We start from the raw sequence: 42,994 nt of genomic DNA, 5'->3' as shown, positions 1-42,994 counted from the left end.
CAACGACGTTTTTTTGTGTAGCATAATTAGTCAACAGGACGATTTGTTAAAGACTCATTCCCATCTTCTGTTGCAAAGATAGTTTTACCAACGATAGCAGCTAAAATACCACCAACGATTGGCGCAACGATAAATACCCATAATTGAGATAATGCTTCGCCACCAGCGAAAATAGCTGGGCCTAAGCTACGTGCAGGGTTAACAGATGTACCTGTTAATGGAATACCTAGTAAGTGAATTAACACAAGTGTGAAACCAATTACTAAACCTGCTAAGTTTGCGTTACCTTTTTTACCAGTAACAACGATGATCACAAGGACAAATACGAACGTTAAAATAAATTCAACGAGTAATGCGCCCCCTGCACCAAGATTTCCGAAACTGTTTTGGCCCATATTTGTTGTTGGTAAATCTGATAATTTTAAGAAAGCGAATAATACCAATGAACCTAAAATACCACCAATTACTTGACCAATTAAATAATAAACAAGTTCAGATGCTGTGATACGTTTGTTAACGAACATTGCAATTGAAACTGCTGGATTGACGTGACAACCAGACACTGTACCGATACAATACGCCATTGCGACGATTGATAAACCGAAAGCCATTGAAATACCTAAAATACCGACGCCTTCAATACCACCGCCAAGAACTGCTGTACCTGTACCAAATAATACAAGGACAAATGTACCGATGACTTCTGCAATCATTTTGTTCATGAAAATACCTCCTTTAATAATTGTATAAAACGTTATACAATACCCATCATACACTAAAATTAAACATTTTTTGAAAATAGTTTAATTTTTTTTAAAATAATCAATTATATCCTGTAACAAGCAGAATTGAAATACCTACAAAAAAATATTTTTATAAAAAATATAAGTCTTTCGATTATTTTTAGACTATTTTTTTAGAGGTATAAAGTTCTTTTTTAAGAAAAGGAACGATTTGTAAATTATAGTTCCTACAGTTATTTATTTTTTGTTGAAATAAGTTAACAAAAAAGGAAGTCAATATTTTGATCGAAAATATGGCTCATAAGTCCGCACTATTATTTATCATCGTTGCCAACTGTAAAAGATGGTTTACAATCGACAACGTCTTCAATACAGTTAACGCTCACATTTTTCATGATCGGTTTAGCGGCGGAGAATATCGTAGCGGGCACGTTGTCAGATAGCTTCGGTCGTAAAAAGCCTCTCATCATCGCGATGATTTTATTTACGATTGCTTCTGTATTATGTGCGCTTGCGAGTGATTTATATCGTGGAAATGCGTTAATAAAGTTTATGGCGACATTAATGCTTGTGAATGGTGTGACGCCTGTGCTTGCACCGGTTATCAGTGGCGTCATTTTAACATTTACGACGTGGCGCGTTATGTTTTTCATTTTAATGATCTTCGGTGTACTCATGTTCATTGGCTCGGCGACACAAATTAAAGAGTCGTTACTAAAAGAAGCGCGCAGTAAAGTGAGTTTTAAAGCGATTTTTGCCGATTACCGTCGATTATTTAGGCGCATCACTATTTATTATTCAAAATTTATACAGATTCACGCCTCAACAATATAGTTACGTGTTTGCAGATTTATCGGGTGTTGGTTCATTAAATTTTTCGATTTCGCTGACGAATTAACAACGTGGCGGCAGTGCCTCTAGCTTCTTAGGATTGCTACGATATTTTATCGGTGGGATTAGTGTGCTTGTCGGTATTAAAGGTGACGCAAATGCGATGCCGTATATGTTTATTTTAGCCATCACATCTATCATCAATTATCGCGTACTTAAAAAATAATAAAAATGAGAGAACGTAGTAGTCATAGGCGTTCTCTCGTTTTTTTAGTTATATACGTGTTTGCTATTTTTTTACACTTCATGTATAGTACATTACAACAGTAATGCACTATGTAAGTGGAAGGGGAGAAAGCGATGCACTTACAAGATGGGCAAATACCGATTTACATTCAAATTGCGGAATGGCTTGAAAATGAAATGTTAGAAGGTCGTCTAAGCGCGAATGATAAAGTATTTTCTCAATATCAATTGGCAGAAAAATTTAATGTAAATCCTGCAACTGCTGGAAAGGGGCTGACGATTTTGTTAGAAAAGGAACTTGTATACAAAAAACGTGGACTCGGTATGTTCGTATCAGAAGGCGCACGTGACAAATTATTTGATGAACGAACGCATCACCGACTCGGTAGTAAAGTGGAAGATGTCGTCGCAGAAGCGATTCGACTTAACATAGGTGAAGATCAACTCATTCGCCTCATTCAACGTGCGTATGAAAAGGAGGGGCTGTCTTGATTCATTGTCAAAGAGTTTCTTATAAAGTAATGACGACAGCAATTTTAACGGATATTACATTTTCAATTGAAGAGCCGAAAATCGTCGGGCTCGTTGGGCGAAATGGTGTTGGGAAATCAACATTGATGCGATTGTTAGCAGGATTCATACAACCGAATAAAGGAGAAGTACACGTTTTAGGACATCACGCATTTGACGATGCACATGTAGCGGCAAATACGATTTATATGCATCCACAAACAACTTTTCCGACGCATTTAACATTAGCTGAAATTTGTCAACTTGGTGCACAATACTACAATGCGTGGGAACAAACGCATGTCGATAAATTGTTGCGATATTTCCAATTACCGATGATGCAATCATTTCATGAACTATCAACAGGCGTACAAGCTATTTTTAAAGTAATTTTTGCGCTCGGTACACGGGCATCCATCACCTTACTCGATGAACCGATGAATGGTGTCGATGAAGGATTACGTGACGATTTATATCGCGTTATTTTAAAAGATTATTTAGCTTATCCACGACTATTTATTTTATCGAGCCATTTGCTAGATGAAATGGCACATTTGTTGGAAGATATCATCGTATTACATGACGGAAAGTTACTGACATATGCTAATATTTCGGAATTTTCCGAATCATATGTCGTGTGGACAGGTGATTTATCGAAAATGTTAGCGCATTACCCAGATGCTAAAGTTTTACCTGATACACCATTTGGCAAAAGCCAAGTACTTGTCCCAGGTGGCGTAGAGGGGCCATTTGAAAAACGTTATGTAACGGCGAAAGCATTATATTTGTATTTGACGTCGCAACAGAAGGAGTGTATCGATGATCTCTACACAAACGATGAGCAAGTATAAAATGCAGCTACTCTATCAAAAAATGATGTGGCAAAATAGTCGAGAAATCGTTCTTTATACCGTTTTAGCACAACTGCTTATTATTGGTTTACTGTCGACAGAAGCGGCAACGCCGTGGATGAAAGGTTTTAATAATCTGACGATTCAGATGGATTATTATGATTTACAAGTGCCGCTTTTATTTGCATGTATGAGCGCTTTTTGGTTCGGAAAACATATTAAACGTACATCGCTCATGCCGTTTCATTTTCCGAAACAGATTGTTGTGCAAAGCCAATCAGCAATCGTTTGGACATACACAATAGGTTTATCCATTGCACTCATTTTAGAAAAATACGTCATGGGCATTATCGTGATTTCGACAAAAAACTACGATTGGTCTATACCAATGACAAATAATATAATTGATTTTTTATTTGTGCTCGTTAGTATATATACAATTATAAATGCAGGAAGGCTTTATACGATTAAGCCAACATTCACAATTAGTATTGGTATTATGAGCATTATGTGGGCAATTTTCATCTCGCAAAAATTTTATCAACAACGTGTGCAAGATTGGTTATTGTCTTTACAATGGTCTAATACACAATATGAAGTGTTACGTCTTGCGCTATTATTGGGGCCTATTACGCTTATTACGTTATGCATGGCATTTTTCGTTATGAGAAAGGAGCGACATTAAAATGGGTTGGTTCGTTGTCATTGTGTTATTGATTATTTTACCGTTCCTTTTAAAAGGACGTATCGTGCGAAAAGTGACATGGCCGCTTCTTTTCATCTGTTCCGTATTACTGCTTATAAGTCCAATTGTTTATCACAATATGTTCAAAGTGAAACCGATTTTATCGAAAGCAACGATTGAAAAAATCGATGAAGATAACCGTCGCATGATGAAGCACATGATTGCTGAAAACGTTGCAGCTTATGAAAAGGATATCGTGGCACATCAACGTTTTAACATCAATGTAGAAGAAATCAATATTTTTGCGAATGTGGCCGATGCGCACGTCTATTATTATGTCGAGAGTACAGAACAGTTAAAAGACGAAATCGATGTGACGCTGTACAAACGCCCTTATACGATGGACCGTATACGTGTCGATCAAGTGATAGAGCAACCTCAAATTGTATTTGAAGACGATGAATTAAAATTTATTGGTCAAGCAACAGATACACAAACGATGTATCAATTACGGACGTTTTCAAAAATAAACGCTGTAGATCTAAATGAAGTGGACATGCAACATACAGGTGTAAGCAGTTATTTTGCCTATATTCGTGTCCCGCAAAAACTTCGTATTTACGATGTAGAAGGTTACCGTTTTCAACAAGGAGGTATGATTGATGACTAATGTATCAAAGCTCCAATGGCGTGAAAGTGTGGAACGAATGCGTGGATTGTTTGTATTTATCCTCGTCGTACAAGTGCTGTTCACATTAATTGCACATCAATATAAAACGACAACGTTATTTACATACGTATTGCCATCAACCGTATTCATCACGATTATTACGCTTATTTGTCTCGTCATTGGCGCATTTAAAATGGGTGATAAAACATCACATGACGTATTTCGACTGCCACCTTCTGTGAAATGGCGTGTCGATTTATTATTACTCGCACTTTTATGTTTATATGGCAGTGTGACAGCACTACTAACGGGATATATCCCATTCTTATTCATAAAAGAAACAGATTTATTATATATGGACGGCACATTGTTAACCGCCCATTATTTCTATGTAAACGTCATCGTTTGCTTTGGCTATATGCTTGCAATAGCGCTTATCAGTTACACATTTCGTTTGTTGATGACATATCGCAAAATGTTTAAAGCGATTTTATACATTGGCATCAATGTCATCATCGTGTATGTCTTATTTACATACAACATTAAAACGATACCAAACGCCAAGCAATTGTTACTCATTAGCTTGATACTTATACTGTTAGGCATCGTGACGTTGCGCTGGCAGTTTAAAGGAGGTCGTGCATCGTGAAGATTTTATTATTACTCATTGCTATTGTGCTACTTTTGCTTTTAAGGCGCGTACTCGTGACGATCCGACTGAAAGGGAAAATAAAGTGGATTGCAGGAGGCTATGTTGTCGTCCTCATTATAATTGCCATCATTGTGTCATGTAAAACGCCGACGTTGCGTGACGCTACAGAGGCACAATTACGACAAGCTGCGGCCCAACAAGCTGATTTACGGAAAGGGAAAATATCATTACCAGTACGTCAAACGTGGACGCAAAAAATTGATCCGTCAAAACCTTTCCTCATCGATACGACTGTCTTTAGCAGCTATAAAGTCGTAGAAAATCATCAATTAAAAGACCGCGTACGGGTCACGCTCTATGATAACACGCTAATTTTTAATGATATTGATTATACGCCTGCCAACATTCAAGTAGATGTGCGCACAGGAGATGAAGGTTTTTCACTTGAAGTACCAGAAATGTATCCGCAAAATATTCATGTGTTAACAGATCGATTATTTTATATAGATGGACAACTTCATTTATTTGAAGATGAAGGCGCAAAGGCATTTGGCATTTTTCTCGTAAAGGTTGAAGTACCGAAAGGCGTGCACGTAGAAGCTGAAGGGTTATTTAACCAGATGGATTAACCGTGCCCGTGAACATTGATTACCTTTTTGTATACAAACGAATACAATATAACTACTAATAACGAGAGGTGAATCATATGCGAGGACAACACAGAGAAGAAAATCATGAAGGCCGTCGAGAACGTCACGGTGGGGCACAAACATTCCGACGTAAACGTGCAATGCAGTTTTTAAAACATTTAGAAACGAAGCAAGCATCGTTGAAAAAACAATTAGAAACACCAGAGTTACAAAATTTAAACTCTATTGCTTTAGGAGAATTAAAAGCGACGCAAGAAATGATGGACGTATTTATAGATGTGTTTGAATTGTATGAAATAGAAGGATCTGCACCAAATGATTCTAACGATAAATGATTTACATGGAGAAGACCGTGTGATACACGGTCTTTTTTGATAGAAAAAGGAGTTTACGATGAAAATTAATGAAGCATTATTAGCTGAACGTTATGAAGAGTTATGTCTCGTATCGATGGCAGTAGAACAAGAATTAGCGATTATGCGTATGGTGATGGCGTTTGAGCCAACAACAATTGGCGAAAAAACATATACCTTTGTTTCCTACAATATGGATGAAGAAACGATTACACTACAATGTAGTGATGCAAAAACCGAGGAATGTTATATGCCGACATGGTCATTTGAACAGTTCGAACAAACATTTTACGAAGCATCATAAACGAAAGCGCACAAGCAAACGAGCTGTGCGCTTTTTTTATATAATAAATAGGTCTATAGATGTTTTTGATAGTAAAAATCTAATTAAATTTGTTTTTTAAAGTAAAAATGTATCAATTTAAAGAGCGAGTGTAAATGTGAATCCATTTTTATTTGTTTCTTGAAAGTGTGTAGAGAGTAAGTAGACACCAACTTTTGATAAAAAAATCTATTTTCCTATCAAATAGCTATATTGTTTATTTTAATATAGGCTGGGCATCTACTGTAGTAGTACATCACAAAGGAGGAGTTTTTAAATGTTTGAACATCGTAAAGGGTTACAATTTGATGTGAAAGTAGAAAAATCAAATCCAATGTTAGCGAAGCAAGTACAAGAGGTGCTCGGTGGTCAATTTGGGGAAATGACCGTCATGATGCAATATTTATTCCAAGGGTGGAATTGCCGAGGAGAAGAAAAATATAAAGATATGCTGATGGCTATCGGAACTGAAGAAATTGGTCACGTAGAAATGCTTTGTTCATTAATTGATCAATTGTTAGACAATGCAACACCGGAAGCGCAAGATCAAGCTGCAAAAGATCCAACGATGGCAGCGATTATGGGTGGCGTCAATCCACAACATTTAATCGTCAGTGGTCTTGGCGCGATGCCAACAAATTCAAATGGGGTGCCATGGAACGGTGCGTATATTACTGCGAGTGGCAATTTATTAGGAGACTTCCGCGCAAACTTACATGCTGAAACACAAGGGCGTTTACAAGTTGCACGCCTATATCATATGACAGATGATGAAAGTGTCCGTATGGTGTTTAGAAAAATGTTAGCACGTGACCGTTACCATCAATATCAATGGATGGAAGCAATTCATGAAATGGAAGAGAAAAACGGTTTAATCGTACCGGCGAGTTTCCCACCAGCAGCAGAGCAAGAAGCGCAAAAGCATGCATATGAATTTTACAATTTACAAGAAGGTACGAACGCCCAAAATGGACCGTGGGCAACAGGGAAGGCACCAGATGGCACCGGTGATTTCGTCTTTTTAGATCATCCTGAGCCACAAGGTACAGAAGTAGCACCAGTCATTCCACCAGATTCTTTACATCATGACATTCGAAAATAAGGAGCGTGTGTAAGATGAAAGCTGTGACATTTCAAGGGGCTAAAAAGATGGAAGTAAAGGACGTTCCTGTACCGACAATTGAAAAGCCAGATGACCTTATTATTCGCGTTACATCAACGGCAATTTGTGGTTCTGATTTGCATATTTATCGTGGCGCTATGCCAGCATCAAAAGATTTCATTGTCGGTCACGAGCCAATGGGCATTGTCGAAGACGTAGGGCCTGACGTGAAAGGGCTCAAGCGAGGCGATCGGGTCATTATTCCATTCAATGTCGCATGTGGGGAATGCTTTTATTGTCAACACGACTTAGAAAGCCAATGTGACAATGCAAACGCATCTGGGCCAGTAGATGCAGGCGCTTATTTTGGATATACAGAACGTTACGGTAATTACGCTGGGGGACAAGCAGAATATATGCGTGTACCTTATGGTAATTTTATTCCGTTTAAAATTCCAGATAATTGCGAATTACCAGATGAATCGTTGCTATTTCTGACGGACGTATTACCGACAGCGTATTGGAGTGTTGAACATGCGAACGTATCACCGGGCGATACGGTACTCGTATTAGGGGCGGGACCGATTGGCTTAATCGTTCAAAAATTTGCATGGTTAAAAGGAGCAGAACGCGTCCTCGTCGTTGATCCAGAGCAATATCGTCTTGATCACGCAAAGCGTACAAATAACGTTGAAATTTTTAATGACGACGATTTTGATGATGTCGGCATGCATCTTCACGAATTGACAAAAGGTGGCGCCGATGTCGTTATCGATTGCGTTGGTATGGATGGGAAAATGTCGGTCACTGAAAAAATTGAACAAAAATTAAAATTACAAGGTGGCACATTGAGCGCTATCGACATCGCTTCGAAAGCGGTGCGTAAATTTGGCACCGTACAATTAACTGGGGTATACGGTTCTAATTATAATCAATTTCCACTAGGTACATTTTTTGAACGAAATATTATCATGAAAATGGGACAAGCACCAGCTGTTCATACAGCACCTATGTTATATGACATGCTCGTAAATGGTAAGATCGATCCGACCGATATTGTGACACATCGTGTATCGTTAACAGATGCTGCACAAGCATACGAAACATTCCATGATCATGAAGAAGAGTGTATTAAATTCATTTTAAAACCGTAATACAAAAAGAGGCTGGGACATAAGTGTACAAACACCATCTCAAATGAGCATAAGAAAAACCGGAATCGCGCTGTGGCGCGGTTCCGGTTTTTTGTTGCGAACGCTAAAAAAGGAAAATGAAATGTTTTGTTCCAGCCTCTTTTTCGTTTAAACATAGAAGTATATTGGCATAAATGTAGCAATCGAAAATACGGTATCTAAGCTGAAGGCACTTTAATGGATAATAATAAACTTAATACGTATAATGTACTAACTTTTTTTTCGATATTTTCGCTTGATCACAAAATACAAAATAAAGATGATACCGATACATATACCGATCAATGGTAAAAATTCATATTTAATCGTGACGATATTCGCTGTGACAAATCCAATTGTCATAAATGGCACGACCCAAATTGTCGTACCGATTAAGCTGACGATTAAATATGGCATAAACGCAATTTGAGAAATACCCGCTAAATATGGATTGATTTGTCGCGCGCCAGGAATGTATAGACCCGTTAAAAGCGCCCGTTTATAATTGGCTTCGTATTTTTCTTGAAAAGCGCGTACTTTAAAATCATTTAAGCGTAAGAAGCGTGTAATTTTATAAAGGAATGGTGTCCCTGCATATCGGCCAATTGTATAGCTAAATAAGAAACCACATAATACGCCGAAAAATGCACATAAAATAGATGGGATAGCAGGAAGGGTATGTTGGTGAATTAAAATGCCAATGATAACAACAAGGGTTTCTTCTGGTGCGGGTATACCAACAACACCGAAGAATAGACAAATGAAAATAATAAACGGCCCATAATGTTCGACGAGCGATAAAATGTAATCAACGCTCATGTTGCTCAAGCCAATCATATGGATTTATAAATACGTCATTTGCTATGCAAGCTTCCTCTAAAAATGTTGCTAAAACACGTAACATATAGGCTGGTGCTTCATCATCTGCACCTCTATTTTTCCCACAGTCATGTAAAACGATCATCGCACCTGGCGTCTTTGCCTGACGCAACTTGCGCGCTAACGTCGTTTGGCATTGTTTCACTTTCCAATCCCCAGGAATCGCTGTCCACAGCATCGTCGTGACCCCGAGTTTTTTAGCGACCGCTAATGTTGCTAAATTCATAAAACCATAAGGTGGGCGGTACAAAGTAATCGGGCTATGCGTTAAATGTTCTAATACCTCTTTCGCATGCTCAATTTCATGAAATAACATACGAGGCGTCATATGAAAACTACTTCGATGTTGATAATGATGAATGCCAATCATATGACCTTCACGTTGTATCCGCTTAACAATTTCTGGATATTGTTCTGCTTTTTCAGCAACGAGGAAAAAAATTGCTTTTATATTGTATTGTTTTAATAAATCTAATAGTTGCGGTGTGTATTGTGGATTAGGACCATCGTCGAATGTTAATAACATACCAGGCATTTTCGTATTTTGTACAATACCATAAGATGTTTTACGCAATAATATCGTTGGCAAGAGAGTATATGTCACATAGGCAGTCGCAAATCCTGCTGAAATGGCTATCAACTTGTTCATTTACTACGACCCCCTTTAAAAAATGTATGCATGAATCGTCTATTTCTATTATTTCTTTCGTCGTGATATTTTTCAATCTTTTTCATGAAATATTACTAAAAATGATGGTGAGAGAAGCACTTTTTTGTTTTTTGTTAGTTATCTAGCGTATGAATGAGCGTTTTTAATAAATGGACATATGCTTCTGTTGCTTCATCAAAATACGTACTAAATGCTTGAATGTAGGGCATTGTTGCACTTTCCGTATCAATTTGTTGTTGCATATGTTGGCGCGTATGCTGTTTTCGTTCAATGTCTTCTAATTTCGCTGTCAAAATCGATTTTACACGAATCAGATCGACATATTGCATCGTGCTAATACCAACGAGCATGTCGGCAGGAGACTTCGCCTTTTCGAACATACGATAGACCATTTTTGGCAATTGCGCGCGTCCTTTTTCAGTAATCGCAAATACATGTTTATCTGGTCGATTATCTTCTTGAATAATTTCGACTTCTTCAATTAATTGTTTTTTCAAAAGCGATTCAAAATGATAATAAAGCTTACTTTCTGTTAAATTCGCAAGTTCACTAATCGGTAATGGCTCAGATAAAGCTTTCTTTAATTTATATGGATAGCTATTTTCTTCCATTAGTTTACTTAAAATATAAATTTGAAGTGACATCGGAACACATCCTTATCATAACTAAAAAAATAAGCTTCTATATTATTATAGAAGCTTATTTCATCATATCAAATTTAAGCGATCATTTGTTTAGCATCTTCTGGATTTCCCAAATTTTCCACAATATTTAACGGTACAGGCTTGTGTACAAATGCCACAATTAAAATATTGATGATTAAGGCGCCGACACCAACAGCCGCAAGTCCCCATAAAAACGGCTCAGGACTAATCGATCCATAGAAAATTGCTAAATAAGATTGTACGGAATGATACATTGGTGTGATGTAGCTAATTACTTCAAATGGTTTGTACATCATATCGCGTGGCATTGTTGCACCATTGGCAATTGTTTGTGCTAGTAAGACCGGGATATTTAAAACCATACCACCATCGCCAACTAAGAATGTAAATATCGCACAGAAATTAAATGCTACCATGTATAGTAAAATTTGTTGAGCCGCTACTTTGAACATTTGGGCAGTGTCTGCTTCTGTAATCGTAAATACGAGGATAAGTCCAGCGATTGTTCCTAATAATGCAACGATTAATGCACATAATTGTACATATATAAATAACTTCGTTTTCGAAGCTTGTCCGTGGAACTGTCTAAACGCGCTGACTAATTGCATGGCAGCAATCATTGCACCGACATAGCAAGCCATCGTTAAAAACATCGGTAGCATATTGTGATGCATTCCGTCTGGCACGTCATTGATAATAACATAGTTACCTACATAACTATTTTCAATTTGTTTCGCCATCTCAGCTGCTTGTTTTTCTGGTACATTCATGTTCATTAAAATGCCCTGAGCAGTTTGAGTTGAAAAATTTGAGCTTAATTGTTCATTAATCTGTTTCACAATTGTATTCATACTAGAAGAAACCATCGTCGCTGAAGCTTCATTGACTGAAAAATCAATGTTGGCTGATTCGCCAGCTTGTGCATTTTTCGTAAAGTCTTTCGGAATATGAATCACTAGCGCGTAGTCATTTTTTTCGAGTCCTTTTTGAGCTGTCTTGTACGTCACATCTTGTTCTATTTCAAAAGGTAGTTGTTTCGTTAAATTTTTCTCGATATCTTTTGCCGCTTGCCCTTTATCATCATTTACGAGTGCGATTCGTAGTTGATCCATATTGCCCGGTAATGCGGAATATCCTGCTAAAAAAATACCGAGCATTGAAACAGCATAAAATACCCCCATAAAAACCGAGGCAATTACACCTTGAGATTTAAAAAATTGTTTAAATGTCATAAAATCCTCCATCAACCTATTACTTTTATTAAAGTACTCAAATTTGAGTACTTATGTATTCTATAATACAAATAGTGAAAAAGTAAAGTGAGAAACATGTGGTTATTTCTTTTATAGAGAGATAAAGAGAGGTTTAAAGTAGTTTTTATATTGTCTCATTCTTTTAAATCAGTTCCATATGCTATTTAATACGCTGTCCAACCAGCGTCAGCAGCAATGCTTTGGCCATTGATAAAGCTAGCGTCGTCAGAACCTAAAAATAATGCGAGCTTTGCCACCTCTTTGGGTTCACCAGTACGTGGCATCGTGCCTTGTCCCGTCGCCGGGCAAGTATATCCGAAATCAGATATATTTGTCATGGAAGCTCCAATAGTTGTTTTAACGTCTCTTGTTGCGCTTCTATTACAGCGGAGGTTTTTATGTGCATACATAATAAACCGTATTTTTTGTTAATTCTGATACGGCATGTTATGAAACATTCATTGAAGGATTAAGAGAAAATAAGAATGAAACAGATATTCAATTTATACTGGAGGCAATGCAAAAAATCCAACAAAAAATCCAACAAAATGGTAATAAAGTAGATAAAGACCCATCTTTACTAGCGAATACACTTAATAGAGAAGGAAAATTAAAAGAAGCGTACTTAACCATTTCCCCAGCACTTCAAGCTTATCCTTCTAACTCAGATTATCGTGCATCTTTCTTTTGGATTATGTATGCATATTTAAAAGATACTCAGCAAAGCCCTCAGCAATATTATCGATGTTTAAAAAATTTAAATGCACATATCCGCTTTAATATATATAACGAAGAAGATAAAAAATGGTTAAATATAGTTCTTTGGAATGTATATAAGTTTGTTAATTTTGGAGAATTACAAGCGAATCTTATTTTTGAAGAATTTACAATATTATGTAGTCATTCAAATGCATTTATTGAGCGCAATACAAATAATTCTCTGTATGAGCTTCGCCTTCGTAGAGCCCGTCGTATGAAGCCTAACTTTAATGGAAAGAAAAATTTATCTCCCTCACGCATTTTAGTTAGAAAATTTAGTGAACTTTTAAACGATCACAACTTTTTTGCTTTATTTGATATGATCGGCTTCGATTGGTTTGAAAGTGAAGACTATAAAGAACAACTTGATAAAACGAATCTAGAAAAAACATATTCACCACTTGCAGAAACTATTTTGGGTACTTATGCGAAAAAATTGATAAAAACAGATGAACTTTATGCAACTAGTCAACGTTTAGAACAAGCGATTGAATTGTTGACACTACAAATTCAAAAAAATCCTACATATGAGTGGCTACCTTACTACAAAATCAAGTTATTAATACGCGCAAATCGACAGCAAGAAGCGTTTGAAGAATTGAGTTTATTCGCTCGTAAGAAATATCGTGATTTTTGGATTTGGGATTTAATGAGTACATTTGTTGATGGTGATGACGCCTTCAATTGTCTATGTAGGGCATTATGTACGAAAGCAAAAGATGAAATGTTTTGTAAAACACAAAATAAAATCATTCCTTTATTAATAGAAAGAAAAATGTTTGCGGAAGCAAAATATGAATTGAATAAATTGTTAGCAACACGTAAACAAAAAAATTGGAAAATTCCACAAAATCAACTTGATTGGCAACAAGAAAATTGGTATAGCTCTTATGAAGCTGCACAAAATCGAGAAATGCTTAAACCATATGCGATGAAAGCTGAAGAAATTATTTATCGTACATTACCTGATCAACATATATTTGTCACTCATATGAACGAAGAAAAACAAGTCGTCAACTTTATTTATATGGATAAGGGAATACAAGATGGCTATTTTTATATAGATCATTTAATTCAGCAAGATATAAAATGGCAAATTAATCAATCTTTTAAATTAAAAATGGTTAAAGATGCGAAAAAGAAAAGTTTATTTAAAGTATTTAGCGCTCAACCTGGCGACGAAGCATTCGTCCATCGTTTCATAAAGGAAGAAGAAGGAATAATATGCAGAAATACAGGTCAAAATTTTGCATTTGTGAACGATGCTCATATTCCACCATCTTTAGTTGAATTTCATCAATTGAAGAATAATGAAATGATCAAATATATTAAAAAAATAAGTTATAATAAAAAGCGTTCAAAATGGAGTTGGAAAGTGACAGATATTTTAGCAAAGGAAGCTGCAGACAATACGTTCGATGAGGAAATGTTAGACTAATTAAATAAAAAGAGAATGGACATAAGTGTAAAAACACCATCTCAAATGAGCATAAAAAAACCGGAACCTCGCCACAGCGCGATTCCGGTTTTTTGTTGCGAACGCTAAAAAAGAAAATGAAATATTTTGTCCCAGCCTCTTTATATTTACTTATTGAACGCGTTCTAAACGTAATTGTGTTACCGTATCTTTCTTAATTGTACCTGTTTTTTCAATGTAATCGATGAAAATGTCTGTATCGACGCCTAAGTATTCAACAAATTTCGTTTCTGTGAACGTCGGGAATTTATCGCCACCGCCAAGTAAGAAATCGTTTAATACTGCTTTGTACGTTTTATTGTCATCAATTTTTTCACCGTTTACGAATACATCTACAACTCCTGATTCGTTAAACGTATAGTTTAAGCCGGCCATTTCTAAACCGTAACCACCGATAAATTGGTCGTTAATCGCTGCTTTTACTTGTTTACCCGTAATTTCGATAATGTTTAACGTATTACCAAATGGTTGTACGGCTTGTGCTGCGCCGCGTGTAATCGTAAATGTATCACCAGATGCTGTTGCATTTAAGTGTGAACGAACGCCACCAGAGTTTGTGAAAGCAAAGTCTACTGCTGGATCGATTGTACGTGCATAAGCAAGTTGTGCATCTGTTACGAGGTTGCCGACTTCAGAACCACCGATTGGATATTGATCTGTCGGACGGACTTTTGTTGGCGCTGTTTTTGATAAGCTTTCAACGTCCATCGTTGCAATCGGTTGATCCATCACTTTACCGACGATACCTTTTGCTTCAGTAACGATACTATTCACTTTTTTCGATACTTTGTTTGAGTTTAACGTTTCTTCTGTTTGCGTATAGTTATATTTCACTTTCGCTGAAGGTGTTGAAACGAAGTCTTTCGTTTTTGTACTTAATTTTCCTGTTACGACTGCATAAGCATCACCGTAGTTATGTGCCTGGACGATACGTACTTTTTTGTATGTGTCATTTGCATATGCATGGTTATGACCGCCGAATACAACGTCGATTGAGTTATCAGGGTCTAATTTATTTGCTTTGTCTAACATGTCGATAACTTCGCCTTCTAGTGCTTTATCATTTTGTGTCGCAATTGAAGAATTTGCTTCTTTATTAACAGAAACAGATGAATGTGCGACAACCGCAATCGCTTTTACACCTTTTTTACGAAGTACTTTCGTATATTTCGCTAACGCTTTACCAGGGTCTACGATTTCGATGTTTTTCGTATGTTGAGCAAGTACGACATCTTTAATGCTCGGTGTAACGATCCCGATAAAGCCGACTTTTACACCGTCCACTTTTTTAATCACATACGGTTTAAAGCCGCTTAGTAATTCGTTTGTCTTTTTATCTTTAATGTTTGCTGATAACACGTCCATATTTGAAGCGCTATATTTATAATCTTTTACAAGTTCATAGTTTTGCGTTACGTTTTTCACAGGTGCGCCACCTTTTAATAAACGCTCGAATTCTGAAATACCTTCATCAAATTCGTGGTTACCAAGTGTTCCTACTGAAAACTTCATCGCATTAGTAATGTTTATCACAGGTTCATCTTGTAATAAACCAGAAATCGCTGGTGAACCACCGACTAAGTCACCTGCTTGAATCGCTAATGAGTTCGTATTTGTTGATTTTAATTTATGTGTTTTCGCAAATGATGCTTTCTCTTGCTCAAAGTTGTAAGCCATTGACGCCATACCACCAATTGCAACACCATTCGGGTCTTTTTTATTATTCCCATCAATATAACCGTGTAAATCATTCATGCTTAATAATTGCACTGGAATTTTCTTTTCAGCTGTCGTTTTTGCTTCTGCTGAAGCGAATGGTGCCGTTGCTAATAATAGCGCTGCGCTTAGTGAAACGATAAACTTCGATTTTCTCATATGTATATACCCCTTTGTTTGTAGTCATCATAAATATAATCATAAGTGGCAATGATTTCAATATAGGATGAAACGCGTTAAAAGTTGTACTTTTACATAAATCACAAATAAATAGTAAACGCTTACATGAATAAAGGCTAAAGGTAGAAAATGCCTTTCGATTTCATAGGCAGATAGTTCCTTTCCTCATATAAATAGGAAAATGTCTATGTTAAAAAAATTATTTTTTAAAATAAGAGGTATGGAATGGACCACATATATGAAAAGCATCATAAACGACATATGTTGTGTCAATTACGAGTTGAAACAAAATAAATATGCCGTCCCTTTATTGATAGCACTTCGCTAATTCATCAATATTTTTATCTGTCGTGCCAGTCCCTACAGCATTGAATTTCCATTCACCTTGATGTCGATAAATTTCCCATACAATGAGCGCTGTTTGGTCAGTATAGTCATCAGATAAGTTAAAGCGTATGAAATCATGCTGTTCGTCAAAAATGCGAATATACGCATTTTGAATCACCCCGAAATGTTGTTTTTTTAATTTCGCACCGAAAATATTGACGACAAATACTAAGCAATTAAAAGTTGTAGGTATTTCTTGCAGCCTTACAACAATTTGTTCGTCATCACCTTTGCCTTCGTTAAATCTACTTTTTGTCCTTTTACTAGATTAATCATATCGTTCGCCACCTTTATTGAAGTTACTTCTATTATATAGAAAATAATAGAGTGGAAAGGAGAATGATGTTTATTTTAGCGATATAAATGTATAGATGAAGAAAAATAGTACCATCATAACGAGAATAAAGAAGTTTGATAAGACAGATGCTTGAATAAAGAGCATTGCTAAGAAACATACGAGTAATAATGCGAGCATCATAAAATGCCCTTTTTTTAGTTTTGCATGTGCATGGCGATATACTTGGAAGACGAAAAGTGTAGCAGCTACATACATCGTCATGGCAATAACGATAAACCAAATGATGAAAGTGATATGCATTTTTTCTTCAAACAATACTCTCACCGCAATCGTTAACATACTAATAGCCATTAAAATAAAGAGGTGACCGTAAATAATACGTTGCCCGGTTGATCGAATCGTTTTATTAACTTTGAAATCGAGATTGTCAAAGTATTGCCATCCCATTGAAACGATTAAGATGAAAAATAATGCGCCATATAAAATGTTATACCAATCCCCAGGGTGTGGTTGAATAATAACAATCGTACTGACAAGCATTTCACCAAATAAAATCGTTGTAAATTGGCTAAATCGCTCGATTAAATGCTCACTGTCGACTGGGCTATGCATTAAATATTTACGTCCGAACATCGGCACGATAATATCGACAATGATGCCTAAATACAGTACGACATATCGCCACGTGTCATCGAAAAAGATCGCACAAAGAGAAATAATGATACCAATCCAAAAATATTTGCCTAAATAACGCGCAACTTGTTGTTTAGCACCCATCTCAACTTTCGCTGCAATCACATATTGAATTGCTGTTAGTGCACGCAATCCTAAATAACCGATTAAAAATGGTAAGAAATACGAATCAAAATCGGTAGAAAGACTGGCAATCATGACGAGGGCAAAGATCATTTGCAAAATCATAAATAATCGATGGTATAAACCATCTTCACCAAATCGGTTTGTAAATAATGTTTGGCCAACCCAGCTCCACCAAATCGGTACAAAAATGAGCACAAATTTTAATATATATGAAAATGGAATTTCACCATCTTCTACATGAATGAGTACACTTGTGACAGTCGCAATGGCCGCAACAAACAGTAAATCTGAAAATAGTTCTAACCAAGTTACTTTTTTACTCTCCATATCGTTCCTCCTTTAAATAGGCATATTGTGTGATGGAATATTTAATACTATAACACGAGATGAATAAGTATATTCACTCGTTATCGTAAAGATGACTATCAATTACTAGAATTATGGGAAATATAATCAATTTTTCATGATGTTTATCATTATATATTTTAAGGAAAAAGTTTTCTTCTAAACAAAAATTAGGTAAAATACTAATGAGAGTAGGTGACGAGACTGAAAAAAATAAAGTATATGAGTGTGATGGCTCTTACGATGGCACTTTTAGCAGGATGTGGCGATGCGAGTTTTGATAAAGAAGATGCCGCCAATTATGCAGAAAAAAGTACTGTAGAAGAAACAAAAGCAGAGACAGAAAAAACATCAAACCAAAAAGAGAAAGAAGTTGAAGCTACAAAAGAAACTACGACAGAAGAAAAGCAGGCTACGCAGTCTCAGCCAACAACACCAGCACCAACTGTTCCGAGCTATCAACAGATGAGTGGCTATGTTTACGTGGCAACAGGACGGGTGGATGATGGTCTGAATTTACGACAAGGTCCCGGTGTGAAATATGACAAAGTATTGTCTTATGAAATGCCAAATGGCACGATGTTGCTATTAGAAGGGAAACAAGGTGACTGGTACAAAGTAGCGGTCGAAGGTAGTCATGTAGAAGGCTGGGTAAACAGTAAATATACATCGACGCATATGCCAAGTTATACGGAAAATCACTACGATACGATTTATGTAGCCATTTATGGTGATACGTTGGCATTGCGTACAGGTCCAAGTCCGAAATACGGTAAAATTGGAGATCTCGTTTATTCTGAGCCGTTATATGTTTATCGTACATCTGGGAAATGGTCATATGTATACGCCCCTTCACAAGAGGCATATGGTTGGGTGAACAGTAGCTATACATTAAGTTCGTTAGAGGACGCAATACAAGAAACATCAACTACTACAATGACGGTAAATGTGCATAACGATACACTTGTTTTACGTAGTGAGCCAAGTAAAAATTCGTTACAAGTGGACCGATTAGAAAACGGTACAGTCGTATATGTTGAAAAAGAGCAAGGTGTTTGGTACTCAGTATATGTACCTTCAACTAGAGCACGAGGTTGGGTGCATAGTGCATTTTTAAAATAATATGTTATTAAGAGGCTGGGACATAAGTATAAAAACACCATCTCAAATGAGCATAAAAAGAACCGGAATCGCGCTGTGGCGCGGTTCCGGTTCTTTGTTGCGAACGCTAAAAAAGGAAAATGAAATGTTTTGTCCCAGCCTCTTTAATTTATAGAAATTATCTATCGCAGTATCAACTATAAACATCCAAAAAACTTTTCAATTACAAATTTTAGGATTTTAATAGGTTTTAGAATGAATGAAAATTATGCATAATATTGAAAAATGCTTCGATCGTTTGAACATGACTTGGTCGAAAGTATTACTTTTAGCGATTGTGACCGCGGTATATACAGCGCTGATCCATCAAGTACCGTTTTTAAAAGATACCTCATTCCAGGATATCGCTATTTATTTGGACTGTTGGATTCTTTTCGCTGTATTTATTATCGTGAACTGCGAAGAATGTTGGAGAGCGGCACTTAAATGCTTTGTATTTTCCTTTGTGCGTTAGCCTTTATTTTTCATCAAGGATGGGGATATTTCATTATTATAATTGCAGGTTGAACGCAATTATTAAATTTAAAAGCAAAATAAAAGATCTTAAGCAAGAAAACCTTAAGACCTTTTTTGATAAGTTATATATTAAAGTTTATTTTTGATAAGCTGAATAAATGCTTTCCGATTTCTTGGATAGTCATTCATTTGGACAAGTTGTTGCTTGTTTAAAAGGCTACTGACTTCAAATAACCAAGGCATATCTAAATGTGCCTGTTGCAAAATTTCTGGGCGCTTAAATAGCTCAACAGGATTGCCTGTATAAATAATTTTTCCAGCACTCATTACGATAATCATATCTGCCCATTCATAAGCAAAATCAACGTCATGCGTAGATAAAATGATTGTTCTCTCATCTTGATGAAACGCATTAAAAAGTTGCATAATTTGTTTTGAATAGTATCGATCAAGCCCAGCAGATGGTTCATCTAATATTAAAATATTTGGCTTCATGGCTAAGACACCAGCAATAGAAACACGTTTCTTTTGTCCTAAACTTAAAAAATGAATAGGTTTTTTGCGTAAAGACTCAATTTCTAATTTTTTAATTATGGTATTTACACTTTTTTCTACTTCTGCACTAGACCACCCTAAATTTATCGGTCCAAAAGCAATATCTTGCTCGACAGTTCCAGAAAATAACTGTGCATCAGGGTCTTGAAATACGATCCCAACTTGTTGGCGGAGACGTTGCAAACCTTTACGAGAATAGTCAATCGGTTCATCATTAATAGTAATAGAACCATTTGTTGGTTTTAATAGACCGTTAATATGTTTGAAAAATGTTGATTTACCTGCGCCATTGTTTCCTAATAATGCTACTTTTTTTCCTTTTGGTATTTGAAGAGATAAATCTTGTAGTGCAGCTGTGCCATCTGCATATTGAAAGTCTACATGTTTAAATAAAATCATATTAATTTCCTTCCTATATAGATTGTAATAATACCTATCATGCTAATGATAATTATTATCCAATTGTGTTTGTTAAACGTATAAGTAACATAGTTGTTTGAAATTTCTTCGTTGTAGCATCTAGATATCATCGCTTCATTTAATTTTTTTGAACGCCAAAAGACATCGCGAAATAACGCAGTAATAAGAAGAGCAACAGAGTTCAGCCACAAGGTGTTTCTCTGATAACCAAGGCGAGATTGTTGGGCTTCATATATTTGTTGCATACTAGCTAAAAACACAAAAATAAAGCGGTAGGTTAATTCACATAATTCAATAAAAATTAATGGCATTTTTAAACAGCGCATAGTATAGGTAATGGCACTAATTGGCGTTGTTAATGTTAAAAAATAGAGACAGCTTATACTTGCTAATACAGAGAAAAATAAATGATAAGCTGTTACAATACTTGTTTTGCCGATAAATATATACAGACTGGAAATTTGCCAAATTGCATAATATTCTAATAAAGGTTTTGTCGTTGTAAAAGAGAAAATAATAGATGTAATACTTGTAAGGAGAAAAAAACCTGGTAATAATAAGAGCTTACAATAAATCGAAAATGGTATTTTTGCGGCGGATAAAATAAAAGCACTCATTACGATAAACGTAATGAGTGAGATACATACATCCTTAGTAATGATTGAAAATAATAAGAAAAATAATGAAAATGTTATTTTTTCAAATGGATGCACATGGTTAAGCCGATTTATATAAGCATATTGATCAATAAGAATCAATTTGCAGATTGATCCTTTTTAAAGCGCCCGCGCATTAAGCCGAAAAAGTATCCTGCAAATCCTGCACCTGCTGCCGCTTGCAGTGCAAATAATAAGCTTTCAATTTCACCACTTGGCGGTTCCCAAATACTTGAAAACCACGGCTCATATTCTTTATCAATTTGTGTAATTGCTGTCTCTGCTTGAGCATCTGCTCCACTAAATTCAGCACCTTTTTGGAGAAATAAAGGCACAATCGCTAACACAATAACGATTGCAACTAAAAGTAAGTTTTTTTTAACCATTAAGCTACCTCCTTATTTTTCTTGAAAATATTTAACGCTTTTAGTTCTGCCAAATTATATTTGCGTAAGAAGTTCATCACAACAACTGTTAAGAGACCTTCACTAATTGCTAATGGAACTTGTGTAAAAGCAAAAATACTTGCAAATTTACCGAATGAAGCTAATATTCCCCCCGCTTCTGAAGGGAAAGCTAAAGCTAGTTGTAAAGAAGTTACAGTATATGTACCAAGATCACCTAACATTGCCGCTAAAAATACAGCAATAGAAAATGACCAACCCATTTTTTGTGCACCTTTAAAGACATACCAAGCAATAATAGGGCCTGCAATAGCCATTGAAAATGCATTAGCGCCTAATGTTGTTAAGCCGCCGTGTGCTAATAGAAGTGCTTGGAAAATTAAAACAATTGAACCAATCACGCTCATAGCAAGAGGTCCGAATAAAACTGTACCTAGACCAACACCTGTTGGATGGGAACAACTACCTGTCACAGATGGAATTTTTAATGCCGATAATACAAAAGCGAAAGCTCCAGATAAACCAAGTAGCATTTTAGTTTCAGGGTGTGTTTTTACAGTTTTAATGATTGAACGAAGCCCCATGATAAAGAACGGCAACGCTAAAAACCACCAAAATAAGGCCCATTCGATGGGTAAGAAACCTTCCATAATGTGCATTGCATTTGCACGCGTTGGTACTAGCAATAATACGGGTGTAAAATACATAAGCTTTAAAAATTTCTTCAAAGAAAATCCTCCTTTTTTTCTGAGGATATGCACAAAAAACCTATTCTTTTTACAGAATAGGTTAAAAGACAATAGAAAAAAGCTGTCTTTCGTACACCTATCCTCGTAGGTCGAAATGAATATTTTATGGCAGGTCTCCTGGCTTCGCTTCAACATATTTACAAACCTTCCCATCTATTAGACAGTGGTATTTTTTGTAAATACTCCACTTTACAGTTGCGGGACAGCATTGGATTTGCACCAATTTCCCTTTTAAACAAGTATGCAAAACTTGTACCATAAAATTTATGAAATTGTTTGACATTTCCCAAAAATCTTACCACGGAATTTTTATTATTGCCAATAAGTATTTTTTTAAAATTTTATTTTATATGAATAAATGATACATAAGACAGCATTTTAAGATTTTTTTAGCAGTATTTGAGGTATATTAATCTTTTTAAAATAGAATTTTCTGAAAAAGTGATTGAAAATCAATAATAATATATTTATAATTGTCACAAGATTTAAAAATTACATAAACGATTACATTTTAAAAGTGCCTATGTTAGGTTAAAAGGGAAAATGGTGAGATGCCATTACAGCCCCCGCTACTGTATAAGTGTTAAAACGATCATAACCATTGGCTATTAGCTGAGAAGGGATCGGTATAAAATGCACTTGAGTCAGGAAACCTGCTTTTAAAATCGTACAAAGCTTTTCGGAGGGAAGAGATTTGAACACACTGATAGTGCCGTACTTTATTTAAGTGCGCCTATATTAGCATGTTCAACCTCTATTCTATTTATGAATAGAGGTTTTTTTTACTCTAAATTGCCATCGTTATACATAGGAGGATTAAAATGACAACTTGGAATTTAAATGGCGTACAGTCTCATGTATTGATTTGTAATGGAAGTAGTTGCATGCGTAAATTAGGCGAAGAAATCACTCAAAAAATCCGTGCAGAAATTACAGCGCGAGCGTTAGATCATCAAATCCATACTTCCAGAACACGCTGTAATGGTCGTTGTAAAGATGCTTGTGTTGTGATTCATTATCCAAAAGGTGATTGGTATAATATCGCTTCGGAAGAAGAAGCTGTACAATTCGTTGCTGATTTAGCTGGACAACAGACAACACTCGTACCACGGATCACATTTGACGGACAGCAATTTGCTCGCAATGAAACAACAAATGCGATTAAAGGCATTTTAAAAACAAAGGAGCAGATATAATGACGCAAGGAAAATTATATGTTGTTGGTTTCGGCCCAGGGGATTTTGAACATATTACAAACCGAGCAGTAGAAGTCTTGAAAACGTGTGATGTAATTATTGGCTATAAAACATACGTCGATTTAATTAAAGATTTAATTACAGCTGAGGCAGTTATTAGTACGGGCATGACTGAGGAAGTATCTCGTGCACAAGAAGCTGTAAAGCAAGCTGAAACAGGTAAATCTGTCGCTGTTATCTCTAGTGGTGATGCTGGTGTGTATGGTATGGCAGGACTTGTCTATGAGGTGCTAATTGAAAAAGGGTGGACAGAAAAAACAGGCGTCCCTATTGAAATCGTACCAGGTATTTCAGCGATTAATTCTTGTGCTTCACTATTAGGTGCACCCGTAATGCATGATTCTTGCACGATTAGTTTAAGTGATCATTTAACACCGTGGGATTTAATTGCAAAACGTATTGAAGCAGCAGCGATGGCTGACTTTGTTATTGCATTTTATAACCCAAAAAGCGGTCGCCGTACTCGTCAAATTGTAGAAGCACAGCGGATTTTATTAACATATCGTCACCCTGATACGCCAGTGGGACTTGTAAAAGGTGCTTATCGAGAAACACAGCACATTAAAATGACCACACTTGAACATATGTTAGATCATGAAATTGGTATGTTAACGACAGTCGTTGTCGGAAATTCCTCAACTTTTTTCTACGATGGCAAAATGATTACACCACGTGGTTATCAAAGGAAATACACGCTAGGTGCTGAGAAACAGCCACTTAAACCACATCAACGTTTGAAAAAAGAAGCAGAACCATGGGCAATGAATCAAGAAACAGGACAAACATATGAACTACAAGATAAAAGTAATTCAATATTAGCTCAAAAGCAATCCATTCAAAATGTAATGAATCCATTATTATTTGCTGAAGAAGCATTAAAACTTGTAGGCAGTTCGCGCGTCGAAACGAAACAATACGTACATCAAAAAATAGAATCTATTTTTGAAGTAGCTGTTAGTCCTGGAGTCGCTAATAAAAAAATTACGCCACAGCAAATGCTTGTATTGGCAGATATTGTCGGTGAAAAAGGTACGATGGAATATACACCAGAACATGAATTTATTTTACGTATTCCGACAACAGCACCTGAATTAATTACGGAGCGTTTAAGTAGCGCTGATTTGTTAATTGCACCAGTAGGCGATGTGGCGAAAATCAAAGCATGTGACTTTTGTGATGGAGAAAAAGCAGATGCTATTCCTTATGCTGAAGATTTACATAAAACACTTGGAGGTATGGCATTGCCAAAGACATTAAATATTGGATTTAATGGTTGTGGCATGGCATGTTACAAAGCAGTAATGGATGATATCGGTATCGTTTATCGTAAAGGCGGATTTGATGTTTTTATAGGTGCGAAACCAGTCGGACGTACGGCGCATCCAGGGCAGCCTGTTGTTGAAGGTTTGCCGAAAGAACAGCTTTTACCATTGATTGAATCGATTATTGAAGAATATAAAGCAAATGCGCATCCGAATGAGCGATTATTTAAATATTTTAAACGTGTGAAAAAAATTGGTGATTTTATTTATCAAGATATCGCACCAAAAATTAAAATTGCCCCAGCACCATGTGGGGATTAGGAGTGTATATATGAAGACAGCAGTTTTATTAGTAGGACACGGTAGTCGATTAGGCGCAGGTAATGAAGAAGTAAGACAATTTTCAAAGCGTATCAAGGCTCAAATAGATGATGCATTAATTGTAGAAACATGCTTTTTAGAATTTGAACGACCAAATATTGCAGATGGTATGAAAGCATGTGTAGATCAAGGTGCTGAAAAAATTGTCACAATTCCAATTATGTTACTACAAGCAGGGCATTCTAAAATTCATATTCCAATGGCTATTGATGAAGCGAAAAAGCAGTACCCTACAGTAGATATCACATATGGTCGTCCGTTAGGGATTCATGAAAGTTTAATCGATATTTTACACTATCGTTTAATAGAAAGTGATTTTACAAATGAAGATATTGATGATACAGCTGTTTTATTAATTGCTCGTGGAGGAAGTGATGCTGACTCAAATAGTGATTTTTATAAAATTGCCCGTCTACTTTCTGAAAAAATTGGCATTCGCAATGTAGAACCAGCGTTTATGGGTGTTACTTATCCCAGTGTAGATGATGGTATGGCACGCTGTGAAAAATTAGGTGCTAAAAAAGTATATATGTTACCTTACTTTTTATTCACAGGAATTTTAATGGAACGTATGGCTGATTGGAAAGAAAGATATGTTGCACAATATAATATGGACATTACATTATGCGATTATTTCGGTTATCATCCATTACTTGAAAAAGTTGTTTTAGAACGTATTAAGGAAGCGTTAATTGGTGCTGTAAAAATGAATTGTGATACATGTACGTATCGTATTAATGCTTCTGAATTTGTAGATCACCATCATCATCATGACCATGACCATAATCACGATCACAAGGAAGTGCAGTATTAATGTTTTTGTTAGCAGGAACGAGTGATGCTCGTACTTTAGCTGTTCGCTTAAATAATCAATATAATGTTTTAGCTACGGTCGTAACGGAGTCTGCCGCACAAAGTTTGATAGATGTAGGAGTTCAAACACATATTGGACGTTTAACAGCAGAAGAAATGGCTGAAAGAATTATTGTACGTGGGGACGAAATGGTTGTAGATGCTAGTCATCCATTTGCCGAAGAAGCATCTAAAAATGCACAACGAGCTGCTCAAATAGCTGGTGTGCCATATTGTCGTTACGAAAGAATATCTGAAAATTATGAAAATAAAAATATTAAAATTGTAGAGAACTATGAACAAGCTGCTTTAGAAGCATTAAAAAGAAAAGGAAATATTATGTTATTAACGGGTAGCAAAACATTACAAATATTCACAAAATATTTACTTGATGTAGAAGGTATTACACTTACAGCTCGTATGTTACCTCGTATTGATAATATGGAAAAATGCAATGAACTCGGCATTCCTCAAAAAAATATTATTGCGATGCAGGGACCATTTTCAGCAGAATTAAACACAGCACTTTACAAGCAATATGATACGACTTTAATGATTACAAAAGAAAGTGGCAAGGTCGGTTCAGTAGATGAAAAAATCACGACAGCTATTGCACTTGGTATAGAAGTTATTCTTATTGCACGTCCAAAAATAACTTATGAAAATATGTTTCATACATTTGATGAAATAGAACAGTTTATAGGAGGAATTTTACAATGAATAGCGATCAAAAAGAATTATTTATTAATACAGACAACTTTAATACAGATTTTACCCCACTCACAGTAGAGCCCAATCGTATTTATGAATATAGTTTTGAAACGATTTTAGAAGAATATGGTCCTCATCATTACTCAGATGATGAATGGTCAATTATTCGTCGTATTATCCATGCTTCTGCAGATTTCGAATTAGGAAAAAGCGTGATCATTCACCCTGATGCCATTCAAGCAGGCGTGGAAGCAATTCGCGCAGGGCGTCCTGTAATTGCTGATGTTCAAATGATTCAAAGTGGTTCGGGCCGCAAACGATTCCAAAAGCATGGTGGTGACTTATATTGCCACATTGCTGACGAAGATGTAGCAAAAATGGCAAAAGAACATAACACAACACGCGCGATTATTTCAATGCAAAAAGCAGCACGTCTTCATGAAGGGGGCATTTATGCTATTGGCAATGCACCTACTGCATTACTTGAATTGATTCGTTTAATTCGTGAAGGTATTGCAAAACCCGATTTAATTATTGGGATGCCTGTTGGATTCGTTTCGGCTGCCGAATCTAAAGAAGAGTTGTCAAAAGTAACAGAAGTTCCATTTATTACAAATGTTGGGCGTAAAGGCGGTAGTACGGTAACCGTTGCTGCACTCAATGCAATTTCTATTTTAGCTGATCGTTCATAATTAATGGAAAAAAAGAAGAAAAAAGACCCGAAAGATATGCGACATGGATATACGACAGGCGCTTGTGCAACTGCAACAACAAAAGCCGCTTTAATTGCATTACTTTCAGGGGAGGAACAAGAATCGGTAACGATTTTATTACCGATTGGTAAATATGCAACATTTACGATAGAACATACCGTACGCGAAGGGGATACCGTGCGATGTGGGACGATTAAAGATGCAGGAGATGATCCAGATGTAACGCACCTTGCATTAATTGAATCGACCGTATCATTTATCGATGGGGATGATGTTGTATTAGATGGAGGCATTGGGGTAGGAAGAGTGACAAAGCCAGGGCTACCAGTACCAGTGGGGGAAGCTGCCATTAATCCAGTACCAAGGAAAATGCTATATGAAGTAGTCAAAGAAACATTAACACATTTCGGCATTAAAAGAGGCGTGAAAGTCGTCATATCTGTACCAGATGGTGAAGAACTTGCAAAAAAAACGTTAAATGGACGACTTGGCATTATTGGTGGTATTTCTATTTTAGGGACGCGCGGTACAGTCGTACCATTTTCAAGTGCCGCTTACATGGCAAGTATTGCGGAAGCTGTAAGTGTCGCAAGTGCAGCTGGTCAACGACACCTCATATTGACAACTGGTGGGCGCAGCGAACGTTATGCGATGGCACTTTTTCCAAATTTAGCAGAAGAATGTTTTATCGAAATGGGTGATTTTGTAGGGCATGCGTTAAAACATTGTAAACTTCATGATATTCCGAAAGTGACACTTGTTGGAATGATGGGGAAATTTTCGAAAGTAGCACAAGGCGTTATGATGGTTCATTCGAAAAGTGCACCTATTGATTTTAATTTTTTGGCACAAATTGCTGCCGATATTGGAGTGCCACAACATTTACAAGAAGAAATACGCCATGCTAATACAGCTTCTCATGTAGGTGAAATTATGTTGGAAAATAATTATCCATCATTTTTTAACCATCTATGTGAAGCTTGCTGTTATTCAGCATTACATCATGTAAAAAGCAATATGAATGTAAGTACCTTTATTTATTCGATGAAGGGTGAACAATTAGGAAGGGCTGAGAACATTGACAACATCGATCAAATTAATTGGAATCGGGGATAATGGTGAAGCATCTTTGAGCGAAGAAGCACGTACCTGGATAGCTAGTAGTGATGTACTTGTAGCAGGAGAACGTGTAATGAAGTTTTTCAATACATATCAGGGGCACAAAATTATCATTAAAGGCGGCTTAAAACAAGTTGTTGAAAAAATTTTAGCAGCATCAGGTAATGTTGTGATTTTAGCATCAGGTGATCCACTTTTTTATGGCATTGGACAGTACTTATCAACAAAGGTACCACTTGAAATCTATCCGTATGTGAGTTCTATGCAACTAGCATTCGCTCGTTGTCAAATGAGTTGGCAAGATGCAAAAGTGATTAGTTTACATGGACGTCCTATTAAAGGGCTTGCACAAAAAATTAATGGCGAACGAAAAGTAGCACTTCTGACAGATGAAGTAAATTCACCAAATGCAATTGCAAATTATTTATTTGATTTCGGCTTTGATGAATATGAGGCTTTTGTGGCGGAAAATTTAGAAGGTCCTAATGAACGTTGTCGTTATTTTACAATAGAAGAAATGCGGCATGCTTCATTTTCACCGTTAAACGTAGTCATTCTAAGGGCAAAAATGCTACCAAAAGTCTGGACATTAGGAATTGATGATGAAGCTTTTTCACAAAGGAAGCCGGATAAAGGTTTAATTACAAAAAAAGAAATTCGCGTCCTAGCTATTCAACAAATGAACCTCAAAAAACAATCGATTGTGTGGGATATTGGGACATGCACTGGTTCTATCGGCATTGAAGCAGGACGTATCGCAAATGAAGGTGCTATTTATGCTATCGAAAAAAATGAACCTGATTTAGCCAACTGTTTGGAAAACCAACGAAAATTTCGTGTTGATATGACAGCTATTCATGGCAAAGCACCAGAGCGTTTAGATGAATTTCCAAATCCTGATGCCGTTTTCTTAGGTGGAACAGGTGGCAATATGAAAGAATTATTAACAATTTGTGCACAGCGATTAAATGAAAAAGGACGAATTGTTTTAAATGCAACGACGATTGAAAATTTAGCGAAAGCCGTAGCAATTTTTAAAGAACTAGGGTTACACGTACAAATTATTCAAGCGCAAATTGCAAGAAGTAAGCCAATTTTAGATATGACACGATTCGTTCCATTAAATCCAATTTTCATTATTACGGCATCCAAGGAGGAAATATAAATGGCAACATTATTTGGTTTAGGCGTAGGACCGGGAGACCCGGAACTCATTACTGTAAAGGCATTCCGCGTGATGAAGGAGTCACCAGTTATTGCTTATCCGAAAAAGATGAAAGGTAAAAAAAGTTATGCACAGCGTATTGTTGATGTATATGTGAGTGGTATGGATAAAGAAATGTTAGGACTAGTGTTCCCGATGACAAAACATCAGGAGACACTCGATCGTGAATGGAACAAAGCAGTCGACGAAGTTTATGCACGCATTGCCGAAGGAAAAGACGTCGCTTTTGTAACAGAGGGCGACCCAATGTTATTTAGTACGTTTATTCATTTAATGAATTTAATGAAAGAACGTCATCCAGAAGTAGACATTCAAATGGTACCTGGTATTTCTTCGTTCAACGGTTCAGCTTCGAGATTAGGAATTGCTCTTGGCGATGGCGATGATCATATTGCAATGATCCCAGCAGTCGATGATTACGATGCGATGCGTAAAGTGATTGAAGAGCATGATGCAGTCGTTTTTATAAAAGTAGCTAAGGTTATTGATTTAATGCTTCGTGTTTTACGTGATTTAAATTTATTAGAAAAAGCCCATGTCGTTACAAAAGTAACATCAGATGAAGAAGTTATTTGGAAAACATCAGAGTTAGATGGTGTAGAGCTGGAATATTTAACATTAATGGTGGTGCGTAAATAATGAAAAAAATTTATATTGTTGGTGCAGGACCGGGAGACCCCGATTTAGTAACAGTCAAAGGTTTAAATATCATTCAGACTGCTGATGTCGTAATGTATACAGATTCTTTAGTAAATAAGGAATTGATTGCGAAAGCAAAACCTGAAGCCGAAGTGTTAAAGACAGCTGGTATGCATTTAGATGAAATGGTACAAGAAATCGTGAATCGAGTTAATGAAGGAAAAGTCGTAGCACGTGTTCATACGGGAGACCCTGCTATGTACGGCGCTATTATGGAGCAAATGGCGATTTTAAAACAAAATGATATTACATGTGAAATTATTCCAGGCGTAAGTTCTGTATTTGCTTCTGCAGCAGCAGTTGGTGCAGAGCTCACAATTCCAGATTTAACACAGACACTGATTTTAACACGTGCTGAAGGTCGTACACCAGTTCCTGAATTAGAAAAATTAAAAAATTTAGCAAGTCATCATTGTACAATTGCGTTATTTTTAAGTGCAACGCTTACAAAAAAAATTGTGAAAGAACTACAGGCAGCTGGTTGGTCAGATGATACGCCTGTAGCGGTTGTACAACGTGCGACATGGCCAGATCAAAAAATTGTGCGCACAACGCTTAGTCATTTGGATGAAGATATGCGTATAAATGGTATTCGAAAACATGCGATGATTTTAGCTGGTTGGGCATTAGATCCACATATTCATGAAAAAGATTATCGCTCGAAATTGTATGATAAAACATTTACACATGGTTTCCGTAAAGCGGTGAAAGAATAATGGTTATTGAATTAAAGGAAGATGTATTGGCACCGATTAAAGTAAAACATCATTATGCTATTGTCGCTATTACAAAACACGGAGTAGCAATCAGCCGTCGTTTACATGAAGCATTGCCAAATACAGATGTTTATTATATGAGTAAATTTGAACGAGGTGATGAGCACGCACATAATGTGCAACTTTTTAGTGGTAGTGTACGCATGTTATTTCCCGCTCTTTTTAAACATTATGATGGAATTATTACAATCATCTCACTTGGAGCAGTAGTAAGAATGATTGCACCACTTCTTGTAAATAAAAAGGTGGATCCAGCAGTTGTCGTTATTGATGATCGCGGCGAAAATGTGATCAGCATGCTATCAGGTCATTTAGGTGGTGCAAATGCTTTAACGCATACAGTAGCAGAGGCATTGAATGCAAATGCAATTATTACAACAGCTTCAGATGTACAAAAGACGATTCCAGTAGATCTTTTTGGTGCAAAGTTCGGTTGGCAATGGGATAGTCCCGATCAATTAACACCTGTATCTGCATCAGTTGTAAATGAGGAACATGTCGCTATCGTTCAAGAAGCTGGTGAAACGAACTGGTGGATGCATGATACACCGATGCCACAGAATTTAAAGTTGTATGAAACGATTGAAGAAGCAATGGCTGCAAATCCGGATGCTGCACTTATTATTACCCATCGTCTTTTAGATCCATCGATATTAATTTCAAATCACGTTATTTATCGTCCAAAATCAATTGTGATTGGGATGGGGTGTAATAGAGGAACATCTACAGCAGAAATAGAAAACGTAATCCAAGAAACGTTATTAGAATTAGGATTGTCTATAAAGAGTGTCAAAGCACTTGTTACATTTGAATTAAAAAAAGATGAGCCATGTTTCCATGAAATTACAGAAAAGTATGATTGGGATTTTAAATGGTATACAAAAGATGAATTAAACAGCACTATAGTGACGGCTCCGTCCGATACGGTATTTAAATATACAGGTGTATATGGTGTTAGTGAGCCAGCTGTCCGGTTGTATAGCGGCAATGATGACTTGATACTTGTAAAGAGAAAATCAGGTAATACAACAATATCTGTAGCGGCAATAAATTTTGAGGAAGTGACATCATGAAAAGATTTGTTATAGCAGGAACCAATAGCGGTGTCGGGAAAACGACTTTAACGATTGGCTTAATGGCTGCGTTACAACGAAAAGGTTTAAAAGTTCAAGGATTTAAATGCGGTCCAGATTATATTGACCCATCGTTTCATCGAGCAGTTACGAACAGGACATCTCATAATATTGATAGTTTTATGTTTAGTAACGATGTGATAAATGATATTGTAAAACGAGCTTCTGCTGATAGTGATGTAGCAATTATTGAAGGGGTAATGGGCTTTTACGATGGGAAAGATCCTTTGTCGGATATTGGATCTACAGCTGATATTGCAGCTATTACTAAATCACCTGTCGTACTTGTAGTGAATTGTGCAGCGATGGCTCGTAGTGCAGCAGCTATTGTTAAAGGATTTCAAATGTTGTCAACATCTCCTCATATTGTGGCTGTTATTGCGAATCAAGTAGGAAGTAGCGGTCATTTTAATATTGTTAAACAAGCGATAGAAGCAGAATGTCATGTGCCAGTCATTGGTTACATGAAAAAAAATGCTGATTTACATATGCCTAGCCGACATTTAGGGTTGATCCCCGCTTTAGAACGTGGAGAAATGGCTGAATATTTCGAACAATTAGCGCGATTAATAGAGGAAACAATCGATATTGATCAATTACTCACTTTAACAGAAGCACCTGTTTTAAATGTATCTACTTCTATTTTTACAAAAAAAGCGCCAACGCAATGTACGATTGCAGTGGCAAAAGATGCTGCATTTAATTTTTACTATGAGGAAAATTTGGCTTTATTAGAAGCAAATGGTGCTAATATTGTTTACTTTTCTCCACTTAATAATGAGGTAATACCTGAGACAGATGGTTTATATATTGGTGGTGGATTTCCAGAGGAATTTGCGGCTCAACTAGCTAAAAATGAAAAGACGAAACAATCTATTCAAGCGTTTGTCGCACAGCAAAAGCCGATATTTGCAGAATGTGGCGGCTTTATGTATTTGACAGAAAATATTGAACTTGTAGATGGCACGCAGTTTGATATGGTTGGCGTCATTCCTGGCAAAACTAAAATGCAGGGTAAGCGAGTAGCTTTAGGTTATCGTGAAATTCATGGTAAAAGTGGAAACTTCTTATTAGAAGAAGGAATGGAAGCAAAAGGTCACGAGTTCCATTACTCAATTTATGAAGGTGTTGAAAAATATGCCTATCATACAAAAGGAAAATTTAAAGCAAAAGGTGAAGGTTACATGCAAGACAATATTATTGCAGGTTATACTCATTTCCATTTCGCCTCAAATCCAATGATAGCAACACGATTTGTGCGTGCTTGTGTAGAAGGAGTGTCTAGATGTACGGAAAAGTTTATTTAGTAGGAGCAGGTCCAGGTGATCCAAAACTTATTACATTAAAGGGGCTTGAATGTATTCAACAAGCAGATGTAATTGCCTATGACCGATTAGTGAATCAAAAGCTTCTCACATATGCAAAGCCCAATGCTGAAATGATTTATTGTGGAAAAGAACCCGGGAGACATCACTTTATTCAAGAGGAAATTCATCATTTACTTGTGGAAAAAGCAAAGCAAGGGAAAATGGTGACACGTTTAAAAGGTGGCGATCCATTTGTATTTGGGCGCGGTGCAGAAGAAGCGAGCGTATTAAGAGAAGCGAATATTGCCTATGAAGTAGTGCCAGGTATTACTGCTGGTATCGCTGCCCCTGCATATGCCGGTATTTCAGTTACACACCGAGAATATGCTTCAAGTTTTGCGATTATTACAGGACATGGAAGAGACGAAAAAGGACAAGATACTGTACAGTGGGACAAAGTTGCTACAGGCATTGATACTTTAGCTTTTTATATGGGGATTGGTAATTTACGATATATTGCTAACCAATTAATGAAGCATGGACGTTCAAGTGACACAGCTGTTGCTATTATCGAGAAAGGGACCACAGCTGAGCAGCGAACAATATTATCAACATTAGAGAATATTGCAGAAGAAGCAGTTCTTCAAAATATTAAAAATCCTGCACTTATATTAGTAGGGCAAGTAGCGAATTTACATGAAACACTCGCATGGATAGAGGAGGAACAACATGTCAGTCATTAAAGCCATTAAACAAAGACGAGCTATCCGAAATTATGAAGCACGTCCTGTAGAAAAAGAAAAAATTGAGCAACTATTAGAAGTTGCGACATATGCTCCGACAGATCGTTTAAGAGAGCCTTGGCATTTTTATGTATTCGGTAAAGAAAAGAAAAAAGATTACGAAGCATTAGCGACAGCTTATTTACAAGAACGTTTTCCGACGAAACCAAATCTAGTAGAGAGCTCTCTAAAAGTAGTACTTACTACACCAACTGTTATTGTCGTAACAGCAAAGGCGGTTGAAAATGATGAGGCAGCTACAATGGATGACATATGTGCAACGAGTTGTGCTATTCAAAACATGTGGTTAGCTGCAGAAGAACTTGGACTCGGCTTTGTGTGGCGTACGCGCGGTGTAGGACTTGTACATGATGAACGTTTACATTCATTTATCGGTGCACAAAAAGATGAATGTATTATTGGTACAATTTTCATCGGTTATCCAGAAGCAGCAGTACCATCAGCAACAAAACGTACATTATTTTCTGAAAAGACGACGTGGTTGTAATGAAAAAAAGAGGATTATTTTTGCTCTATACAGGAGATGGCAAAGGCAAAACCACAGCTTCATTAGGGCTCACATTGCGTGCAGTCGGAAGAGGAATGAATGTCGTATATTTGCAATTCATTAAAAATCCAGATCGTACTTATGGGGAGAAAATTGCTCTCAAAAAACTAGGCGTTGAGATGCAACAATTAGGTATTGGATTTACATGGAAAAAAACACCTGAAGAACATCGAATTGCTTTAAAAAAAGCATGGGCTATTGCTAAAGAAAAATTACGAGATGAGACGATTGATGTACTCGTTTTAGATGAATTAAACAATGCGCTTGCAATTGATCGTTTTCCGATTAACGATGTTTTACCTTTAGATGAAGTTATATCAGCGATTCAAAATCGCCCACCGACAATGCATCTCATCATCACAGGGCGTAGCGCACAAGAAAAACTGATTGCTTTAGCAGATCTAGTATCAACTATTGAACCAACAAAACATTATTATAATGAAGGAATCCCAGCAGTAAAAGGATTAGAATTTTAAAAGGGGGTAACATGATGCCAGCAAAAGCTGTAATGATTCAAGGAACATCCTCAGATGTGGGAAAAAGTATGCTAGCGACTGCACTTTGCCGTCATTTTTCAAATGCTGGCTATCGAGTCGCACCGTTTAAATCCCAAAACATGGCACTTAATTCCTATGTAACAAAAAATGGTGGAGAGATTGGACGTGCACAAGGTGTCCAAGCCGAAGCGGCGCGCGTAGAAGCAACTACAGATATGAATCCTATTTTGTTAAAGCCAAAGCAAGATGCGATGTCTGAAATTATCGTCCATGGAAAACACCATATGGATATGAGTGCTACTGAATATCGAAATAGTTTTGTAGATGAAGCATTACCGATTGCTGAAAAAGCTGTCCAAAGACTAAAGGAGCAGTATGATGTCATCGTATTAGAAGGTGCTGGTAGTCCAGCAGAAATCAATTTAAAATCACGAGACATCGCGAATATGAAAATGGCTCATGCTGCTGATGCAGCCGTATTACTCGTTGCAGATATTGATCGAGGTGGGGTGTTTGCTTCGATTGTTGGTACGTTAGCTTTATTAGATGACGAAGAGCGAGCACGTGTGCAAGGAATTATCATTAATAAATTTAGAGGAATGAGAGAGTTATTAGATGATGGTATAACTTGGTTAGAACAATATACAAATATTCCTGTTTTAGGGGTCGTGCCATATATGGATGTTCATATTGAAGCGGAAGATTCACTTGCATTATCAGCCTTACGTTTTAAGCGTCCTAAAGAGAATGAATTCGACATTGATGTTGCGGTAATTCAATTGCCTCGTATCTCTAATTTTACAGATATTGACCCACTCATGGATGAACCGGGCGTCGGTGTTCGATTTGTGAAGACGTTGGCTGATTTACGTGACCCAGATGTTATTATTATCCCTGGTACAAAAAATACAGTTGAAGATTTAAATTGGCTACGCGCACAACATTTTGATGAAATCATTCAACAATCAGATGCAGCGATTATTGGCATTTGTGGAGGCTATCAAATGCTAGGAATAGCACTTCATGATCCTGATTTTGTAGAAGGAACTCAAATGTATACAGAAGGCCTCGGTCTATTACCTATTGAGACGACATTTGTCGGTAATAAACGAACGGTACAAAATAGTGGCACTTTATACGGAACAAATCAACAACTTACAGGGTATGAAATTCACCTTGGACGTACAAAAAGGATTAGAGATTGTGCACCGTTTTTATTATTAGAAGATGGGCGTACAGATGGAGCAGTCGTCAACCGAACAATCGGTACATATTTTCATGGTATTTTTCATAATCGTACATTTACACGCCAACTCGTGAATGAATGGCGTTCTTATAAAGGTTTAGCGCCATTGTCTGAAGAAGTTCAGTCAGAAAAAATGTTACGCGAACAAGCTTATAATATTGCAGCACAGCAATTTGAAAAAGCTATTGATATGGACAAGCTGTATAAAATTTTAGACTTGGAATCGACGACGTATGTTAAATGAAGAAGAAATAATAGCGTGGTTAGATGATGAACAAGAACATTATATTGATTATTTTGAATTGATGTAGCAAAGACAAAAGACTTGTAATTTTATATAAGTCTTTTGTCTTTTACTATATTTTACGCGCTAAAGAACGGCTTTGAACATTTCTGTTAATATATTGACTTTTCTTATTATATTTTTACAGCTTACTGTAAGCTCTACGACACTTCATCGCATAAAAATAGCAATGATAGATAGTTTGTAAAAATAAGATATGTTTAGGTGTTGCTATATTTTGCTAATACGCGTAAGTATGTATTATCGGTATTAGCAAAATTAATGATATTCATGCACCTTACAATAATTAATGATATTAAGTTATCTTATATTAACCTAGTTAACTTTATTATTAATAATATAGTTTACTAAAGTTATCTTTGAAATTCATTAAAAACCAACAAAAAGATGGAGTAAACTTATGCTATCACTATAAGGCCTTAATACGATTGCTAGCATGGAATACTTTCTTAGAAATGTGATGTCCATATTGATTTGCTGAATAATTATGTGCAATTGCCCAAAGTGAAAAAATGCACAAAAAAACAACCGCCTTTATAAGACGGTTGCTTCAATAGATTATCGAATGCCTTCTTTTCTTAAAACATTGCTTACAGTTTTACAAGCGATTTTAAAATCTAATTTCAAACAACGGTGACTCACATAATGACGGTCAAACCATACTTTCAGTTCATCGCTAATAAAGTCGCGACCATTCACTTGCGCATAACCCGTCAATCCTGGTTTGACCGTATGCACATCATGCTTATCACGCATTGCAATTAAATCGTATTGATTGTAAAGTGCTGGGCGTGGACCGATGAAAGCCATATCTCCTTTTAGAATATTCCAAAGTTGCGGTAATTCATCTAAACTTGTACGACGTAAAAATCGACCACACTTTGTCACAAACTGTGTAGGATCTAAATCGTTTGTGGCAATATTAGGTGTATCAACCGCCATCGTTCGAAACTTATAAATGTTAAAATGGCGACTGTACTGGCCCACGCGCTTTTGCTTAAATAGCACAGGTCCTTCAGAATCCAACTTAACCCAAAGTGCAATGAGTAACATCGGTATTGCTAAAATGATTAATAAAAGTGTCGCAGCCACAACATCGATGACACGCTTCATTTCACCATCCCCATTTCTGTCGCAATATGCATTTGATAGATCGTCATCTGACGATCTAACACTTTTTCCTCGTCATACATTTCTAAAAAACGCTGTAACCCTGCTTCACCATACGTTTGTATTAACGAAGGTTGTTCAAGAAATACGTTCATTTTAGCTGCTAAATCTTGTGCATCTTGCACGTTACATAATAAACCAGTTTGTTCATGAATGACTTCTTCACGACAACCTCGAATATTTGTCGCAATGACCGGTTTCCCCATAGCCATTGCTTCAATGATCGAACGTGGCAATCCTTCACGATAAGAAGGGAGTACGAATACATCTGCAGCGCTTAAAAGATTTGGAATGTCTTCACGCTCACCTAACACATGTAAGCGATCTTTTGCTTCGATGTGAATGCTATCTCGATCTCCAGGAACTTGTCCACCAACGATGACGATATGTGCTTGTTCCGGTAGATATTCAAAAGCATCGACCAACTCTTGTAATCCTTTTTCTTTCACTTGACGGCCGACGAAAAGAAAAACAGGCGCATCTTCTGGTAGTCCGAGTGCCTGGCGAGCAGCTTGTCGGTCATACTGTGTAACGTTAAAGCGTTCCTTGTTGACACCATTGCCGATATGCACGAGTCGCTCTGATTTTTTGAACTGCTTTTGCTTTGCAAGGGCATAATCTTCTTCACTTTGGAAAAAGACATAGTCGGAGAAAAAGCGCGCAGCATATTTTTCAATCGCATAGGCTACTTGATATTGCAACTTCGGCATACGCTCATGAAAATAGAAACCGTGTGCTGTATAAATGACGAGTGGCACTCCAGCAATCTTTGCAGCAATACGCGATAACACACTTGCAACAGGCGTATGTGTATGAATCGCATCATAATTTTCTTGTCGTAATAGTTTCACAAGTTGCTGAACTGCTTTCATATGCTTGAGCATATTCATATTTCGTGCAAATGCAATCGGGTGCATCGTTATGCCAGATGTAGAAGCTTTCGTTTTTGCACAGGCGACATGCACTTCATGGCCTTCTCGTTGTAGACGATCTATAAGTGGTGTTAAAAATTTATCTACCGTAAAATCGACTGCTGTCACTTGGAGAATTTTCATGAAATCAGTCCTTTCTGCTGCAAAATAAACACTTCTTCAAGTAAGCCTTCTTCTAATGAACGTGGTTGGTAACCAAATACCCGTTTTGCTTTTTCATGAGAATATACTTTATGCTCTTGCAACCGTAATACTTGTTCTGTTGAAATGATTGCGTTCGGCAATAAATTATAAAGTCGAACACAAGCTGTTGCGACACTAAAAGGTACAGGAACGACATATACACGTCGATCTAATGCATTCGCTAAAAAAGTAATCAATTCTTTGTACGAAATGATACTCCCCCCAGATAAGTCAAAATGGTCATTTTGAATATCCTTTCGCGCATATACTGTTGCAATTGCTGCCGCTAAATCTTTCACATGGACAGGTTGTAACATCGACTGACCATCTCCAAAGATAGGAAACGCAGGTGATTGTGCTAAGAAACGAATGAGTTTTTGCATATTATGATCACGTTCATTGCCATAAATCATTGTTGGTCTTAAAATGACATAACTCGTATGCGTTAACGCCATCTTTTGCAATGTTTGTTCAATTTCTTCATATAAAGCACTACAGCTGCGATACTTTGAATAAACACCTGTTGTATGAATCGCAATGACTCGCTGCACGCGATATTTTTCAGCCAGTTCTATAATCATTTTCGTGTAACGAATGTTGGCAATATGAATCACTTCTGTGAATTGATATTTTTGAAAAAGCGATTCGATGAAAGTACGATCATCTAAATCACCTTCATGGCAAATAACGTTATGTGGAAACGTTTGTTTTTGTCTGCTGACCGTTACAATATTTTCATGGCGTATATGCGGAAATAATGCTTGTCCTGTGTTTCCTGATAATCCTGTCACAAACAACATATTTTCTCACCCCTACAGTCTTAATGAAATACGAACGAATAAGATAGCCATTTCTTCCGGCGGTCGGCGCATGCCTTCATCGATCCAGCCGTAAATGATACCCATTGCTGCTTTTAAAATATAACGCTCGTACGTTTCTCTTTCTTCTGGGTAAAGCAATGGCGATTGTTCTTTTTTATAAAATCTCAAGTAATATTGTTCTAACATTTTTTCGAGTTGGATCGCGTTTTCTCTTAAACCTTTCATACCTAATAAGCAATTCGTTAAAGTCTCTTCCTTTTTCATATAACTAAACATTTCAGCAATTGGCGGGAAAGGTGTTGTCACATATTGATCCAAACGTTTATTTACATACTCGGGCGCAAGTATATTATTTAAGATGCCACCGATTTTATAAAAGAACTGTTCATTATACATCGTGTACAGCGATTTTTTATCTTTGAAGTGCAGATAAAATGTCGCGCGGTTAATATTCGCCTTATTTGAAATGTCCATTACGGTGATTTTGTCATATTCTTTTTCAGCAAGTAGCTGCTTGAATGCATAATCGATCAATTCCTTCGTATGGATCACTTCTACTTTTTTTGTCGGCATCTTCCTTCCCTCCTATCTTCTGATGATCCATAACTCTTTTTGCGTACCTTCTAAGTTGTCATATTTTACGCTGAAAGGACCTTTACCAGCAGCTGTAAATGACACGATACCTTTTGCACTTTCACCAGGCTTAATTTGCTCAGCCATATTTTCGTCTAATGCCGCTGTTAAGTTTTTACCATCTGCATTTTTAACGCTTAATACGAATGCATCAAATAACTCTTTTTCATCACCTGTATTTTTAACTTTTAAATGAAGTGTTAACACATCATCTTTTACAGACGTTTTTAATAATGAAACTTTGAAGTTATCAACAGCTACTGTGTCATAAGATTCTTCAATTTCCCCATCATTAATTTGTGCCTTTGCTTCATTACTTTCATTTGTATTTGTATTCGTTTCTTTTTTACTTGATTCCTCATTATTGCTGCAAGCTGCAACAAATAGTGAAGCAACAACTAATAAAAATAAAGTTTGTGTTAATTTTTTCATCATTAATTTCCTCCTCTAATTGATCCCATTTAGTTATATGAAAAAAGAAGGGTAAAGCATATGCTTTACCCTGTATTGAATTGCTTATTACGTGAATCTTAGTCAGCGGGTACAGTGTATGATGCTGAGTCACCTAATGTCGTTTTGCTGTAGTTCGATACTTCGATAATATCGCCAGCTTTAATTTTTTGCGTATTACCAGCTTGGTCTTTATAATACTTACGCGTGAATGAGTAAGCTCCTGTTTCTGGATCAACTGTTGCAACCGATAAATTAATACCGTTGATTGTTAGTTGTACTTTCTCAATACGCGGATCAGTCGTACCACTAATGACACCGGCTTCTTTATCGTAGCCAGCAATCGTTACCCCAACAACACCTTCACCAGCTACTGTTGTTGTCGACGCAATACCACGTTTACCAGCATCGTAAATCGATACTTTTACTTCGTCGCCAGCTTTTAGTAATTGGCGGTTACCATCGTTATCGTTGTAATACTTACGGTTAAATTGGAACGTGCCGTCTGGATTTACATTTCCAATTTCTAAGTCACGCCCATTGATCGATAACACTACACGTGATACTGGGTTCGCCGCGTAACCTTCAATATATCCGTTAATTGCTGTAATAGTACCTGTTGTTGGGTCTACTGAAACGCCTTCCGCATCAAATACAACGCTTACTTCTCCTCGTTGTACAACTGTTGTACCAGCAGTTACTTCTTCGCCACCTTTGCCGTAGAACGAAACCGTAACTTCATCACCTTCACCAAATACTTTTTGCTTGCTGATGTCGCCTTTAGTTGGTACATATTTACGTTCAAATTGGAACGTACCATCTGCATTTACTGCTACCCAGCTTAAATCTTTACCGTTCACATTTAGTAACACGCGTTGTGTACCAAGTGGTGCAGAACCAGTAATGATTGTTGAAGGTTCAGTAATTGAATTTACAGTAATCGCACCACTAAGTTTTGGTGTTGTCGCTGGTGCTTCGTTTGTACCGCCTTCATTTGAAACTTGAACTGTAAGCGGTGCATTCGGACCGACTGATCCTGGTACGTTCACTTGGAATTTACCATTCTCATCTGCAGTACCTGTTCCAACTTCATTGTTATTACTATCGTAAATAGTAACTGATGCATTCGGTGCAGTTTCACCGACTACAACGTAACCTTCTACTGGGTTACCTGTTACTGTACCGATTACTGGAACACCTGGTGCTTCTACAGGTGGGGCTTCATCTGCTGGCGTTTTAGTTGTCGTACCTTCACCTTCACCCGCACCATTTTCAGCTTTTACTGTTAAATCTTTCTCTGGTCCAACTGATCCTGGTACTTCAATTGAGAAGTTACCG

At 36.8% G+C, this 42,994-nt stretch carries 46 protein-coding genes, 1 pseudogene and 2 riboswitches; of the genes and pseudogenes, 28 read left to right on the top strand and 19 right to left on the bottom strand.

What is annotated here, in order from left to right; genetic code table 11:
• Positions 1-26: 26 nt before the first annotated feature.
• The gene (locus KMHG_RS09365; protein WP_010288979.1) at positions 27-722 is read right to left on the bottom strand and encodes an MIP family channel protein; all 696 of its coding nucleotides are present in this window, start codon (positions 720-722) and stop codon (positions 27-29) included.
• A gap of 348 nt (positions 723-1,070) precedes the next feature.
• Between KMHG_RS09365 and KMHG_RS09360 the strand changes: the two genes are divergently transcribed.
• From KMHG_RS09360 to KMHG_RS09305, 11 genes are all read left to right on the top strand, one after another.
• Positions 1,071-1,577: an MFS transporter gene (locus tag KMHG_RS09360; RefSeq protein ID WP_010288977.1), complete on the top strand. Its 507-nt coding sequence runs from the start codon at positions 1,071-1,073 to the stop codon at positions 1,575-1,577.
• A 357-nt stretch (positions 1,578-1,934) separates the two neighbouring features.
• Positions 1,935-2,312 carry a GntR family transcriptional regulator gene (locus KMHG_RS09350; RefSeq protein WP_010288976.1) on the top strand — a complete coding sequence of 126 codons (378 nt, stop codon included), beginning with the start codon at positions 1,935-1,937 and terminating at the stop codon, positions 2,310-2,312.
• On the top strand, positions 2,309-3,181 hold the full coding sequence (locus KMHG_RS17645) for an ATP-binding cassette domain-containing protein (protein WP_010288974.1): 873 nt from the start codon (positions 2,309-2,311) through the stop codon (positions 3,179-3,181). Before KMHG_RS09350 ends, KMHG_RS17645 begins: the two co-directional genes overlap by 4 nt.
• Complete coding sequence (locus KMHG_RS09340) at positions 3,150-3,866, top strand: hypothetical protein (RefSeq protein WP_010288973.1); 717 nt, start codon at positions 3,150-3,152, stop codon at positions 3,864-3,866. Before KMHG_RS17645 ends, KMHG_RS09340 begins: the two co-directional genes overlap by 32 nt.
• A gap of 1 nt (position 3,867) precedes the next feature.
• A complete protein-coding gene (locus KMHG_RS09335) occupies positions 3,868-4,536 on the top strand; it encodes a hypothetical protein (RefSeq protein ID WP_010288972.1) in 669 nt (222 codons plus the stop codon).
• Positions 4,529-5,185: a hypothetical protein gene (locus KMHG_RS09330; protein WP_010288971.1), complete on the top strand. Its 657-nt coding sequence runs from the start codon at positions 4,529-4,531 to the stop codon at positions 5,183-5,185. Before KMHG_RS09335 ends, KMHG_RS09330 begins: the two co-directional genes overlap by 8 nt.
• Positions 5,182-5,817: a hypothetical protein gene (locus KMHG_RS09325; RefSeq protein ID WP_010288970.1), complete on the top strand. Its 636-nt coding sequence runs from the start codon at positions 5,182-5,184 to the stop codon at positions 5,815-5,817. Before KMHG_RS09330 ends, KMHG_RS09325 begins: the two co-directional genes overlap by 4 nt.
• Before the next feature lie 77 nt (positions 5,818-5,894).
• Positions 5,895-6,173 carry a hypothetical protein gene (locus tag KMHG_RS09320; RefSeq protein WP_010288966.1) on the top strand — a complete coding sequence of 93 codons (279 nt, stop codon included), beginning with the start codon at positions 5,895-5,897 and terminating at the stop codon, positions 6,171-6,173.
• A gap of 58 nt (positions 6,174-6,231) precedes the next feature.
• Positions 6,232-6,495 carry a hypothetical protein gene (locus KMHG_RS09315; protein ID WP_010288965.1) on the top strand — a complete coding sequence of 88 codons (264 nt, stop codon included), beginning with the start codon at positions 6,232-6,234 and terminating at the stop codon, positions 6,493-6,495.
• 295 nt (positions 6,496-6,790) lie between these two features.
• Entirely contained in the window at positions 6,791-7,615 is an 825-nt protein-coding gene (locus tag KMHG_RS09310) for a manganese catalase (protein ID WP_010288963.1), read from the top strand.
• Positions 7,616-7,629: 14 nt separating this feature from the next.
• Positions 7,630-8,769 carry a zinc-dependent alcohol dehydrogenase gene (locus KMHG_RS09305; RefSeq protein ID WP_010288961.1) on the top strand — a complete coding sequence of 380 codons (1,140 nt, stop codon included), beginning with the start codon at positions 7,630-7,632 and terminating at the stop codon, positions 8,767-8,769.
• 249 nt (positions 8,770-9,018) lie between these two features.
• On the opposite strand, the gene KMHG_RS09300 is transcribed toward KMHG_RS09305, so the two are convergent.
• The 5 genes from KMHG_RS09300 to KMHG_RS18755 all read right to left on the bottom strand — a co-directional run bounded on the left by KMHG_RS09300 (position 9,019) and on the right by KMHG_RS18755 (position 12,664).
• On the bottom strand, positions 9,019-9,606 hold the full coding sequence (locus tag KMHG_RS09300) for a DedA family protein (RefSeq protein ID WP_010288959.1): 588 nt from the start codon (positions 9,604-9,606) through the stop codon (positions 9,019-9,021).
• Positions 9,596-10,315: a polysaccharide deacetylase family protein gene (locus tag KMHG_RS09295; RefSeq protein WP_010288957.1), complete on the bottom strand. Its 720-nt coding sequence runs from the start codon at positions 10,313-10,315 to the stop codon at positions 9,596-9,598. Before KMHG_RS09295 ends, KMHG_RS09300 begins: the two co-directional genes overlap by 11 nt.
• 134 nt (positions 10,316-10,449) lie before the next feature.
• On the bottom strand, positions 10,450-10,980 hold the full coding sequence (locus KMHG_RS17640; RefSeq protein WP_010288955.1) for a PadR family transcriptional regulator: 531 nt from the start codon (positions 10,978-10,980) through the stop codon (positions 10,450-10,452).
• 74 nt (positions 10,981-11,054) lie between these two features.
• Positions 11,055-12,233 (bottom strand): YhgE/Pip domain-containing protein, encoded by a 1,179-nt coding sequence (locus tag KMHG_RS09285; RefSeq protein WP_010288954.1) that lies wholly within the window; start codon positions 12,231-12,233, stop codon positions 11,055-11,057.
• Positions 12,234-12,418: 185 nt separating this feature from the next.
• On the bottom strand, positions 12,419-12,664 hold the full coding sequence (locus tag KMHG_RS18755) for an SDR family oxidoreductase (protein ID WP_084761456.1): 246 nt from the start codon (positions 12,662-12,664) through the stop codon (positions 12,419-12,421).
• Between the two features lie 107 nt (positions 12,665-12,771).
• Here KMHG_RS18755 and KMHG_RS09275 point away from each other — a divergent pair, with 107 nt between their 5' ends.
• The gene (locus KMHG_RS09275) at positions 12,772-14,451 is read left to right on the top strand and encodes a DUF7017 domain-containing protein (RefSeq protein ID WP_010288951.1); all 1,680 of its coding nucleotides are present in this window, start codon (positions 12,772-12,774) and stop codon (positions 14,449-14,451) included.
• Positions 14,452-14,601: 150 nt separating this feature from the next.
• Here the strand turns inward: KMHG_RS09275 and KMHG_RS09270 are convergent, their stop codons facing one another.
• The 3 genes and pseudogenes from KMHG_RS09270 to KMHG_RS09260 form a co-directional block, all read right to left on the bottom strand.
• The gene (locus KMHG_RS09270; RefSeq protein ID WP_010288948.1) at positions 14,602-16,365 is read right to left on the bottom strand and encodes a bifunctional metallophosphatase/5'-nucleotidase; all 1,764 of its coding nucleotides are present in this window, start codon (positions 16,363-16,365) and stop codon (positions 14,602-14,604) included.
• Positions 16,366-16,693: 328 nt separating this feature from the next.
• Positions 16,694-17,017 (bottom strand): annotated as a pseudogene (locus KMHG_RS09265) (TerD family protein); the annotation flags it as partial.
• Positions 17,018-17,119: 102 nt separating this feature from the next.
• Complete coding sequence (locus KMHG_RS09260) at positions 17,120-18,217, bottom strand: low temperature requirement protein A (RefSeq protein ID WP_010288945.1); 1,098 nt, start codon at positions 18,215-18,217, stop codon at positions 17,120-17,122.
• A gap of 261 nt (positions 18,218-18,478) precedes the next feature.
• Here KMHG_RS09260 and KMHG_RS09255 point away from each other — a divergent pair, with 261 nt between their 5' ends.
• Positions 18,479-19,357, top strand: coding sequence for an SH3 domain-containing protein (locus KMHG_RS09255; protein ID WP_010288944.1), 879 nt, complete (start codon positions 18,479-18,481; stop codon positions 19,355-19,357).
• A 624-nt stretch (positions 19,358-19,981) separates the two neighbouring features.
• On the opposite strand, the gene KMHG_RS09250 is transcribed toward KMHG_RS09255, so the two are convergent.
• The 4 genes from KMHG_RS09250 to KMHG_RS09235 are packed head-to-tail and all read right to left on the bottom strand — an operon-like array spanning position 19,982 to position 22,594.
• Positions 19,982-20,806 carry an energy-coupling factor ABC transporter ATP-binding protein gene (locus KMHG_RS09250; protein ID WP_010288942.1) on the bottom strand — a complete coding sequence of 275 codons (825 nt, stop codon included), beginning with the start codon at positions 20,804-20,806 and terminating at the stop codon, positions 19,982-19,984.
• Positions 20,803-21,585, bottom strand: a complete 783-nt coding sequence (cbiQ, locus tag KMHG_RS09245; protein WP_010288941.1) for a cobalt ECF transporter T component CbiQ — start codon at positions 21,583-21,585, stop codon at positions 20,803-20,805. Before cbiQ ends, KMHG_RS09250 begins: the two co-directional genes overlap by 4 nt.
• Positions 21,582-21,869 (bottom strand): energy-coupling factor ABC transporter substrate-binding protein, encoded by a 288-nt coding sequence (locus KMHG_RS09240; protein WP_010288940.1) that lies wholly within the window; start codon positions 21,867-21,869, stop codon positions 21,582-21,584. Before KMHG_RS09240 ends, cbiQ begins: the two co-directional genes overlap by 4 nt.
• Positions 21,869-22,594, bottom strand: a complete 726-nt coding sequence (locus KMHG_RS09235) for an energy-coupling factor ABC transporter permease (protein WP_044504625.1) — start codon at positions 22,592-22,594, stop codon at positions 21,869-21,871. The genes KMHG_RS09240 and KMHG_RS09235 overlap by 1 nt, the downstream gene beginning before the upstream one ends.
• A 132-nt stretch (positions 22,595-22,726) precedes the next feature.
• Positions 22,727-22,911: riboswitch (cobalamin riboswitch) on the bottom strand.
• 223 nt (positions 22,912-23,134) lie between these two features.
• A riboswitch (cobalamin riboswitch) is annotated at positions 23,135-23,311 on the top strand.
• Between the two features lie 146 nt (positions 23,312-23,457).
• On the opposite strand from KMHG_RS09235, the gene KMHG_RS09230 reads away from it, so the two are divergent.
• From KMHG_RS09230 to KMHG_RS09160, 15 genes are read left to right on the top strand one after another with little or no spacing between them, the layout of a single operon-like run.
• Positions 23,458-23,832, top strand: coding sequence for a (2Fe-2S) ferredoxin domain-containing protein (locus KMHG_RS09230; protein ID WP_010288938.1), 375 nt, complete (start codon positions 23,458-23,460; stop codon positions 23,830-23,832).
• Positions 23,832-25,475, top strand: a complete 1,644-nt coding sequence (cobJ, locus tag KMHG_RS09225; RefSeq protein WP_010288937.1) for a precorrin-3B C(17)-methyltransferase — start codon at positions 23,832-23,834, stop codon at positions 25,473-25,475. Before KMHG_RS09230 ends, cobJ begins: the two co-directional genes overlap by 1 nt.
• 10 nt (positions 25,476-25,485) lie before the next feature.
• On the top strand, positions 25,486-26,349 hold the full coding sequence (locus KMHG_RS09220) for a sirohydrochlorin chelatase (protein ID WP_010288936.1): 864 nt from the start codon (positions 25,486-25,488) through the stop codon (positions 26,347-26,349).
• A complete protein-coding gene (gene cobK, locus KMHG_RS09215; RefSeq protein WP_010288933.1) occupies positions 26,349-27,107 on the top strand; it encodes a precorrin-6A reductase in 759 nt (252 codons plus the stop codon). Before KMHG_RS09220 ends, cobK begins: the two co-directional genes overlap by 1 nt.
• Entirely contained in the window at positions 27,104-27,790 is a 687-nt protein-coding gene (locus KMHG_RS09210; RefSeq protein WP_010288931.1) for a precorrin-8X methylmutase, read from the top strand. The genes cobK and KMHG_RS09210 overlap by 4 nt, the downstream gene beginning before the upstream one ends.
• Before the next feature lie 3 nt (positions 27,791-27,793).
• Positions 27,794-28,927 carry a cobalt-precorrin-5B (C(1))-methyltransferase gene (locus tag KMHG_RS09205; RefSeq protein WP_010288929.1) on the top strand — a complete coding sequence of 378 codons (1,134 nt, stop codon included), beginning with the start codon at positions 27,794-27,796 and terminating at the stop codon, positions 28,925-28,927.
• On the top strand, positions 28,890-30,095 hold the full coding sequence (locus KMHG_RS09200) for a bifunctional cobalt-precorrin-7 (C(5))-methyltransferase/cobalt-precorrin-6B (C(15))-methyltransferase (protein WP_010288927.1): 1,206 nt from the start codon (positions 28,890-28,892) through the stop codon (positions 30,093-30,095). Before KMHG_RS09205 ends, KMHG_RS09200 begins: the two co-directional genes overlap by 38 nt.
• Positions 30,096-30,794: a precorrin-2 C(20)-methyltransferase gene (gene cobI, locus KMHG_RS09195; RefSeq protein ID WP_010288926.1), complete on the top strand. Its 699-nt coding sequence runs from the start codon at positions 30,096-30,098 to the stop codon at positions 30,792-30,794.
• The gene (gene cobM / locus KMHG_RS09190) at positions 30,794-31,570 is read left to right on the top strand and encodes a precorrin-4 C(11)-methyltransferase (RefSeq protein WP_010288924.1); all 777 of its coding nucleotides are present in this window, start codon (positions 30,794-30,796) and stop codon (positions 31,568-31,570) included. Before cobI ends, cobM begins: the two co-directional genes overlap by 1 nt.
• Positions 31,570-32,703 (top strand): cobalt-precorrin 5A hydrolase, encoded by a 1,134-nt coding sequence (locus tag KMHG_RS09185; protein WP_010288922.1) that lies wholly within the window; start codon positions 31,570-31,572, stop codon positions 32,701-32,703. The genes cobM and KMHG_RS09185 overlap by 1 nt, the downstream gene beginning before the upstream one ends.
• Complete coding sequence (locus KMHG_RS09180) at positions 32,700-34,070, top strand: cobyrinic acid a,c-diamide synthase CobB (protein ID WP_010288919.1); 1,371 nt, start codon at positions 32,700-32,702, stop codon at positions 34,068-34,070. The genes KMHG_RS09185 and KMHG_RS09180 overlap by 4 nt, the downstream gene beginning before the upstream one ends.
• Positions 34,049-34,813 (top strand): uroporphyrinogen-III C-methyltransferase, encoded by a 765-nt coding sequence (gene cobA, locus KMHG_RS09175; RefSeq protein ID WP_010288915.1) that lies wholly within the window; start codon positions 34,049-34,051, stop codon positions 34,811-34,813. The genes KMHG_RS09180 and cobA overlap by 22 nt, the downstream gene beginning before the upstream one ends.
• The gene (locus KMHG_RS09170; RefSeq protein WP_010288913.1) at positions 34,800-35,360 is read left to right on the top strand and encodes a nitroreductase family protein; all 561 of its coding nucleotides are present in this window, start codon (positions 34,800-34,802) and stop codon (positions 35,358-35,360) included. Before cobA ends, KMHG_RS09170 begins: the two co-directional genes overlap by 14 nt.
• Positions 35,360-35,896, top strand: coding sequence for a cob(I)yrinic acid a,c-diamide adenosyltransferase (locus tag KMHG_RS09165; RefSeq protein WP_026022055.1), 537 nt, complete (start codon positions 35,360-35,362; stop codon positions 35,894-35,896). The genes KMHG_RS09170 and KMHG_RS09165 overlap by 1 nt, the downstream gene beginning before the upstream one ends.
• A 14-nt stretch (positions 35,897-35,910) precedes the next feature.
• Positions 35,911-37,407 (top strand): cobyric acid synthase, encoded by a 1,497-nt coding sequence (locus KMHG_RS09160; protein WP_010288910.1) that lies wholly within the window; start codon positions 35,911-35,913, stop codon positions 37,405-37,407.
• A 618-nt stretch (positions 37,408-38,025) separates the two neighbouring features.
• Here KMHG_RS09160 and KMHG_RS09155 read toward each other — a convergent pair.
• The 6 genes from KMHG_RS09155 to KMHG_RS17625 form a co-directional block, all read right to left on the bottom strand.
• Complete coding sequence (locus KMHG_RS09155; RefSeq protein ID WP_010288908.1) at positions 38,026-38,580, bottom strand: sugar transferase; 555 nt, start codon at positions 38,578-38,580, stop codon at positions 38,026-38,028.
• The gene (locus KMHG_RS09150) at positions 38,577-39,692 is read right to left on the bottom strand and encodes a glycosyltransferase family 4 protein (RefSeq protein WP_010288907.1); all 1,116 of its coding nucleotides are present in this window, start codon (positions 39,690-39,692) and stop codon (positions 38,577-38,579) included. Before KMHG_RS09150 ends, KMHG_RS09155 begins: the two co-directional genes overlap by 4 nt.
• Positions 39,689-40,552 carry an NAD-dependent epimerase/dehydratase family protein gene (locus tag KMHG_RS17630; protein WP_010288906.1) on the bottom strand — a complete coding sequence of 288 codons (864 nt, stop codon included), beginning with the start codon at positions 40,550-40,552 and terminating at the stop codon, positions 39,689-39,691. Before KMHG_RS17630 ends, KMHG_RS09150 begins: the two co-directional genes overlap by 4 nt.
• A gap of 12 nt (positions 40,553-40,564) precedes the next feature.
• The gene (locus KMHG_RS09140; RefSeq protein WP_010288905.1) at positions 40,565-41,146 is read right to left on the bottom strand and encodes a TetR/AcrR family transcriptional regulator; all 582 of its coding nucleotides are present in this window, start codon (positions 41,144-41,146) and stop codon (positions 40,565-40,567) included.
• A gap of 12 nt (positions 41,147-41,158) precedes the next feature.
• Entirely contained in the window at positions 41,159-41,638 is a 480-nt protein-coding gene (locus KMHG_RS09135) for a DUF4352 domain-containing protein (RefSeq protein ID WP_010288904.1), read from the bottom strand.
• Between the two features lie 98 nt (positions 41,639-41,736).
• Positions 41,737-42,994: Ig-like domain-containing protein (locus KMHG_RS17625; protein WP_010288903.1), on the bottom strand; the 1,258-nt coding region annotated here is incomplete at its 5' end.

Origin of the sequence: Kurthia massiliensis (assembly GCF_000285555.1) — a bacterium.
Classification (GTDB): Bacteria; Bacillota; Bacilli; order Bacillales_A; family Planococcaceae; genus Kurthia; species Kurthia massiliensis.
Note: the sequence above shows the minus strand (reverse complement) of the source record. Positions and strands in the feature narration are given on the sequence as shown.

What these genes read in the sequence shown, in the direction of transcription:
- KMHG_RS09365 (WP_010288979.1), bottom strand. Translation starts at nt 722, where the DNA reads ATGAACAAAATGATTGCAGAAGTCATCGGTACATTTGTCCTTGTATTA.
- KMHG_RS09350 (WP_010288976.1), top strand. Translation starts at nt 1,935, where the DNA reads ATGCACTTACAAGATGGGCAAATACCGATTTACATTCAAATTGCGGAA.
- KMHG_RS09340 (WP_010288973.1), top strand. Translation starts at nt 3,150, where the DNA reads ATGATCTCTACACAAACGATGAGCAAGTATAAAATGCAGCTACTCTAT.
- KMHG_RS09335 (WP_010288972.1), top strand. Translation starts at nt 3,868, where the DNA reads ATGGGTTGGTTCGTTGTCATTGTGTTATTGATTATTTTACCGTTCCTT.
- KMHG_RS09330 (WP_010288971.1), top strand. Translation starts at nt 4,529, where the DNA reads ATGACTAATGTATCAAAGCTCCAATGGCGTGAAAGTGTGGAACGAATG.
- KMHG_RS09320 (WP_010288966.1), top strand. Translation starts at nt 5,895, where the DNA reads ATGCGAGGACAACACAGAGAAGAAAATCATGAAGGCCGTCGAGAACGT.
- KMHG_RS09315 (WP_010288965.1), top strand. Translation starts at nt 6,232, where the DNA reads ATGAAAATTAATGAAGCATTATTAGCTGAACGTTATGAAGAGTTATGT.
- KMHG_RS09310 (WP_010288963.1), top strand. Translation starts at nt 6,791, where the DNA reads ATGTTTGAACATCGTAAAGGGTTACAATTTGATGTGAAAGTAGAAAAA.
- KMHG_RS09305 (WP_010288961.1), top strand. Translation starts at nt 7,630, where the DNA reads ATGAAAGCTGTGACATTTCAAGGGGCTAAAAAGATGGAAGTAAAGGAC.
- KMHG_RS09300 (WP_010288959.1), bottom strand. Translation starts at nt 9,606, where the DNA reads ATGAGCGTTGATTACATTTTATCGCTCGTCGAACATTATGGGCCGTTT.
- KMHG_RS09295 (WP_010288957.1), bottom strand. Translation starts at nt 10,315, where the DNA reads ATGAACAAGTTGATAGCCATTTCAGCAGGATTTGCGACTGCCTATGTG.
- KMHG_RS17640 (WP_010288955.1), bottom strand. Translation starts at nt 10,980, where the DNA reads ATGTCACTTCAAATTTATATTTTAAGTAAACTAATGGAAGAAAATAGC.
- KMHG_RS09285 (WP_010288954.1), bottom strand. Translation starts at nt 12,233, where the DNA reads ATGACATTTAAACAATTTTTTAAATCTCAAGGTGTAATTGCCTCGGTT.
- KMHG_RS18755 (WP_084761456.1), bottom strand. Translation starts at nt 12,664, where the DNA reads ATGTATGCACATAAAAACCTCCGCTGTAATAGAAGCGCAACAAGAGAC.
- KMHG_RS09275 (WP_010288951.1), top strand. Translation starts at nt 12,772, where the DNA reads ATGCAAAAAATCCAACAAAAAATCCAACAAAATGGTAATAAAGTAGAT.
- KMHG_RS09270 (WP_010288948.1), bottom strand. Translation starts at nt 16,365, where the DNA reads ATGAGAAAATCGAAGTTTATCGTTTCACTAAGCGCAGCGCTATTATTA.
- KMHG_RS09260 (WP_010288945.1), bottom strand. Translation starts at nt 18,217, where the DNA reads ATGGAGAGTAAAAAAGTAACTTGGTTAGAACTATTTTCAGATTTACTG.
- KMHG_RS09255 (WP_010288944.1), top strand. Translation starts at nt 18,479, where the DNA reads ATGGCACTTTTAGCAGGATGTGGCGATGCGAGTTTTGATAAAGAAGAT.
- KMHG_RS09250 (WP_010288942.1), bottom strand. Translation starts at nt 20,806, where the DNA reads ATGATTTTATTTAAACATGTAGACTTTCAATATGCAGATGGCACAGCT.
- KMHG_RS09240 (WP_010288940.1), bottom strand. Translation starts at nt 21,869, where the DNA reads ATGGTTAAAAAAAACTTACTTTTAGTTGCAATCGTTATTGTGTTAGCG.
- KMHG_RS09235 (WP_044504625.1), bottom strand. Translation starts at nt 22,594, where the DNA reads ATGTATTTTACACCCGTATTATTGCTAGTACCAACGCGTGCAAATGCA.
- KMHG_RS09230 (WP_010288938.1), top strand. Translation starts at nt 23,458, where the DNA reads ATGACAACTTGGAATTTAAATGGCGTACAGTCTCATGTATTGATTTGT.
- cobJ (WP_010288937.1), top strand. Translation starts at nt 23,832, where the DNA reads ATGACGCAAGGAAAATTATATGTTGTTGGTTTCGGCCCAGGGGATTTT.
- KMHG_RS09220 (WP_010288936.1), top strand. Translation starts at nt 25,486, where the DNA reads ATGAAGACAGCAGTTTTATTAGTAGGACACGGTAGTCGATTAGGCGCA.
- cobK (WP_010288933.1), top strand. Translation starts at nt 26,349, where the DNA reads ATGTTTTTGTTAGCAGGAACGAGTGATGCTCGTACTTTAGCTGTTCGC.
- KMHG_RS09210 (WP_010288931.1), top strand. Translation starts at nt 27,104, where the DNA reads ATGAATAGCGATCAAAAAGAATTATTTATTAATACAGACAACTTTAAT.
- KMHG_RS09205 (WP_010288929.1), top strand. Translation starts at nt 27,794, where the DNA reads ATGGAAAAAAAGAAGAAAAAAGACCCGAAAGATATGCGACATGGATAT.
- cobI (WP_010288926.1), top strand. Translation starts at nt 30,096, where the DNA reads ATGGCAACATTATTTGGTTTAGGCGTAGGACCGGGAGACCCGGAACTC.
- cobM (WP_010288924.1), top strand. Translation starts at nt 30,794, where the DNA reads ATGAAAAAAATTTATATTGTTGGTGCAGGACCGGGAGACCCCGATTTA.
- KMHG_RS09185 (WP_010288922.1), top strand. Translation starts at nt 31,570, where the DNA reads ATGGTTATTGAATTAAAGGAAGATGTATTGGCACCGATTAAAGTAAAA.
- KMHG_RS09180 (WP_010288919.1), top strand. Translation starts at nt 32,700, where the DNA reads ATGAAAAGATTTGTTATAGCAGGAACCAATAGCGGTGTCGGGAAAACG.
- cobA (WP_010288915.1), top strand. Translation starts at nt 34,049, where the DNA reads ATGTACGGAAAAGTTTATTTAGTAGGAGCAGGTCCAGGTGATCCAAAA.
- KMHG_RS09170 (WP_010288913.1), top strand. Translation starts at nt 34,800, where the DNA reads ATGTCAGTCATTAAAGCCATTAAACAAAGACGAGCTATCCGAAATTAT.
- KMHG_RS09165 (WP_026022055.1), top strand. Translation starts at nt 35,360, where the DNA reads ATGAAAAAAAGAGGATTATTTTTGCTCTATACAGGAGATGGCAAAGGC.
- KMHG_RS09160 (WP_010288910.1), top strand. Translation starts at nt 35,911, where the DNA reads ATGCCAGCAAAAGCTGTAATGATTCAAGGAACATCCTCAGATGTGGGA.
- KMHG_RS09155 (WP_010288908.1), bottom strand. Translation starts at nt 38,580, where the DNA reads ATGAAGCGTGTCATCGATGTTGTGGCTGCGACACTTTTATTAATCATT.
- KMHG_RS09150 (WP_010288907.1), bottom strand. Translation starts at nt 39,692, where the DNA reads ATGAAAATTCTCCAAGTGACAGCAGTCGATTTTACGGTAGATAAATTT.
- KMHG_RS17630 (WP_010288906.1), bottom strand. Translation starts at nt 40,552, where the DNA reads ATGTTGTTTGTGACAGGATTATCAGGAAACACAGGACAAGCATTATTT.
- KMHG_RS09140 (WP_010288905.1), bottom strand. Translation starts at nt 41,146, where the DNA reads ATGCCGACAAAAAAAGTAGAAGTGATCCATACGAAGGAATTGATCGAT.
- KMHG_RS09135 (WP_010288904.1), bottom strand. Translation starts at nt 41,638, where the DNA reads ATGAAAAAATTAACACAAACTTTATTTTTATTAGTTGTTGCTTCACTA.